The sequence below is a fragment of the Saccharothrix isguenensis genome (genome assembly GCF_052936305.1).
Window position 1 is genome coordinate 3601189 of the sequence record NZ_CP193626.1, and the last position, 57671, is coordinate 3658859.

The window sequence follows — 57671 nt, forward strand, 5'->3', positions numbered from 1 at the left end:
CGTGGAGATCCAGCCCCGGCAACGGGTTCCGCTCAGCAGCGTGCAGCGGGAGGCCGGCGGGCGGACGCTGTTCGACGTCTTCTTCAACTACACGCACTTCCACAACGAGTCGGCCATCCCGGCCGGGTTCGAGGTGCTCGGCGAGGACGGGTCGACGCCGACGAACTTCCTGCTGGGCGCGGAATTCCAGTCCGACGCCTCCTCCGGCGTGGTGAGCCTGACCCTGCGCTACGACGCCGCCCGCGTGCCGACCGCCGACGTGCGGCGGTTCCACGACTACTACCTGGCCGCCGCACGGGCGCTGCTGGCCGATCCGGACGCGCGGCACGCGGACGCCGACCTGTTGTCCGACGCCGAGAAGGTCGAGCTGGCGCGGTGGAACGACACCGCGCGCGAGTACCCGGGGCCGTTCGTGCTGCACCACCTGGTGGAGCAGCAGGTGCGCCGCACGCCGGACGCGCCGGCCGTCGTGGCGGAGGGCGTGGCCCTGACGTTCGTGGAGCTGGACGAGGCCGCGAACCACCTGGCGATCAAGCTCGCCTCTGCGGGCGCGCGGCCCGGCGACCGGGTGGCGGTGTGCCTGGAGCGGAGGGCCGGCCTCGTCGTGGCACTGCTGGCGGTGCTCAAGGCAGGCTGCGCGTACGTGCCGCTCGATCCGGAGGACCCGCCCGCGCGGCTCGCCGACCAGCTCGCGGACGTCGGGGCAGCGCTGGTGCTGGCCGACGTGGACCTGCCCGGCGGGACAGCGGTGCCGGCGGACGCGGAGATGGCCGCCCACCGCGCGGCGTCGGCGCCCGCCGTCGACGTCACGCCCGACGCCGCGGCGTACGTGATCTTCACGTCCGGGTCGACCGGCAGGCCCAAGGGCGTGGTGGTGGGGCACCGGGCGATCGTCAACCGGCTGCGCTGGACGCAGGACGAGTTCCGGCTGACCGCCGACGACCGGGTGCTCCAGAAGACGCCCGCGACTTTCGACGTGTCGGTCTGGGAGTTCTTCTGGCCCCTGATCACCGGCGCGCGGCTGGTCGTGGCCCGCCCCGGTGGGCACCGCGACCCGGACTACCTGGTCGACGTGATCGGCGCGGAGGCGGTCACCGTGCTGCACTTCGTGCCGTCGATGCTGCGGGCGTTCGTCGACGCGGACGGTCCGCGCCGCTGTCCGTCGCTGCGGCTGGTGATCAGCAGCGGCGAGGCGCTGCCCCGCGCGCTGCACCGGGACTTCGCGGCGGGGTCGGGCGCGGAGCTGGCCAACCTGTACGGGCCGACGGAAGCGGCGGTGGACGTCACCTGGTGGCGGTGCCGCGCCGACGAGGACGACGGCCGGGTGCCCATCGGCCACCCCATCGCGAACATGCGCGCGCACGTCCTGGACCGCCGGCGGCGTCGCGTCCCGGTCGGGGTGCCCGGCGAGCTGCACCTGGGTGGTGTGGGCCTGGCGCACGGCTACCACGCGCGGCCGGAGCTGACCGCCGAGCGGTTCCCCGTCCACACCTGGCCGGATGGCTCCGTCGAACGCCTCTACCGGACCGGTGACCTCGTGCGGCGACGCCCGGACGGCGCCCTGGTGTACCTGGGCCGCGAGGACGGTCAGGTCAAGGTCCGCGGTGTGCGGGTGGAGACCGGCGAGGTCGAGGCGGTCCTCGCCGGAGCCGTGGCATCGGGGTCCGTGGCCGTGGTGCACAGCGGCGACCGCCTCGTCGCCTACTGCGTGGCCCACGCCGACGAGGTGGCCGCGCTGCGCCGGCACGCCGCCGACCACCTGCCTCGGCACATGGTCCCCAGCACGTGGGTGACCGTGCCGGAGTTGCCCTCGACCCCTAGCGGCAAGCTCGACCGCCGCAGGCTGCCCGAGCCGGGCGCCGCCGTCCCGGCCCCCGCGAGCCCGCCGGAAACCCCCACCGAGCGCGCCGTCGCGGCGAGGTGGGCCGAGGTGCTCGACCTGCCGGAAGTCGGCGCGGACGTGCCGTTCACCGATGTGGGCGGGCACTCGCTGGCCGCGCTGCGGCTCGTCGCCGGCCTGCGCCACGACTTCGGCGCCGCGGTCACCGTCGCCGACCTGCTGGGCCACGACACCGTGCGCGCCCTCGCGGCCTTCCTGGACGCCGGGCGCGCAACCCGGGCGGACAGGGCGACCGTGGTCCGACTGCGCCGGACCGGTGACGAGCCGGGGGTGTGGCTGTTCCACCCGGTCGGCGGCAGCGTGTTCTGCTACCGCGAACTGGCCGGTCTGCTGCCGCAGGGGCGTCCGCTGCGCGCCATCGCGAGCGCGGGCCTGGAGACCGGTCACGTGCCGCACCCCACCGTCGCCGAGCAGGCCGCGCACTACCTGTCGTACCTGGACCCCGACGAGCCCGCCCACCTGTTCGGCTGGTCGTTCGGCGCGGTCCTCGCGCACGAGGTGGCGTGCCTGCTGCACGCGCGCGGCAAGCGGGACATCACGCTCACCATGCTGGACGCCGCGTTCCCGGACCAGGTGGGCCCGATCGAGCCGGACGGCGCGGTGGACCTGCTGGTCGGCGAGGTGCTGGGCATGTCCGGCGCGGGGGACGACGGGGGCGGCACGCCCGACGAACGCCTCACCCGGCTGGCCGCGCTGCCCGGCACCGGCCTCGACCTGGCGCAACTGCGCGCCCGCGTCCAGGTCCTGCGGGCCAACCTCGCCGCGCACCGCGGCCACCGGCCGAAGCGCTACCCCGGCGTCGCGCACTACCTGGAAGGCCGGGACGGGCGCGCGGTCGGCAGTGCGGAGGCGTGGCGCGGCGTCGTGGACGACCTGCGGGTGCACGACCTGGCGGGCGGTCACCACGAGGTGCTGACCGAGCCGGACGTGCACCGGGTCGCCGCCGTGCTCCAGGCTGTCGTCACCGGCGGAGCGGACGTGGTGGAGCCATGATCGCGCCGACCCGCGAGTCGACAGCGGGCCGCCGACGGTGGTCCGGCGTGGCGCGGGGCCTCGCAGCGCGGGGCGGAGTGGCGGACGCCTTCGCGGGCTTCGACCCACCCGGCCGCCGGTCCCGCTGCCGACCGGCCCCCACCAGGAGCGCCGTCCGAACGCCCGCACCGAGGGAGGCGCACCAGTGACCGACGCCCGCAAGTGGTTGTTCCGCGAGCCGGCCGACGACGCGCCCGCCCGCCTGTTCTGCTTCCCCTACTCCGGCACGGGCGCGTCGATGTACCGGGAGTGGCCGCGTCGCATCGGACCCGTGGAAGTCCTCCCCGTGCAGGTGCCCGGGAGGGAGAGCCGGCTGCGGGAGCCGCACCCCGGCACGTACGAGCGGATGGCGCGGGACGCGGCGGTCGGGTTGCTGCCGTACCTGGACCGGCCCGCCGGGTTCTTCGGGCACTGCGGCGGGGCGCTCTCGGCGTTCGCCACCGCGTTGGAGCTGGAACGCGTCCACGACCGGGCGATCACCGCCCTGTTCCTGTCCTCGCAGGTCGCGGCGCACGAGAAGCCGTTCGGCCGCTGGCTGTGGCTGCACCGCGAGGAGCTGGACGGCGAGCTGGACGGCCTCATCCGGCGGCTCGGCGGGCAGCTCAGCCCCGACTTCAAGGAGATGGCGCTCGACGTGCTGGAGGAGGACCTGGCCACGCAGCGCCGCTACCGGCTCGACGCGCCGGAGAAGCTGAGGTGCGCCGTGTACGGCATCGGGTGGGCCGGTGACGTCGAGATCCGACCCGACCGGATGGGCGGGTGGGACGTGTACACCGACGCGCACCACCCGGTGCTGCTCGACGGCGACCACTACACGTTCCTGGACGCGCCCGAGCCGCTGCGGGACGTCATCTCGACCGCGCTGGACCCGCACCCGGTCGTGCGCCGGGCCCGGCGGACGGGCTAGGACGTGCGGGCGGTGTTGACGAGGGCGGGCGCGTGCCGCGGCGGACCGGTGGCGGTCGGGCGCGCGTTCGGCACGTTCGGCGAGCTGTTGCAGGGAGCGCTGCCGGACGACGGGCCGGAGTTCCTGGTGACCTTCCCGATCGAGGCGTGGAGCACCGCCGTCGTGTGCCTGTGCGACGCCCACGACCGGCTGACCGTGTCGCCGCCGCACAAGACGAAGGCGCTGGCCGTGATGCGCCGAGTGATGGCCGCCGCCGGCCGCGCGGTCGGCGCGCACCTGGAACTGAGCAGCGACCTGCCGGAGGGCAAGGGCATGGCCAGCTCGTCCGCCGACCTCGTGGCGACCGCGCGGGCCGTGGCGGCGGGGCTGGAGCTGGTGCAGACACCGGCGCACATCGAGGCCGCGTTGCGCGGCGTGGAACCGTCCGACGGGGTCATGTACCCGGACGTCGTGGCGTTCTACCACCGCGAGGTCCGGCTCCGGCAACGTCTCGGCCCCCTGCCACCGGCGGTCGTCATCGCCCACGACCGGGGCGGCCAGGTGGACACGGTGTCGTTCAACAACCGCCCGCACGTCTTCCCGCCCGAGGACCGCATCGAGTACGCCCGGCTGCTGACCCGCCTGGTCGACGCCGTCCGCGCGGGCGACCTGCCGGAGGTGGGCCGCGTCGCGACCCGCAGCGCCGAACTCGCCCTGCGCGGCGATCCGACGTTGCGCCTGCGCACGCTCCGCGAGGCGTGCCGCCGCGTGGACGGCCTGGGTCTGGTGCTCGCGCACAGCGGCACGCTGCTCGGCGTCCTGCTCCCGGCGGACGAGGCGGAGCTGGAGGCCAAGACCGAAGCCGTGCGGGCCGTCGTCGGTGGTCTGGTGTCGATGCACCGGTCGTTGTCCGAGTCGTGGTCGGAGAGCGCGCCATGACGGTCGTCCGGTGCGAGTGCGGAGGTGGCGCGTGGTGAACCCGTGGGTGCTCGCGGCGGGGACGCGCGCGCGGCCGGCGCTGCGGCTGTTCTGCCTGCCGGCGGCGGGCAGCGGTGCGTCGATGTACCGGGAGTGGGGGCGTCGCCTGCCGTCCGACGTCGAGGTGCTGCCCGTGCAGCTGCCGGGCCGGGAGAGCAGGCTCTTCGAACCGCCCGCCGAGGACTACGCGGCGAGCGTGGCCGCGCTCGCGGACGGCCTCGCGCCGCTGCTGGACCTGCCTTACGTCCTCTTCGGACACAGCATGGGCGCGCTGCTCGCGTTCGGCCTCGCCGACCGGTGCCGCGAGCACGGCCTCCGCCTGCCCGAACGGCTCATCGTCAGCGGAATGCCCGCGCCGCACCGCTACGACCGCGTGCGGGAGCGGTTGTCCGCGGAGTCGGACGAGGACGGGCTCATCGCCTCGCTCGTCCAGCGCGGTGGCACGGCCGGGGCGGCGTTGGCCAACCGGGAGTTGTTGGAACTCGTGCTGCCCACCCTGCGCGCGGACTACCGGGTGTGCGCGAGCCTGCCCGAGTCGACCGGCGAGCCGTTCGACTTCCCGATCAGCGTGCTCTCCGGCGAGGAGGACGACATCACGGCCGACGCGCTGGACGAGTGGAAGTGCTGGAGCACCGGCGGGGTCTCGGTGCGGATGTTCCCCGGTGGCCACTTCTTCCTGACCGGCGAGTCCGAAGCCGCCGTGCTCGACGCGATCACCACCGACCTCGGAGACGTCCATGGCTGACCGCCTGGCCAGGGAGCTGCTCGACGACGTGTTCGTGCGCGCCGCGCGCAACGAGGTCGCGGACCGGGTGGGGGCCTACCCGCGCACGGGCCGGCTGCCCGCGTCGCACGCCCAACGGCGCCTGTGCTTCCTGGAAGCCCTCAACGGCCACAACGCGATCTACAACGTGCCGTTCTTCCTGCGCCTGGCCGGGCAGCTGGACGTCGAGGCGCTGTGGGGCGCGCTGGACGACCTGGTCGCCCGGCACGAGTCGCTGCGCACTACCTTGGCCGTGCACGAGGACGACGTGTCCCAGGTCGTGGGGCCCGCCGCGCCGCTCGGGCGTGACGAGCGCGACGTGGCGGGAGAGGACGCCGCGAGAGCCCTGCTGGCGCGGGCCGCGCGGGAGCCGTTCGACCTGCACCGCGGCGAGCCCCTGCTGCGGACGATGCTCGTGCGGGCGGCCGAGGACGTGCACCTGCTGCTGGTGAACCTGCACCACGCGGTCACCGACGGCTGGTCGGAGGGCCTGCTGTTCGCCGAACTCGGCGCCTGCTACACCGCACGCGTCACCGGCACGCCCGCAGACCTGCCGCCGCTGCCCGTGCAGTACCCGGACTACGCGGCGTGGGAGGCGGAACCGGAGACCTCCCGCCTGTACGCCCGGCAGCTGGCGCACTGGCGCGACCGACTCGCCCACCTGCCCGCGCGCACCGACATCCCGACCGACCACGTGCGGCCCGAACTGCTCAGCGGCACGGGCGGCAGCGTGCCGGTGACCGTGCCCCCCGGGTTGCGCGGGCGGGACGCGTCGCTGTTCGAACTCGCCACCACGGCGCTGGCCGCGCTCATCCACCGGCACAACGGCGAGGACCGGGTGGTCGTGGGCGCGCCCGTGGCGAACCGGCCGCGCCCGGAGTGGGAACCGGTCGTCGGGTACTTCGCGAACACCCTGTCGGTGTTGGTCGACGTGCGGGGCGGTCCGACGCTCGGTGAGCTGCTGGCGCGCGTGCGAGAGGCCACCGCGGACGCGTTGTCGCACCAGAACGTGCCGTTCGACCGCGTGGTGGACGCGCTCGGCGTGCCTCGCCACCCCGGGATGAACCCGGTGTTCCAGGTGATGTGCAGCGTGAACCGGGTGACCAGGGCGCCGCGGCTGCCGGGTCTCGACACCAGCCTGGTCGAGGCGAGCAACGACACGGCGAAGTTCGACCTCGAACTGGCCGTGGTCTACGACGGCGACGCCGTCGGCATGGCGTTCGACTACGCCGACGACCTGTTCGACCGCGCCACGATCGAGGGTTTCACCGCCGACTACCGCGCCCTGCTCGACGCCCTGCTCGACGCGCCGGACACCCCGGTCGCCGACGTGCCGCTGATCGCCCGGGTGCACACCGGGCGTGGTGGCGACGACCTGCCTTCGACGGTCGGCGACGAGGAGTCGGCCACCTGCCAAGGCGGTTCCGCCGGCGACGACCGGCCGTTGACGTTCACCGAGGAGAAGCTCGCCGCCGTCTGGGCCGAGGTGCTCGGGCGCACGGGTGTCGGGCGGGACTGGGACTTCTTCGCCGTGGGCGGTGACTCGCTGCTGGCGACCAAGGTCGTGGCCCGGGCGCGGCGGGCGTGGCCGGTGAAGCCGAGCGTGCGGCACATGCTCAAGCACCGCACGCTGGGCGAGCTGGCCGCGTTCATCGACGACGAGACCGCCCGAGCACCGCAGTCCGGGACCGCGGCGCAGGCGGAGCGCCCGCTGCCGCCGGAGCCGGCGGCGGACGCGTTGTCCCTGGCCCAGCGCGGGATGTGGATCGTCAACCAGCTCGACGGCCACGGCGGCTACTACCACATGCCGCTGGCGGTGCGGCTGCGCGGCGCGCTGGACGCGGGCGCCCTGCGCGCGGCCGTGTCGGACGTGGTGCGCCGCCACGAACCCCTGCGCACGCTGTTCCCCGACGACCGGGGCCGGCCACGCCAGGTGGTGCTGCCCGCGGACGGGGTGCACGTCGACCTGCCCGTCACCGACACGGCCGACATCACCTCGGCGCTGCTCGCCGAGACCGCTCGGCCGTTCGACCTGCGTGCCGCGATCCCGTTGCGCGCCAGGCTGTTCCAGGTCGCCGCCGAGGATCACGTGCTGCTGCTCGTGGTGCACCACATCGCGTGCGACGGCCTGTCGTGGGCGCCGCTGTGCCGGGACCTGGAGCACGCCTACGCGTCCCGCCTCGCCGGCCGCGTGCCGGACTGGCCACCGCTGCCCGCCCGGTTCGCCGACTTCACCCGGCGGCAGGCCGCGCTGCTCGACGCGCGGGACGACCCGACCAGCCCGGTGGGGCGCGGCCTCGCGTACTGGAAGGACCGGCTCGCCGGTCTGCCGGACCAGACACCGCTGCCGCGCGACCACACCCGCCCGGCCGTGTCCGCGCACCGCGCGTGGCGGACCCCGGTCGACCTGGGGCCACGGGCGGCCGAGCGGATCGCCGAACTGGCCGGGCACACCGGCACCAGCGCGTTCATGGTGGTGCAGGCGGCTCTGGCGGCGGTGCTGAGCCGGCTGGGGGCGGGGCGCGACGTGCCGCTGGGCACGGTGGCCGCCGGACGCGTCGACCCGGAGTTCGACGACCTGGTGGGCTGCTTCATCAACACGGTCGTGCTGCGCGTCGACGCGTCCGGCGACCCGTCGTTCCGGGAGCTGCTGCGCCGGGCGCGCGACACGACGTTGGACGCGCACCAGCACGGCGACCTGCCGTTCGACCTGCTCGTGCAGGAGCTGAACCCGCCGCGCGTGGCCGGGTGCAACCCGTTCTTCCAGGTCATGGTGACGCTGAACAGCGGCGTCGAGCCGTCGCCGGACCTGGCGGGGCTGGACTGCGCGTGGGTGGAGGTGCCCACGGCGTCGCTGCCGTTCGACCTCTCCCTGGACCTGACCGAGGAACACGACCGGGGCGTCGTGACGGGCCACCTCACGGCCGACGCGCAGTTGTTCGACCGCGCCACGGTCGCGTCGCTGGCCGACCGGTTCACCCGCTTGCTGGACGCCGTGCTGCACGACCCGGACGTGCGCTTGAGCCAGGTGGACGTGCTGACGCCCGCGGAACGCCTGCTAGTGCTGGACGAGTGGGCCCGCCGCCCGGACGCGACGCCGCCGGCGACGCTGGCGCAGCTGTTCGAGGCGGCCGTGCGGGAGGTGCCGGACGCCGTGGCCGTGGAGGTCGACGGGGCCGGGCTCACGTACGCCGAGCTGGACGCCCGCGCCTCCGCGCTGGCCGGCGTGCTGGCGGCCAGGGGCGTGCGCCGGGAGGACACCGTGGCGTTCGCCCTGCCGCGTGGGCTGGACCTGGTGATCGCGGTGCTGGCGATCGGCAAGGCGGGCGCGGTGTTCCTCCCGTTGGACCCGGCGCTGCCCGCCGAGCGCAGCGCGTTCCTCCTGGCCGATGCGGAGCCCGTCCTGCTGCTGTCCACGAAGGACCTGCCGTGGCCGGTCGACGTGCCGGTCCTTCCCGTGGACGAACCGCTCCCGTCCGCTACGGCGCCGTTGCCCGAACCGGAACCGACATCGGCGGCGTACGTCATCTACACCTCGGGCTCGACCGGCCGCCCCAAGGGCGTCGTCGTCACGCACACCGGCCTGGCCGCGCTCGCCGGACACCTGCGCGAGGTGCTCGACGCCGGTCCGGGGAGCCGGGTGTTGCAGTTCACGTCGACCACGTTCGACGTGTTCGTGGCCGAACTGCTGCTGTGGACGGCGTCGCGCGGCACGCTCGTCGTCGCCCCGCCGCACCACGTGGCGGGCGGCGAACTCGCGGCGCTGCTGGCCGAGGCGGCGGTGACGCACGCGATGCTCACGCCGACCGCGCTGTCCGCGCTGCCCGAACGCGACCTGCCCGACCTCGTGGGCCTCGTCGTGGCGGGGGAGGTGTTCCCGGTGGAGCTGGCCCGGCGGTGGGCGAAGGACCGGCGGGTCGTGAACGGCTACGGTCCGACCGAGGCGACGGTCCTCGCCACCACGGCGGTCGTCACGCCCGACGCGCCGCCCACGATCGGCCGGCCCGTGCCGGGCATGACGTGCCACGTCCTGGACGACGCGCTCACCCCCGTGCCGCCGGGCGTGCCGGGCGAGCTGTACCTGGCCGGCGGCGCGCTGGCCCGCAGTTACCTGGCCCGTGCCGCGCTGACCGCCGAGCGCTTCCTGCCCGGTCCCGGCGGCACCCTCAGGTACCGCACGGGCGACGTGGTCCGCTGGACGGCGGACGGCGAGCTGGACTACCTGGGCCGCGTGGACGACCAGGTCAAGATCCGCGGCGTCCGCATCGAGCCGGGCGAGGTCGAAGCCGTGCTGCGGACCCACCCGGCGGTGGCCGACGCCGTGGTCACCGTGGGCAGGCAGGGTCGCGCCGATGCGCACCTGATCGCCCACGTGCGTCCCGTCGACCGCGCAGACGCCACCGCGAGCGGCTCGGCGGGCGACGTGACCGCCCACGCCGCCCGCGTGCTGCCGCGCCACCTGGTGCCGACCGCCGTGGTGGTGCTGGCGGAGTTCCCGATCCTGCCGAGCGGCAAGGTCGACAAGGCCGCGCTGCCCGCACCACCGGACGCGACGGCGGAGCACGTGCCGCCGTCCACTCCCGTCGAGCACGTCGTCGCCGAGGTCTGGCGCTCGCTGTTCGACGGGCGGGACGTGGGGGTGCACGACAACTTCTTCGCGCTGGGCGGGCATTCGCTGGCCGCCGTGCAGGTGCTCGGCGCGATCCGGGAGGCGCTCGGCGTCTCGCTGCCGCTGTCGAAGTGCTTCGAGCACCCGACGATCGCCGAACTCGCCGCCCACATCGACGCCGACCCGATGGTCGCCGACCCTTCGCACGCCGAGCCGCCGGTGGTCCGGCGACGCACCCGATAGGAGTCCCGTGATGGACGAAGACCAGCGCCGGTACCACGTCGTGGTCAACGACGAGGAGCAGTACAGCATCTGGGACGCCGCCCGACCCCTGCCCTCGGGCTGGACCGCCGTCGGCGACCCCGCGCCCAAGGCGGAGTGCCTGGAGACGATCGAACGGCTCTGGACCGACCTGCGCCCGAAGTCCGTCCGCGAGGCGCAGGCCCGCCACGCCTCCGCCTGACAGCACCGAGTACGTGCTCGAACACACTGCGTAGCGCTTTGAGAGGATGTCGCGCATGACGCTCAACGGACTGTGGCGCAATGCCGACTTCCGCCGGCTGTGGGCCGGGCAGACGCTGTCGGACGTCGGCACGAACATGGTCGCGGTGGTGATCCCGCTGCTGGCCGCCGCGGACCTCGGGGCCAGCGCGTTCGAGATCGGCGTGATCTCCGCGGTGGAGTTCCTGCCGTACATCCTGATCAGCCTGTTCGTCGGCGCGTGGCTGGACCGGTCGGCCAAGCGCCCCATCATCGTGCTCGCCGACGTGGTCCGCGCGGGCGCCCTGCTGGCCATCCCGATCATGTGGTGGACGGACGCGCTCACGGTGCCGCTGCTGGTGGTCATCGTGTTCGTCGTCGGCATGTGCAGCGTGGTGTCCGACATCGGCGGCGCGGCGATCCTGCCCGGCCTGGTCAAGCGCGAGGAGCTGATCGAGGGCAACAGCAAGCTGGAGATCAGCGCCTCGGTGTCCAACATCGGCGGCATGACCGTCGGCGGCATCGTGATCCAGGTGCTGAGCGCCCCGGTCGTGGCGTTGGCCGGCGTGGTGACGTCGCTGCTGGCCGCGTTCTCCACGTTCCGCATCGCCAAGCGCGACGAGCCACCCGCTGTCGGGGAGCAGCCGATCCTCAAGGAGATGTCCGGAGGCCTGCGGTTCGTCTTCGGCAACGTCAGCGTCCGCACGCTCGCCGCCACCAGCTTCCTGATCAACTTCTTCGCGTTCGTCATCGAGCCGGTGTTCCTGCTGTTCATCACCCGCACGCTGGCCCTGCCCCCGGCCCTGATCGGCGTGATCATGGCGATGACCGGCGTCGGGTCGCTGGTCGGCGCGCTGGTGGCCGAGCGCGCGTCCCGGATGATGCCGCTGGGCCGGCTGCTCGTGGTCGTGTCCGCCGCGATCGGCCTCAACGCGCTGCTCGTGCCGCTGGCCGTGTTCACGTCCAAGCCGCTGGCCGTGGCGCTGATGCTGTTCACGCAGTTCACCTACGCCGTGCTGGTGATCGTCGCCAACGTCAACGTCCGCAGCTACCGCACCGCCGTCACGCCGGACGACCTCCAAGGCCGGATGAACGCGGCCGTGCGGATGCTCGTGATGTCCGGCGCGCCGATCGGCGCGGTCCTCGGCGGCACGCTCGGCTCGCTGTTCGGCACGGCGTGGGCGCTGACCGCGGGCGCCGCGGGTCTGCTGCTGGTCCCGCTGGTCATCGCGCTCTCGCCGGTGGCGCGGGTGCGCAGCGTCAGCGACGCGGAGGCCGCCGTGTAGCGCGGAGTGGGCGGGGGTGCGGCCACGCAGCCGCGAAGACCGGTTGTCACGCGACGGAGGGATGGCCTGGCCCATGACCGAGACACCGCAGCGCAAAGCCGCCGTCGACCGGGTCTTCGCCGCCGCGGCGGCGCCCGGGTCGACCCCGACCCACCACCGCAGCCACCGCGACGGCAGCCCGGTGCCGGCGTCGCAGGCACAGAAGCGCCTGTGGTTCCTGGAAGTCCTCAACGGCCCGAACGCCACGTACAACGTGCCGTTCCTGCTGCGCATCGACGGCCCGCTGGACGTGTCCGCGCTGTGGGCGGCGCTGGACGACCTCGTGACGCGGCACGAGAGCCTGCGCACCGCCCTCGTCGGCGACGACCACGACGACGTGCACCAGGTCGTCGCGTCGCCCGAGCCCTTGCCGCGGAACACGCTCGACCTGCGCCGCGTCGTCACGACGCGCGGTCTGCCGGAGGCCGTGGGCCTGCTCACGGCGGAAGCCGGGGAACCCGTGCGACTGGATCGCGACCGGCTGTTCCGCGCCACGCTCGCCCGCACCGGCGAGTCGCGGCACCACCTGTCCGTCGTGCTGCACCACGCGATCACCGACGGTTGGTCCGAGGGCTTGCTGTTCCGCGAGCTGGAGGTCTGCTACAACGCCCGCGTCCGGGGCGTCGAACCCGACCTGCCGCCGCTGCCCGTGCAGTACGCGGACTACTCGCTGTGGGAGTCCGGACCGGAGGCCACCGCCCTCTACGAGAGGCAGCTCGACCACTGGCGGGACCGGCTTGCGGGCGTGCCCGACGACCCCGGCCTGCCGACCGACCACCCGCGGCCGGTGCTGCTCAGCGGCGCGGGCGGCACCGTGCACGTGGACGTGCCGCCCGACCTGCGCGACCGCCTCGCCCGCCTGGGGGAGGGGCACGAGGTGTCGTTGTTCACGTGCGCGGTGACCGTGTTGGCCGCTCTGATGCACCGGCACGCGCGCACGGACGACGTGGTGATCGGTGTGCCCGTCGCCAACCGGCCGCTGCCCGAGTGGGAGGAGGTCGTCGGCTACTTCGCCAATTCGCTCGCGCTGCGCGTGGACGTGTCCGGCGACCCGACGTGGTCCGAGCTGCTGACCCGGGTTCGCGCGGCGTCCGTGGCAGCGCTGGGCAACCAGAACGTGCCGTTCGACCGGGTGGTGGACGCGCTCGGGGTGCCCCGCGACCCGAGTCGCAACCCGGTGTTCCAGGTGATGTGCAGCGTCAACGCCGTCACCGCCCCGCCCGCCTTCACGGGCTTGGACGTGCGATTGACCGAGACCCGCAACGAGACCGCGAAGTTCGACCTGGAGCTGGCCGTCGCGTTCGAACCCGACCGGGTGTCGATCGCCTTCGACTACGCCTCCGACCTGTTCGACGAGGTCACGATCACCGCGTTCGCCCGCGACTACCGGGCGCTGCTCGCCGCGTTGCTGGAACGCCCGCGCACCCCGGTGAGCGCGGTGACGATGACCGCGCGTGCGCACGCCGGGCACACCACCGGCCCCGACGCGCGAGCAGGGACCGCCACCGGGACCGGCCCCCACGAGCCGCCCCGCACGGCCACCGAGATCGCCTTGGCCGAGATCTGGTCCGACGTGCTCCACGGCGTGACCGTGGGCAGGGACACGCACTTCTTCCGGTCCAAGGGCGACTCGCTGCTCGCCACGAAGGTCATCGCGCGGGTCCGCCGCCGGTGGTCGGTGCGGCTGACCGTCCGGCACATGCTCCAGCACCCGCTGCTCTCGGAACTCGCCGCTGCCATCGACGCCGGGAAGGCCGAGCCCGGCGGTGCGCGCGCCGTGCCGGCCCTCCCTCCCGCGCGCCCCGAGCGGGTGCCGCTGACGCCGCAGCAGCGCGGCATGTGGCTCGCCAACCAGCTCACCGGCCTCAACCTGTACTTCCACATGCCATTGGCCGTGCGGGTCACCGGCCCGCTCGACCTGGACGCCCTCGCCGACGCCGTGGCCGACCTCGGGGCGCGCCACGAGGTCCTGCGCAGCGCGTTCCCCCTCGACGGCGGGCAACCGCACCAGGTCACGCCGCCAGGCCCGCCCGCGCGGCCCGACCCGCGCCCGGAGGACGTGACCGAGGACGCCCTGCCCGACGCGCTGTGGGACGCGTTCACCGAGCCGTTCGACCTGACCGCCGGGCCACCGCTGCGGGCCCGGTTCTTCCGCGTGGCGCCGGACACCCACGTGCTGATGGTCGTCGTGCACCACATCGCGTGCGACGGGCTGTCGTGGGAGCCGCTGTGCCGGGACCTCGAAACCGCCTACGCCGCACGTGCCGCCGGCCGCGCCCCGGAGTGGAAGCCCTCGGCGTGGCAGTTCGCCGACTACGCGCTCTGGCGGCAACGCACCCTCGGCGACCCGGATGACCCGTCCAGCGGTCTCGCCGAAGGGCTCGCCTACTGGCGTGCCGCGCTGGCCGGGCTGCCCGAGGAGATCGACCTGCCCTTCGACCGGTCACGACCCGCCGCGCCGACCGCCAGGGCCGTCACCGTGCCACTGGAGCTGGGCGCAGACCTGTACCAGGCGGTCGTGGACGTGGCCGTGACGCACCGGTCCAGCGTCTACATGGTGTTGCAGGCGGCCACCGCCGTGCTGCTCACCCGGATGGGCGCGGGCACCGACATCCCGGTCGGCAGCCCGGCGGCGGGCCGCGCCGATCCCGCGTTCGACGACCTGGTCGGCTGCTTCGTCGACATGGTGGTGCTGCGCACCGACACCTCGGGCGACCCGACGTTCACCGACCTGCTCGACCGGGTGCGGGAGTCCGACGTCGCGGCGTACGGGCACCAGCACATCCCGTTCGACCGGGTGGTGGACGCGGTGGGCGCGACCCGTCGCCCCGGCCGCAACCCGCTGTTCCAGGTGTTGGTGTCGCTGAACAACCGGCCCGACCCGTGGCCGCGCCTGGCCGGGACCGTGACCGAGTCGATCGACGTGGACGAGCCGGTGACGCCGTTCGACCTGGCCGCGGACTTCACCGAGGACCGAGACCGGGGCGTCCTGACCGGCACGCTGACCGCCGCCGCCGACCTCTTCGACGCGGCGACGGTCGTGTCGCTGGCCGACCGGCTGGTGCGCGTGCTGACCGCCGTGGTGACCCACCCCGACCGGCCGATCGGCGCCGTCGACGTGCTGACGGCCGACGAGCGGGCGCAGCTGCTGGGGCAGTGGGCCGGGCCGCCGTCCGCCGAACCGCGCGTGACGCTCGCGGGCATGGTGGCCAACGCCGCCGCCCGGACCCCCGACGCCGTCGCCCTCGCGGCGGGCGGGGAGAGCATGACCTACGCCGAGCTCGACGCCCGTGCCACCGCGTTGGCCGTGCGGCTGCGCGCCGAGGGCGTGGAGGTCGGCGGCACGGTCGCGTTCATGCTGCCCCGCGGGTTCGACCTCTACGTCACGGTCGTGGCCATCGCCAAGGCGGGCGCGGGGCTGCTGCCGCTGGACCCGAGGTTCCCGCCCGACCGGATCGCCTACGTCCTGGCGGACGCGTCGGCCGACCTGGTGCTCACCCGCTCCGACACCGACGCCACCGTGCCGACCGGTGGCCCGGCGCGGCTGGTGCTCGACCGGCTCGACCTGCCGCCCGCCGACGGCCGAGACCTGCCCGACGTGGACCCGGCGCTGCCCGCCTACATCCTCTACACGTCCGGGTCCACGGGCATGCCCAAGGGCGTCGTCGTGCCGCACACCGGGCTGTCGGCGCTCGGCGAGCACAACCGGCGGCTGTCGCGCATCCGCCCCGGCAGCCGCGTCCTCCAGCAGGCCACGCCCACGTTCGACCTGTTCGTGGAGGAGGTGGTCGACGCCTTCCACGCCGGCGCCACGCTCGTCATCGCGCCGCCGAAGGTGCTCGCCGGCCGTGAGCTGTTCGACGTGCTGGTGGAGGAGCGGATCAGCCACGTCACGCTCATCCCGACGGTCGCGGCCACCTTGCCGGCCGGTGAGCTGCCGGACCTCCGGGTGCTGATGTTCGGCGGCGAGGTGCTGCCCGGCCCGCTGGTGGACCGCTGGGCCGTGGACCGGGTCGTGACGAACTCCTACGGCCCCACCGAGGCCACGGTCACCGCCACCACGACCGACCCGCTCGCGCCCGGCACGACACCCACCATCGGCAAGGCCATCCTGGGCAGCCGCGTGTACGTCCTCGACGGCGACGGCGGCCTCGTGCCGCCAGGTGTGGCGGGGGAGGTGCACATCGCGGGTGTCGGCCTCGCCCACGGCTACCTCAACCGGCACGCCCTGACCGCCGAGGCGTTCGTGCCGTGCCCGTTCGGCGAGCCCGGCGAGCGCATGTACCGCACGGGCGACCTGGCGCGGTGGACCGCGGCGGGCGAGCTGGACTTCCTCGGCCGGGCCGACGACCAGGTCAAGATCCGCGGCATCCGGATGGAGCTGGGCGAGATCGAGTCCGTGCTCCGATCCCACCCGGACGTGGCGCTGGCCGTGGTGACCGCGCACCCCAACGGGCGGCTGATCGGCTACGTGCGGCCGGCCGGTCGCAGCCGGCCCGACCCGGTGGCGGTGCGCGAGCACGTGGCGTCGCGCGTGCCGCAGTACATGGTGCCGTCGGTGGTGGTCGTCGTGGACGAGTTCCCGATGCTCGCCTCCGGCAAGGTGGACCGGGCGGCGCTGCCGGTGCCCGCGGACCTCGGCACGGGCGACCACGTGCCACCGGAGACGCCCACCGAGCACGCGCTGGTCGGCATCTGGTCCGCGCTGTTCCCGTCGGCGCGCCTGGGTGTCGGCGACGACTTCTTCGCGCTGGGCGGACATTCGCTCACGGCGGTGCAGATGCTCGCGGAGATCCGCTCGGACCTCGGTGTCGCCGTGCCGCTGTCCCAGTGCTTCGCCAACCCCACGATCCGCGAGCTCGCGCTCGTCGTGGACTCCCGCCGTGCCGCCGCGGTCGAGGAGGAACCGCCGATCGTGCGTCGTCGACGTCCCTGAAGGCGCGAAGATCGTTGGGGGAAAAGGAGGAACGAGTGACATCCGAGCCGCTGCTCACTACTATCGGAATGGGGGCCGGCAGTCCTGTCCTCATAGGACAGTGAGCGTGACTGCCGCGAACTTCGTCATCGCCACACCACTTCCGTTGCGCCGGGCTGTCGATCCCGCCTCGGTGGGGCGGAGCTGTGCTCGATCCGGCCGATCACCGAGAAAGGCAGAGACGGCGACATGGGAATCCAGAACATCGACGGCACGCTGGCCGAACACTTCTCCGCCAACTTCGACGACCAGCTCGTCCAGGACATCGGGGACAAGTTCCACCTCAACGGCTTCCACAACTTCGGTCCGGCGACGCGCTTGTTCCCCGACGACGTCATCGATGCCGTGCGGGCGGAGGTCGACCGGCTGATCGCCGAGCACAAGGAGCGCCGGGACCTCACCCTGGCCACGACCGGTGGCACGCCGCGCAAGATGAGCGTGGTCAAGAGCGAGGAGATCGACCGCAGCGAGCTGATCGGCGCCATCGCCCGGTCGAGCGTGCTGCTGGAGTTCATCGGCAGGATCGCGCGCGAGGAGGTCTTCCCGGAGGTGTCGGAGGACGAGCGCTACCTGATCACGCACCAGGAGTTCAAGTCCGACACCCACGGCTGGCACTGGGGCGACTACAGCTACGCCCTCATCTGGGCGCTGCGCATGCCGCCGCTGTCGGCGGGCGGCATGCTCCAGGCCGTGCCGCACACCCACTGGGACAAGAAGAACCCCCGGATCAACGAGGTGCTGTGCGAGCGGAAGATCGACACGCACGGCCTGGTCTCCGGTGACGTCTACCTGCTGCGCACCGACACGACGCTGCACCGCACGGTGCCGTTGAGCGAGGACGGCGCGGTGCGCACCATCCTGAACATGACGTGGGCCGGCGCGCGGGACCTGAAGAAGGAGCTGGTCGGCGACGACCGCTGGTGGGAGAACCCGGAGGCGAAGGCGGCGCGGGCGGCGGAGAGCCCTTGACCGGTCGTTCACTGGTTCGGGTGACCTGATGCGCCCGAACCAGTGAACGAAGCGCCCTCGTCGTTCAGTCGAGCTTGACGCCGAGCTTCCGCACGAACGCCTCCACGTTGTGCATCATGCGGAACACCTGCTCGTCCAGCGTCATCGTCTCCTCCATCCGCGCGCCCAGAACGGGGGTCCGCTTGCCGCGGAGGTAGAGCGAGCACGCGAGGTCGGTGCAGATGTAGATGCCGGCCGACGTGCCCTGCCTGCCCTCGGGGCCGGCTTTGCGCGCGGTCATCAGCGCCACGCCCGATCCGCCGTGGTTGGTGTAGCACAACGAGCACATGCTGCGCCGCAGGAACGCCTGCCGCCTGCTGGTCCACCGCATGGTGAGCCCGACCAGCCGGTCGGACAGCGGCACCACCAGGTAGCTCCGGTCGACGGCGCCGGGGTCGCGCCAGCCCAGGAAGTCCAGTAGGGGCCAGGGTTGCGCCTCGAGGTCGCGGGGGACGTTGACCCTCTTGGCCTCGCCCTGGCTGCAGTTGACGAATGACGCGCGGATCTCGGACTCGGTGATCGCCTCCATGATGACCGAATAGTACGGGTCGGCGCGTTCCACGCACGCGATCGCCGCGGTGGTTCGCATTGCGCCGCAAGGAAGAGCACGTGCCCGCCGCACCTGATCCGATTGGACCAACGGCACATGGCCAGCGCGCAACTCGTTCAGCTCCTCGTCGGCATCGCCGTGATCGTCTCCCTCGGCCAGGTCCTCGGCTCGGTCGCCCGGCGCGTCGGCCAGCCGCCGGTGATGGCCGAGATCGTGGTCGGCCTGCTGCTCGGGCCGACCGTGCTGAACGGAGCGCTCGCCGGCGCGCTGTTCCCGATGACCGTGCGGCCGATGCTGGACGCGTTGGCGAACGTGGGCCTCGCCTTGTTCATCTTCGGCATGGGCGCGGAGTTCGCCGGAGAGGGGCTGCGGGGGCGGGGGCGTGCGGTGGGGGTGACGTCGGCGGCGTCGATGCTGGTCCCGTTCGTGCTCGGGGCCGGGCTCGCGGTGCTGGTGATGCCGCTGCACCCCGAGGTCGCGGGCATCGGGTTCGTGCTGTTCCTCGGCACCGCGATGTCGGCGACCGCCTTCCCGGTGCTGGCGCGCATCCTGCGCGACACCGGCCGTGACGGGACGCCCGTCGCGCGGTTGGCGCTGGCCGCGGCGGGTCTGGGTGACGCGGTGACCTGGGTGGTGCTGGCGGTCCTGGCCGTCCTGTTCGGCGGCGGGGGACCGGCGCCGTGGCGGCTGGCCGTGGTGGTGCCGTTCGTGCTGGTGCTGTTCCTGGTGGTGCGGCCGGTGCTGCGCAAGGTCCTCGGCGTCGACGCGCACCCGAGGCTGCGGGCGGCGGTGGTGTTCAGCGGGCTGTTCGCGTCGGCCGCGCTCACCGAGTGGGCGGGCCTGCACATGATCTTCGGCGCGTTCCTGTTCGGCATGGTCATGCCCGGCGGGGCCGCGGGGTCCGGCCGGGACCTCACGGCGGGTGTGAACCAGGTGGGCACGGCGCTGCTGCTGCCGATCTACTTCGTGCTGGCCGGCACGCGGGTCGACCTGTCCGCCGTGGACGTCGTGGGCTTCGGCGAGCTGATGGCGGTGCTCGCCGTCGCCGTGGTCGGCAAGACGGGTGCGGTGTTCGCGGCCGGTCGGGTGACCGGGTTGAGCCGCCACGACGCGGCGGGTCTGGCGGTGCTGATGAACACCAGGGGGCTCACCGAGATCGTCATCCTCACCACGGGTCTGCAACTCGGGCTGATCGACCAGCGCCTCTACTCGCTGATGGTCGTGATGGCGATCCTGACCACGTTGATGACCGCGCCGTTGTTGACGCTGCTGGACCGCAGGCGCGCGGCCGTCGTGCCGCACGCGTTCGACGCCGACTGACGCGTCCGGCTACGGGGTTCCGCAGCCCGCCGTCCCGCCGGAAGTGCTACGTCTGTCCACAAAGGATGGTGCGAAGTGCTTGTGGGACGGGCTGTTGACGGCTCCTGGGCGGTGGGTTAGCGTGTTTTGGAGCAGGTGTCCGGTGATGAGCCGAGTTCTGGGGGCCGGCCCGGTTCGCGAAGTGGTGCGCTGTGCCGCGAACCTGGTCCGGGGAGGACGGGGATGGGCACTTCGGGGGGAGCGCCGGCGTCAGCGGCGCAGCGGCGGCTGTGGTTCCTCGACCAGTTGCACGGGCCGGGATCGGCCTACAACGTCGCGTTCGCGGTGCGCCTGGTCGGCGACCTGCGGGTGGAGGTGCTGCGGGCGGCGCTCCGGGACGTCGTGGACCGTCATCCCGCCCTGCGCACCGAACTCGTGGTCGACGACGACGGCGAGTTGCGGCAGCACGTCCGCGCGGACTTCGTCCTCGACGTGCCCGTGCACGACGTCGCGCCGACCCGCGAGGCGTTGGGGCGGGACGCGGCCCGGCCGTTCACGATGGTCGGCGCGCCCCTGGTGCGCGCAGCGATCCACCGCGCCGCGCCGACCGAGCACGTGCTGGCGCTGACGCTGCACCACGCCGTCACCGACGGCTGGTCCGAGGCGATGCTGTTCACCGAGTTGGCCGAGTGCTACCGGGCCCGCCTCGACTACGAGCCCCCGAACCTGCCCGCCGGCGGCCACTACGGGGACTACGCCCGCCTCGAAGCCCACCGCGCGGCGAACGGCGGCTTCGCCCCGGGGCTCGCCCACTGGGCCCGACTGCTCGCCGACCCACCCGCGCCGCCGAGGTGGCCGGGCGCCCCCGGTGGCGAGCCGTCCGACGCGGGCGCGGTGGTGGCGTTCGACGTGCCCGACCACCTCGCCGCGCGGTTGCGCGAGTTCGCGCTGGACTCGGGCACGTCCCTGTTCATGGCCGGGCTGTGCGCTTTCGCGGTCCTGGTGCACCGCTGCACCGGGGTGACGGACCTGGTGGTGGGCGTGCCGGTGGCGAACCGGGACGACCCGGACCGGGCGCGCACCTACGGGCTGTTCGTCAACACGGCGGCGGTTCGCGTGTCGCTGGCCGACGCGCCATCGCTGCGGACCGTGCTGCGGCGGGTCCGGACGGCCGTGCTGGGCGCGTTGTCCTTCACGGACGTGCCGTTCGACCAGGTGATCGCGGAGGTCGCGCCGGGACGAGACCCGGTGCGCGTGATGTGCGTGATGGCCGACCAGGTCTCGCTCGCGCTGCCCGGCGTGACGGCCGAGTTCCTGGACCTGCCGGTCGAGTCCGTCGCGTTCGACCTGCTGCTGTCGCTGCTCGACCGGGACGGCCGCCTGAGCGCGCGCCTGGAGCACCGCACGGACCTGGTGGACGCCGACCTCGCCGAGCGGATGGCCGGGTCGTTCCTCGCGCTGCTCGGCGCATTGGTGACCGACCCGGACCGGCCGGTGGCCTCCGTGGACGTGCTCGACGCCCCCGGCCGCGAACGGTGGGCGCAGCTCAACGACACCGCCGTGCGCCACCCCGTCGAACCCGTGCACCGCACCGTGGAACGGCAGGCCGACCGCACTCCCGACGCCGTGGCCGTGATCCGCGGTCCGGAGCGCCGCACGTACCGGGAACTCGACGACACCGCCGACCGCTACGCCGCGATGCTGCGCGGCAGCGGTGTCCGGCCGGAGGACGTCGTCGGCGTCACGGCGATCCACGACGTGGAGCTGCCCGCCCGCCTGCTGGGCGTGCTCAAGTGCGGCGCGGCGTTCCTGCTGCTCGACCCGGCGCTGCCCGCCTCGCGCCTCGCGGCCGTGGTGGCGCAGGCGCGGTGCGTGCTCGTGCTGGCCGACCAGGAGCCGGCGGCGTCCGCGAGCCGCCCCGACGTGGCCGTGCGGCCCGACAACGCCGCCTACGTCACGTTCACCTCCGGCTCCACCGGCACCCCGAAAGGCGTGCTGATCACCCACGCGGCGATCGGCAACACCCTGGCGTGGTTCCAGCGGGCGTACCGGCTGACCCCCGACGACCGGGTGCTGCAGAGCACCGCCGTGAGCTTCGACCCGTCGGTGTGGCAGCTGCTGTGGCCGCTGGTCGCCGGCGCGTGCGCGGTGCTGCCGGACGCGCCGGATCGGCACCAGGACCCGGCGGAACTGGTCGCGCTGGTGCGCGCGCACGGCGTGACGGCGTTCGACGTGGTGCCCGGCATGCTGGACCTGCTGCTGGGGCAACCCGACTGGTCGAGGTGCACGAGCCTGCGCCTGCTGGTCTCCGGCGGAGAGGCGCTGCCCGTCCGCACGGCCGCCCGCTTCGCGGCACTCGGCGACGCGGTGCTGGTCAACCACTACGGCCCGGCCGAAGCCGCGATCGAAGCCGTCACCACGCGCTACGACCCCCGGCGCCATGACGGTGTCACCGTGCCCATCGGCCGCCCGTTGGACAACATGCGCGCGCACGTCCTGGACGCGGAGCTGATGCCAGTGCCGCCCGGCGTGGTCGGCGAGCTGTACCTGGGGGGACCGGGCCTGGCCCGCGGCTACGTCGGCCGCCCCGACCTGACGGCCGAGCGGTTCGTGCCCGACCCCTCCGGGCGTGAAGCCGGAGCCCGCCTCTACCGCACGGGTGACAGGGTGCGGTTGCGGGCGGGCGAGTTGGAGTACGTGGGCCGGGTGGACCGGCAGCTCAAGCTGCGCGGTCAGCGGGTCGAGCCGGGCGAGGTGGAAGCCGTGCTGGCGAACCACCCGGACGTGCGGGCGGCGGCCGTGCGCCCCCACGTGGACGCGGCCGGTCACACCGCCCTCGTCGCCTACTGCGTCTTGTCCGAGCCCGTCCCGGACCGCGACCTGCACGCCTGGTGCGCACGTTCCCTGCCGCCGGTGATGTGCCCGACGACCGTGGTGCGGCTGCCCGCGCTGCCCGTCGGCCCCAACGGCAAGGTGGACCACGCCGCCCTGCCCGCCCCGCCGGAAGCCGCCCCGCCGGCAGCCGTCGACCTGCCGCGCACGGCCACCGAGCGGCTGCTCGTCGACCACTGGGCACGCGTCCTCGGTGACCGGCACGTCGACCGCACGACGGACTTCTTCGCCGCCGGCGGTCATTCCCTGTCGGCCGCGGCCCTCGTCACGGGGCTGCGCCGGGAGCTGGGTGGGGACGTGCCGCTGCGCCTCGTCTTCGACCACCCGGTGCTCGCCGACCTGGCCGCCGCGGTGGACCGCGCGCCGCTCACCCCGCTCACCCCGATCACCCTGGCCACGCCGGATCAGCACGCCCCGCTGTCCCCGGCGCAGGAGCAGATGTGGTTCCTCGACCAGCTCGACCCCGGCCACCACGGGTACAACGCCGGGTTCGCCGTCGAGCTGAGCGGGCCGGTGGACGTCGACGCCCTGAGGGCCGCGTTCGCCGACGTGGTGGCGCGGCACGAGGGCCTGCGCACGTCGTTCCCGCAGCGTGGCGGGCGGCCCGTCCAGCACGTGTCACCCGACGCGCCCGCCTTGGCGGTGCGGGACGTGGTCGACGCCGCCGAAGCGGTCCGCGAGCACCAGACCCAGCCCTTCGACCTGGCCGCCGGGCCGGTGGCCAGGGTCTGCCTGTTCCGGGCCGGGGGCACGGCCGTGCTCGCGGTGTCCGTGCACCACATCGTGTTCGACGAGTGGTCGCGCGCGGTGCTGTGGCGCGACCTGGACGCCTGCTACCGGGCGCGATCACGAGGTGGGGCCCCGGACCTCGCCCCGCCGCCGGTGCGGCTCGCCGAGGTGGCCGCGTGGCAGCGGGTGCGGGCCGAGGACGGGCTGGCGCACTGGCTGGACCGGCTGCGTGACGCGCCCGCCGTGCTGGACCTGCCCACCGACCACCCGCGACCGGCCGTGCGGCGCGGGGTCGGGGCCGTGGTGGACGACGTGCTGCCGCCGACGACCAGAGCGGCGTTGCGGGACCTGGGCGCGTCGGAGGGCGCGACCCCGTTCATGGTGCTGCTGGCCGCGTGGGCGGTGGTGCTCGCCCGGCACGCGGCCGGCGAGGACCTGCTGATCGGCACCGTGCTCGGCGGTCGGGACCGGCCCGAGCTGGAGCCGCTGGTCGGGTTCCTCTCCGACACGGTCGTGATCCGGGCGGACCTGGCCGGCGCGCCGGGCTTCCGCGCCCTGCTGCGGCAGGTCCGGGGAACGGTCCTGGACGCCGTCGCGCACCGGGGCGTGCCGTTCGCGACCCTCGTGGAACGCCTGCGACCGCACCGGTCCCTGAGCCACCCGCCGTTGGTCCAGGTGATGTTCGAACTGCGCACCGACGAGCCGGCGGACCTGGCGGGGATGCCCGTGCGTGACGTGCGGTGGGACACGGGCACCGCCAAGTTCGACCTCGGGCTGTCGGCCGTGGACACCGGGCACGAGGTGCGGCTGGAGCTGGAGCACGACCGGGACCTGTTCACCGCCGACACCGCACGCCGCTTCCTGGGGCACCTGCGGACCGTGCTGGACGCGGCCGTGACCGCGCCCGACACACCCGTGGACCGGCTTCCGCTGCTCACCGCCGAAGAGCGCCGAACGCTCGCACTAGCCCAGGTGGGCGCCGAACGCCCGGATCCGGACGTCACCGGCGTGCACGAGCTGTTCGAACGCCAAGCCGGCCGCACACCCGACGCCATCGCCCTCGTCCACGGCCGCGACGCGCTCACCTACCGCGAACTGGCGAGCCGCGCCAACCGCCTCGCGCACCACCTGCGGGCCCGTGGCGTCGGCCGCGACACCCTGGTCGGGCTGTGCTGCGAGCGGGGCGTCCCCACCTACGTGGCGCTGCTCGCCGTGCTCAAGGCGGGCGGCGCGTACGTGCCGCTGGACCCGGGCCACCCGACGACCCGACTGGCCGACGCGGTGGCCGACGCCCGACCCGTGCTCGTCCTCGCGCACGGCGCGCCCGCCGACGTCGTCGCGGAGCTGTCGCGGCGGCACCCGGTGCACGAGGTGACCGAACTCCTCGCCGAACCGGGCCCGGAGCACGACCCGGAGCCCGTGGCGCGCGCCGACGACCTGGCGTACGTGCTGTACACGTCCGGGTCCACCGGCCGGCCCAAGGGCGTCGCGATGAGCCACCGCGCGCTGGCGAGCCTCATGGCGTGGGACGCCGACGTCAACCCGGTGCGGCCGGGCGGCGCGGTGCTCCAGTACAGCTCCCTGGGCTGGGACATGTCGTTCGTCGAGCTGTTCGCCGCGTGGCAGTGCGGAGGACGGGTCGTCGCGCTCGGCGCGGACCGGGACCGGCGGGACGCCGAAGCCGTCGTGGACCTGCTGGAACGACACCGCGTGGAGCGCTGGGAGATCTCGCCGACCGGCCTGCTCAACGTCGTGGACTGGCTGGGCCGCACCGGGCGTCGGCCGGAGCTGCGACTGCGGACGCTGGTCGTGGGTGGTGAACAGATCCAGCTGACGACAGAGCTGCGGGGGTGGCTCGCGACCTTGCCCGCGGACTGCCGGGTGCTCAACCACTACGGGCCGAGCGAGGTCAGCCGCGCCACCGAGTACCGGTTGACCGGCGACCTGGCGCTGGAGCCCGCGTTGCCGCCCATCGGCTACCCCATCCACCGCACGCGGGTGCACGTCCTCGACCGCCACGGCACGCCCGTGCCGGTCGGCGTGGCCGGTGAGCTGCACATCGGCGGCGCCACGCTCGCCCGCGGCTACCTGCACCGGCCCGACCTCACCGCGGAGCGGTTCGTGCCGGACCCGTTCCGCCCCGGCGCCCGGCTCTACCGGACCGGCGACATCGCCCGACGCCGCGCCGACGGGGCGATCGAGTTCCTGCGCCGCGCCGACACCCAGGTCAAGCTGCGCGGCTACCGGATCGAGCTGGGCGAGGTGGAGACGGCGCTGCTGGGCCACCCGGACGTGCGGGAGGCCGTGGTCGTCGTGCTGGGTGACGGCCCGCGCGACGCCCGCCTGGTCGCCTACGTGCGCCCGGAACACGGGCTGCTGTCCACCCAACGGCTGCGCGACCACCTCGCAGCCCGGCTGCCCGACCACATGGTGCCCGTCGACTACGTGTCCGTGGCCGCCTTGCCGTTGCTGTCCAACGGAAAGGTGGACCGGCGGTCACTGCCCGATGCGCCCGCCCCGCACCCCGACCGCGACTCCGCGCCACCGCGCACGCCCACGGAGCAGGCCCTGGCCGACATCTGGGCACGCGCCCTGCGCGTGCCGCGCGTCGGCGTGCACGACGACTTCTTCGCCCTCGGCGGGCACTCGCTGCTGGCGACGTTGATCGTGGCCGACGTGCGCGCGGCCCTGGCCACGGCGCTGTCCGTGCGCGACCTCTTCACCCACCGCACCGTGGCCGCCCTGGCCGCCGCCGTGGACGGGGGCGTGGTCGGCGGTGACGTGCCGGACGAGCCGGTCGTCCGCCGCCGCTCCGGAGCGCGCACGTGACCGGGCTGTTCGTCGAGCGGTTCGAGGCGCGGGCCGCCGCGACACCGGACGCCGTGGCCGTCGTGGACGCGCTCGGCGAATGCCGCTACGGCGAGCTGAACGCGCGGGCCAACCGGCTCGCGCACGCGCTCGTCGCCGCCGGGATCGGGCCGGAGGACCTGGTCGCGCTCGTGCTGCCGCGCACGGTCGACGTGGTCGTGGCGCTGCTGGGCGTGCTGAAAGCCGGTGCGGCCTACCTGCCGGTCGACGACGGCCACCCGCCCGCTCGGGTCGAGTCGCTGCTCGCCGCCGCGGCTCCGCGCCTCGTGATCACGAGCGTCGACCAGTCGGACGGACCGGACGCGAACCCGGTCGGCCGCGTCACGCACCCCGAGCAGGCGGCGTACGTGATCACGACGTCGGGGTCCACCGGTGAGCCGAAGGGCATCGTCGTGCCGCACCGGGCGCTGGCAGCCTTCCTCGCCCGGTTCGCCGAGGTCGTGCCGGTCACCGCCGACGACCGGGTGCTGGCCGCCACGTCCGTCGCGTTCGACGCCTCCGTCGTGGAGATCCACCTGTCCCTGGTCTCCGGGGCGACGATCGTGCTCGCCCCGAACGGCGCGGCGCGCGACCCGGGGGCGCTGGCCGACCTGGTGGCGCGCACGGGCGTCACGGTCGCCCAGGCCACGCCCTCGGTGTGGCGGCTGCTGCTCGACTGCGCGCCCGGCGCGTTCGCCCCGCCGCGCCTCCTGGTCGGCGCAGAACCGCTGCCGCCCGCGCTGGCCGCCGAACTGCGCGGAGCCGTGAACCTGTACGGCCCGACCGAGACGACGGTGTGGGCGACGGCGGCCGAACCCGGCTCCACGACGATCGGCCGGCCGCTGCCCGGCATGGCGCTGCACCTGCTGGACGAGCGGCTGGACCCGGTAGCGGACGGGGCGGTCGGCGAGGTGCACCTGGGCGGCGCGCAGGTGACTCGCGGCTACCTGGGGCGGCCCGGAGCGACCGCCGAGCGGTTCGTGGCGGACCCGTTCGGCCCGCCCGGAACCCGCATGTACCGCACGGGTGACCTGGCTCGCCGCACGCCGACCGGCGAACTGGAGTTCCTGGGCCGGTCCGACGACCAGGTGAAGATCCGCGGCAACCGGGTCGAGCCGGCCGAGGTGGTGGCGGCGCTGAGCGCGTGCCCCGGGGTGTCGGCGGCGGCCGTGGTCGTGGTGCCCGACGGCGACGGCAAGCGGCTCGTCGGCTTCGTGACCGGGGTCGACGGGGAGCGGGTGCGGCGGCACCTGGTCGAACGCCTGCCCGAGTACCTCGTGCCGTCCCGGGTGATCCGGCTCGACCGCCTGCCGGTCACCGTCAACGGCAAGGTCGACCGCGCCGGGCTGACCGCAGCCGCCACCACCGCCCCGGCCCCCGCCGAGACCACCGACACCGTTGCGGGCACGTCCGACCGCACGGTCCGCCGCCTGTTCGCCGACGCCCTCGGTCTGCCGGACGTGGGGGAGGACGACGACTTCGTCCACCTCGGCGGCCACTCGCTGTCCGCCGTGCGGCTGGCGATGGCGCTGAGCGCGGAGTACGGCGTGAACGTGAGCGTGGGCGCGGTCTTCCGCCACCGCACGCCCGCCGCGCTCGCCGGTCACGTGGCCGGAGCCCGTCCAGCGCGGTCCACGGGGCCCGAGCCGACGTTCACGCCCGGCCAGCACCGCCTGTGGCTGGCCAACCGCAGGTCCGCCACCGACCTCCCGTACCACGAGGTGCACGCCTGGCGGCTGACCGGACCGCTCGACGTGCCCGCCCTGCGTGCCGCGCTCGTCGACGTGTCGGCCCGCCAGCCCGCGCTGCGCACCGCGTTCCCCGCCGTCGGCGGCCTCCCCGTGCCCCGCCTGCTCGACCCGGACGTGCCGTTGGAGGACGCCGACGACCTGGCCGCCTTCGCCTCGACGCCGTTCGACCTGACCACCGACCGGCCCCTGCGCGCCGCGCTGCTCCGCGACGGGACCGAGCACGTGCTGGCGCTGCTGATCCACCACATCGCCACGGACGGCCCGTCCACCGCACCCCTGGTGCGGGACCTGTCCACCGCCTACGCCGCCCGCATCGCGGGCCAGGCTCCGAAGTGGACCGGCCTGCCGCCGGTCCACCACCGGGAACCGCCGCCGGACACGGACTTCTGGCGGGCCGCGCTCGCGGACCTGCCCGACGAACTGCCGCTGCCCACCGACCGGCCACGCCCCGCCGTGCCCACCCATCGCGGCGGTGCGGTCGGCTTCACGGTGGACGCCGAGACGCACCACGCCCTGACCGAGTCGGCGGCCCGTCGCGGCGCGACGTTGTTCATGGTCCTGCACGCCGCCGTCGCGGCACTGTTCACCCGTCTCGGCGCAGGCACCGACATCCCGCTCGGCACACCCGTCGCCGGCCGCACCGACCCCGCGCAGGACGACGTCGTCGGGTTCTTCGCCAACACGCTCGTGCTGCGCGCCGACACGTCCGGCGACCCGACGTTCGCCGCGCTGCTGGACCGGGTCCGAGTGGCGGACATCGCCGCCTACGAGCACAGCCACACGTCGTTCGAACGGCTCGTCGAAGCCCTCGCCCCGGTGCGGCACGCCGCCCGCAACCCGTTGTTCCAGACGATGCTCGTGCTGGAACACGGCCCCGACCCGGTGCCCGAGCTGCCCGGCCTTCGCGTGACGCGGGTGCCGTGGCGGCCGGAGGCGGCGATGTTCGACCTGACGTTCCACTTCGTCGCGGACGACGGCGTCGACGGCCGGGTCGAGTACGCCGCCGACCTGTTCGACCGGGAGACCGCCGAAGCCCTCGGCGCGCGCCTGGTGCGGTTGCTGCGCGCGGTCGCCTCCGATCCCGACGTCTCCATCGGGGCGGTGGACCTGCTGTCCGCGGCCGAGCGCCGCGACCTGGCGCGGTGGAGCGGGGCGCGACGGTGAGCGTGGACCCGTACCCGAACCTGGCGTGGCTGCGCGAGCACCTGCCGGTGAGCCCGCTGGCCCGGGGCACCTGGCTCGTCGCCACCTACGCCGACGCCCGCACGCACCTCGCCGACCCGCGCCTGAGCCACGACGATCGGCACTCCGCGCACCTCGCCGAGCACGAGCGGCACGCGTCCCGCGACCTGCTCGACCTCGACGCACCCGATCACACCCGGTTGCGCCGCGTGCTCGCACCCGCCTTCGCGGGCGTCGCCGTCGACCGGCTCGCACCCGCGATCACCAGGGCCTGCCACACCGCGCTCGACCGGATCGCCCACGACGGCCACGCCGATCTGGTGCGCGACTACGCCGTGCCGGTGCCGATCGCCGTCGTGCACGAACTGCTCGGCGCGGGCGACCTGGACTTCGGTGACCCGGTGGCGTTGTCCGACGTGATGGTGCGCGGAAGTCTCACCGAACCGCGCGAACCCGACGCCGTGGCCGCGGCGCTCGACCACGTGGGGCGGATCGTGGCGCACGCCGACGGCGGGCTCACGGGTGAGCTGCGGCGGGCGTTGGCGGACGGTGGGCTGCGCGACGAGCAGGAACTGCTGAGCATGGTGTTCACGGTGCTCGTCGCGGGCACCGTGACCACGAGCCGGCTCTTCGGCTGCGCCCTGGCCGAATTGTTCGGCGACACCGGCCGGGCCGACCGCCCGCGCGCGGCGTGGCCGGCGTTCCTGGACGAGGTGCTGCGCTACCACTCGCCCGTGCAGTCGTCGGTGCTCCGGCACGCCCGTGAGGACGTGCGGATCGGCGACACCACCGTGCCCGCCGGCGCGTCGGTGGTGGTGTCGCTCGCGTCGGCGAACCGCGACCCCGCTGCGTTCGACCGGCCCGACACGTTCGACCCGGATCGCGGTTCGCGCGGCGGGCTGGCGTTCGGTCACGGCCCGCACCGCTGCCTCGGTGACCGGCTCACCCGGGTGGAAGCGGGGATCGCGTTGGACGTGTTGTTCGAGCGGCTGGGGCCGTTGCGGCTGGAGCGGCCGGTGCGATGGGCGCGCGGGCAGATGCTCCGCGGACCGGCCGAGCTGCCGGTGGCGTTCCGGGCGACCGACGAGGGGGAGCGGCGTGGGAACCGGTGAGTCCGTTGTGGACGGTGTTGTGGCGTGGGCGCGGCGAATCCCGGACGAGCAGGCGCTGGTCGCCGACGGGCGGGCGCTGACCTACCGGGAACTGGAACGCGGAACGGGCATCGTGGCGCGTGCCCTCGCCGAGCGGGGCCTCGGCCCCGAAGCGGTGGTCGGGATCTGCCTGCGGCGAGGTGCGGACCTGGCCGTGGCGGCGCTCGGCGTGCTGCGCGCCGGGGCCGCGTGCCTGCCCGTCGACCCGGACGACCCACCCGAGCGGACCGCGGCCATGCTGTCCGACGCCGGCACGGCGCTGCTGATCACCGACCAGGAGCGGGACTGGCCCGTGCCCGTGCTGGACTCGACGCCGGGCGAACCGCTCACCACGCCGGTGGTGACGCACCGGGACACGCTGCTGTACGTCATGCACACCTCCGGCTCCACCGGACGGCCCAAGGCGATCGCCATGCACCACGGGCCGCAACTGGACCTGCTGGCGTGGTGCGCGGACCGGTACGCCGAGCGGGCGCGTGCGCTGCAGTACTACCCGCTGACCACGGACGTGGCGATGCTGGAACTGCTCCTCACGTGGTCCTCCGGCGGGTGCGTGGTGGTGGCGACCGAGAGCGAACGCGTCGACGTGGACGCCCTGGCCAGGCTCATCGCCGCCGAACGGGTGTCGCGCGTGCTGCTGCCCGTGCTGACGCTGCACGAACTCGCCCGCCACGCCCTCGCCCACCCCGAGCGCGTGGCGACGTTGCGGGAGATCATCACCACGGGCGACAAGCTCACCATCACCGAGCCGGTGCGGCGCATGTGCGACGCCCTGCCCGACGTGGTGCTCGACGACCACTACGGCGCGACCGAGGTCAACGTCGTCACCGCGCCCCGGCTGAGGCCGCCCGCGTCCGAGTGGCCCGACCGGCCCCACCTCGGCGGGCCGGTGTCGCGGGCATCGGTCTACGTGGTGGACGGCGCGCTCAACCCGGTGCCGGTGAACGTGGTCGGCGAGATCCACATCGGTGGCACGGCGCCCGCCCGCGGCTACCTGGGCCGTCCCGACCTCACCGCGGCGGCGTTCGTGCCGGACCCGTTCGACGACCGGCCCGGCGCGCGCATGTACCGGACGGGCGACCTGGCGCGGTGGCGTCCGGGGGGAGTGCTGGAACTGCTGGGGCGCGCGGACTTCCAGATCAACCTGCGTGGCCACCGGATCGAGCCGGGCGAGGTGGAAGCCGCGTTGCGCGGGTGCCCGGACGTGGGCGGCGCGGTCGTCGTGCGGCGGGGTGAAGGCGCGGAGGCCGTGATCGCCGCCTACGTCGTGCCCGCCGGGGCGGGTGATCCGGACCCGGCGGCGTTGCGGGCGCGCCTCGCGGCCGTCCTGCCCGCGCACCTCGTGCCCCCGGTGATCACCGTGCTGCCCGACTTCCCGACCACGTCCACCGGCAAGGTCGACCGGGCCCGCCTACCCGAACCCGACGTCCCCGTCGAAGGCCACGAGCCGCCCGCCGACGACGTGGAGCGGCTGGTCGCGGGGATCTGGCGCGACGTGCTGGAAGCGCCCGAGATCGGCGCGCACGACAACTTCTTCCGGCTCGGCGGCCACTCGCTGCTGGTCACCCAGGTGGCGTTCCGGGTCGGGGCGGCGTTGGGGGTGAGCGTGCCGCCGGACTGGCTGTTCGACCTGCCCACGGTGCGGCTGTTCGCCGAACGGGTTCGTGCCGCGCAACGAGTCTGAGGGAGGATGACCTTGTTCGAAGCCGATGATCCGCGTCCTTACCAGGTCGTGGTGAACGACGAGGAGCAGTACTCGATCTGGCCCGAAGGCCGGGACGTGCCGCTCGGCTGGACGGCGACGGGCTTCAGCGGCCCGCGTGACGCGTGCCTGGAGCACATCGCGTCGGTCTGGACCGACATGCGTCCGGCGAGCCTGCGCCGCGCCATGAGCTGACCGTCAGGTGGCCGGCACCTGCTCGGGGATGCCGGCCACCCGCCGCACCGGGGAGAACGCCAGCAGCAGCGTCGCCAGGACCAGCCCTGCCGTGCCGGCGAGCAGCGCCCCGAGCGTGCCGAGCCACATGCCCAGCGCGCCGCCGAACACCGCACCGAACGGCGACCCGGCCATCACGAGCATCCGCGCCGATGCGTTCATCCGGCCCTGGAGGTGGTCCGGCGTCACCGCGGAGCGGAAGCTGCGCACGCTGACACTGGCCACGATGACCGTGACCGCGTGCGTCATCTGCGCGAGCACGAGCAGCGCCACGGCCGCGGGCTTGGGCACCAGGGTGGCCAAGGGTGTGATGCCGGCGGCCAGTGCGATCCCCGCCGACGACACCACGACGAGCCACCCGAACGGCAGCAGCCGGCTCACCCGGTCCGCGACCAACGCCCCCAGCAGCGCGCCGACACCGGACGCCGACAGGATCACGCCGATCAGGGCGGGCTGGAGGTCGAGCTCGCGCGTGACGAAGATCAGGAACACCGGGTCGACGGCGAGCGCGAAGAAGTTCACCAGGAACGTCCAGACGACCAGCACGCGGATCGTGGCGTTGCCGAAGATGAACCGCAACCCGATCCCGATGCTGCGCCACACCGACTCGTCCGGGTCGACGGCCTCGGGCACGTCCTCGCGCTTGCGGATCATCGCGGTGGCCACCGCCGCCCACAGGTACGTGACCACGGTGAGCAGCACGGTGATCGGCGCGGTGATGAACTGCACGAGGAACCCGCCCGCCGTCCGTCCCCCGATGTTGGACATCGAGGCGCTGACCTCCAGCTTCGCGTTCCCCTCCACCAGGCGGGCGCGGGCTACCAGCCCCGGCAGGATCGCGGCGCACCCGATGTCCGCGACGACACCGCACATCCCGACGACGAAGACCAGGCCCACCAACAACGGCACCGACATGGTGCCCATCCACCACGACACCGGTATCACCAGCAGCGCCGCGGCCCGGATCACGTCGGCGAGCACGATCAGCGGTTTCTTGGGCCGCCGATCCAGCCACACGCCGACGAACAGGCTGACCAACAGGTACGGCGCGAACTCCGCCGCGGTGATCAGCCCCATCTCGAAGACCGACGCCCCGAGCGAGACCGCGGCCATCAACGGCACCGCGACGGCGACCGCGTGCGTGCCGAACATGGACAAGGTCTGCCCTAACCAGAGCCGCCGGAAATCGGCGACCCGCCACAACCCCGTGAGCACGGAATCCCCCCATCGCGCCAAGGCGTCCTCCCACCATAGGACCTCGCCCCGCGCCGATACATCCACTGCGAGCGTGGGACCACGACGAGCGGTTCTGCCGCTGCCCGTGGTGCGCCCCGATCTCGACACCCTTTCGTGCCAACGAGTTCCCGGCGGACCACCGCCGCGCCTTCCAGAGCCGGACGGACACCCACCCACGACAGTGCCCGCGTCCATCCGAAGACGGACCCGGCGCGGCCGTGACCGCACCGGAACTCCTCGTCAGGCCGGTGCCTTCCGCCCTGTCCGACCGCGGCGGACTTCATCTCCGAGCGGTGGGCTGAGTCGGCGTTCTGGCATGTCGTAGACGGTGACAGGGACGTCGTGGCCGACGAGTTCGCCGGTGATGAGTGGTTCGACGCGGTCCCACCGACCGCCGGCCAAGCCGCAGCCGATGCGGGCATGTGGGTGCTCGCCCGGAGTGCGCGGGCGTGCCTGGCGAGGTGGTGGAGGGAGAGTCGGACGGCGTCGTAGCGGATGGGCGGGCCGGTGCTGCGGCTGGTGCCGATGCCCTGTTGGCTGCTCAAGGTGGCGACCCGGAGGTCGGGAGCGACCTGGACGAGTCGTGTCGCGCCGAGCTCGAAGTCGTTGCCGCCGTGGTCGCGGTACCAGCGGCGGTAGTCGGCCTCGGGCTCTGGCCAGCGGCTGGAGATGGCCGGGAAGACTCGGTCGTCAGTCCGTCAGGAGTCGCGTGACAGACCGTCGTCCACGTTGGTGTTGTGCAGTGCGCTGATCCACCAGGAGCCTTCACGCCGCACCGCGAACACCGTCCCGTGGTTGGCGAAGTCGCCACCCGGCGTGGTGGTCTCCTGCCGGAAGTGCACCAGGGCCGTGCCCGGGCCGGGTGACGAGGCGCTCAGCATCACCACGCGCGTCGTCCACGCCGCGACGGCGTTGGCGAGCCGGGCCGTGTGGTAGGCGAACAGGTCGTCCCAGCCGCGGATCACGGAGCCGTCGGGGACCACGACGACGGCATCCGCGGTGAACGGCCGGTCGAGGACGGCCGCGGCCTTCTGGTTGAAGCCGTTCTCCAGGTCGGCGAGGAGCCCCGCCAGAGCGGCGACGTCCTCGTCACCGAGCGGTGTGGTGAACGCGGCAGGCCTGCGTGTCATGTCGATTCCTCTGGTGCGTCCGGCTTCGGAGGCCTCAAGGTAGGTCGACGTGAACGACACCGGCATCCGTCGGATGACCGGGTCCGCTGTGCCAGGTGCCGGTCAGGCGGGGCGCCTGCCCTGGACGGTGTAGAAGACGCACGACGTGGCGCGGAACGCGGGGTGCGTCATCGCGGCGCGAGCCGTCTCCAGGCCGGTGTCGGTCAAGCCCGCGGCGAGCAGCTTGTCGCGCAGGTGGTGGGTGTGGTGGACCAGCAGGCGCAGACCGGGGGAGTCCGCGTTCCACTGCCGCACCACGGGCACCGGGTCCACGTCCACCAGGCCGGCGGCGGCCATCGACGCGGCGACGCGGCGGCCCCAGCGGCGGTCCGCGCCGGCCGCGTCGAACATGCGCTCCTTGGCGGCCAGGAACCTCTCGTAGGCCGTGGCGTGTTCGGGCTGGGCGGCCAGGAGCACCGGTCCGTAGTCGAGGTCGAACTCGTCCAGTTGCAGCACGCCCCCGGGCTTGAGGGAGCGGACGAGCTTGCGCAGCACGTCCTCGCGCTCGGGCAGGTGCAGCAGCACGAGCCGGGCGTGCACGAGGTCGAACTCGGCTTCGGGCAGCGGGTCGTGGACGACGTCGTGCCGCAGCACGGTCATGCCGGCGGCGGGTGGGACGTGCTCGGGCTTGACGTCGGTGGCCAGGACCGACGCGCCGCGGTCGGCGAGCCAGTGCGCGACGCTGCCGCCGCCGGCGCCGACCTCCAGGCATCGCCATCCCGGTCCGACGCCGGTGCGCTCCAGGTGGGCGAGCGTGGTCGGGTCGTAGGCGTCGGCCAGGCACCGGTGCTGCTCGGTGGCGTGCAGGCTGTGGTTGTCGAAGACGTAGCCCTCGTCGATCGCGGTCATGTCCACCGTTCGGTCCTGGGAGTGATCATCCGCGAAATTAACAGCCACTCCGAGACCCGCCCTGCGTCTGGCCGGAATGTCACTCGTGCAGGTGGAATCGACCACGGCAGGAACCCCCGCTCCTTCCTCGAACGCGACGACGCGCCCTGACCCCGGTCGATGCGGGCTCCGGTCCGTCGACGTGGACAGGCGCTCGTGGTGGCGTTACATTGCTATAAGAACTAATAGCAATCGACCCGGTGACATGCTTGGGTGGACCGGAGGACGGGAGCGTGACGCTCATGGACGGCCCCGAGTTCGTCTGCACGATCCGCATCGAGGCCACGCCGGAGGAGGTCTGGCGGGGGCTGACCGAGCCGGAGTCGACCCGCCTCTACTGGTTCGGCATGGCCCTCGCATCGGACTGGCGCGTGGGCTCGCCGGTGCTGTGGCAGTACGACCCGGGCAGCGCGCCCGAGGACATCGGCCAGGTGGTGCTGGAGTCCGAGCCCCACCGCAGGCTCGCCTACACCTGGCACCGCTTCCAGCGGTCGCACGCCTCGCTCTTCGGCTGGTCCGACCAGGAGCTGGCCCGGCGCGCGCGGGAGCGGCCGTCCAAGGTCGCCTTCGACATCGTGCCGGAGGACGACGGGCGGGCGGTCCGGCTCACCATCACCCATGACGACTTCGAGCCGGGCAGCCTGATGTACCAGGCCATCAGCGGGCAGCTCGACGGCAGCGGGGGGTGGCCCGGCCTGATGGCCGGCATGAAGTCCCTGCTGGAAACCGGCCGGGTCACCCCCGCCGCCCCCTGACGCCCCGGCGCTACCGCGAGGGCGCCGCTCCCGCCCGCCTGGCCTCGACGGCGCGGCGGGTGTCCTCGGCGAGCAGGTCGTCGATGATCGCCACGGCGGCCTGGGCGCCCGCCGCCGCCGCGCCGAGGAGCAGCGCGGCCGGGTTGGTGAGGTTGCCGGCGACCCACACGTTCGGGACCGCGGTGCGCCCGTCGGCCTCCGCGGCGATGTAGTCGCCGACGTCCCCCGGCCACGGGGTGGGCACCAGCCCGAGGGTGCGCAGCACGTCCGCCCGCGCGGCGAACCGGGGGCCGGCCACGACTGCCTGCACGGCGATGGTCTCCCCGGAGCGGAGGCGGACGCCGGTGAGCCGGTCGTCGGCGACCTCCAGGCGCTCCACCTCGCCCGGTGTGATCTCGACGCCGCGCGCGGCCAGCTCCTCGGCCTCGGTCCCGGTGGGCTCGGGACCGGTGTGCAGCAGCAACCGCAGGTCCGAGGTCCACTGGCTGAACAACATCGCCTGGTGCACCGCGAAGGGGCCGGTGGACAGCACCGCGATCCGCTGGTCGCGGACCTCCCAGCCGTGGCAGTAGGGGCAGTGCAGCACGTCCTTGCCCCAGCGCTCGGCGAGGCCGGGCAGCTCGGGCAGCTCGTCGTGCAGCCCCGTGGCCGCCAACAACCTGCGCCCGCGCACCGCGCGTCCGCCGTCGAGCTCGACCAGGACGCCGTCGTCGGTCGCCGTGGCCGACCGGGCCACCGCGTCGACCATCTTCACGCCGTACCCGCGCAACTCCTCGCGGCCCGCCTCGACGAACTCCGCCGGCGACGCGCCGTCGCGGGTGGGGAAGCCGTGCATGTGGGCGGCCGGCGCGTTGCGCGGCTGCCCGCTGTCCACCAGCAGGACCGAGTGCCGTGCGCGCGCCAGCATGAGCGCGCCGCCGAGCCCCGCGGCGCCACCGCCGATGACCACGACGTCGTAATCGGTCTTCTGTTCTTGAGGGGTCACTTGGTCTTCCGATCGGCTTCGTGAGCTGACATGCGGACCGTCTCCAACAGCGGGACCCGCTCGGCGGACACTTCACTCCTGCTCTGCCGCCGGCGGGAAACCATATCTTACCGTAGTCAACCGTCTGATGGGCTGGAGCGGCGCACGGGGCGTGCCGATGAGCGTGCGGAACCGGCTTCTCACCTGCTCGATCAGGGTGAACCGGATCGCGGCGATGGTTCGCCGGTGTTCGCGTGCGCTAGCCTCTCCGTGCGAATCGCGGACGACGCCAGAGGAGAAGCCAGTGGGCAGTTCCCGTCTCGACAATCCCCCGGTCGTCACCACGGCGATGCTGATCCGCAAACCGGTCGCCGAGGTGTTCCGCGCTTTCACCGATCCGGCCGTCACGACGAGGTTCTGGTTCACCGAGAGCACCGGCCCGGTGGCCCCCGGCGCGGAGCTGCGGTGGACGTGGGGGATGTACGGGGTCTCCGCCGAGGTCCGGGTGAAGGAGTTCGAGCAGGACAGCCGGTTCGTCGCCGAGTGGCAGAACGGCCCGGCCCCCACCACGTTCGAGATGCGGTTCACGGCCAGGTCGGCGGACACGACGCTGGTCGAACTGGTGGAGACCGGTTTCCGCGGGGACGACGCCGACGAGGTCGTGGCCTGGGCGCTCGGCTCGATGGGCGGGTTCACCGAGGCCATCGCCGCCGCCAAGGCGCTGCTGGAGCACGGTGTCGTGCTGACCCTCGTCGCGGACCGGCACCCCGACGGCGTTCCGGGAGCGGAGTGAACGGGAATCCCGGCGGGACCGCGCCTTTCCATAGTGACGCCGGTCAGCGCCGGTAGCGGGAGTGCGACTCCGTGACCAGCTCATTCCGCGGAATTCGGTCTCCGCGAGGTGGTCGGACACGATTGCGGGAAATGGGACGTCGAAATCGGCAGCGGCTGTCGGACCGCAGAAATCGGGTAGTCGATGCGCACGGTGATCGGATGCGTGCTCCCGCTGCCTCTCCGTTCCGCCGAACGGTTGATTTCTCCATAGCGGAACGCGGGGGCGAGCGGCTGCGGGCACCCGGTTCACACCTCGCCCGCGATCGAGTTCCCGGGCTCCGCGGGGTCGTCGCTGAGGTAGAAGGCCCTGGCCGCCCGGACGTACTCGTCCGTGGTCACGTAGCCGTCGTGATCGGTGTCGAGCAGGGTGAACGCCTGCCTGGCCTCCTCCTCGGACATGCCGCCCCGCATCTGCGCGGCCATCATCTCCGGCGCGGTGATGCGGCCGTCGCGGTCCTTGTCCGCCGCGGTGAAGACCGCGATGCTGAACGGGATCGCGGACGCCTCGACGAAGTCGGCGAAACCGGGGTCGTCCCCCCACGTCACCCAGTCCTCGACGGCGACCTGCTCCACCCCTTCGGCGTTCGGCCGGCTGGGCATCGCCCGGAACATCCTGTGCGCGTGGAGGTGCACGCTGCGCCAGTGCTCCGAGTACGGCGGCAGGTCGTAGGTCTCGCACCAGACCTGGGCCAGCGCGGTGATGTCGAGTTCGTCGATCACGCCGTCGCGGTCCGCGTCGAAGGAGCCGAACACCTTCTCCAGCTTCCGCCGCCTCAGCTCGTCGACCATCGGATCGCCTCCAGAGTGCTTGTCCGAAGTGGACAGACGCGTCCTGCTCCGGCGCGGGGTGGTCAGCTGTCGCACGAAGTCACTTCACCAAGTTATAGCAGAAGTTCGGCTCCGGTAGGCACCACGGGCAGCACCGCCCCGTGCTCCACGTCCATCTACTGTGGACGCCGTGACGAGCATCCAGGAACGCCTCTACCCCGACCTGCCGTGCTTCGGCTGCGGACACGGCAACCCCAAGGGCCTGCGACTGCGCAGCTACCCCGGCGACGACGGCGCGGTCACCGCCGAGTTCACCCCGTGGCCCGAGCACGACAACGGCCTGGGCTTCCTCAACGGCGGGATCATCTGCACCGTCCTGGACTGCCACAGCGCGGCGGCCGTGGTCCTGGAGACGGAGAAGCGCGACTGGCCACCCCTCCCCGGCGCCGCGCTGCCCTACGTGACGGCCGGGCTGGACGTGCGCTACCTGCGGCCCTCGCCGCTGACCGAACCGGTCGAGCTGCGGGCGGTGGTGCGCGAAGCCTCGGAAGCGCAGATGACCGTGGACGTCTCCCTGGTCTGGGACGGCAAGCCCCGTGCTGAGGCGACGGCCCTGTGGAAGCGCTGGCGCCCCCGGCCCGCAGCAGCGGGCTGACGCGGCACGTCCGACGCCGACTCGGGCATCGACGGGGGTCCCTCCTCGGCACGGGTGTCCCCGGCCGCCTCAGCGCGTAGTGGGAATGGCATCCAGCGACGGAGCGTGGTCGCTATATTACCGTCGTGACTCAGGGATATTGCCGTCGTGACTGAGGGCGAGGGGAGACTGGTCGCTGAGCGTTACCGCCTGCGCCGGTCGCTCGGTCGTGGCGGAATGGGCATCGTCTGGTGCGCGTACGACGAGTACCTCGACCGAGAGGTGGCCATCAAGGAGATCATGCCGCCGAGGGGGCGGGTGATCCGTGACGACGACCCGGAGGTGCGGCGCGCGCTGCGGGAGGCGAGGGCCGCCGCGAAGTTGAGCAAGCACCCCAGGGTCATCACCGTCTACGACGTGGTGATCGACGGGGGTGGCCTGCCGTTGATCGTGATGGAGCTGCTGCACGGGCGCTCGCTCAGCGACGCCTTGGAGGCCGACGGTCCGATGCCCGTGGACAGGGCCGCGCGGATCGGGGCCCAGATCCTGGAAGCCCTCGACTACGCCCACAGCAACGGCGTGCTGCACCGGGACGTCAAACCGGGCAACGTCATGCTCGTCGACGACCAGGTCGTGCTCACCGACTTCGGGATCGCGCTGATCGACGGCGACTCGGTGCTCACCGCGACCGGCCAGCTCCCGGGGGTGCCGGAGTACATATCGCCCGAGCGGATCAGGGGAGAGGAAGCGCTGCCGGCGGCCGACCTGTGGTCGGTCGGCATCATGCTCTACGGCATGGTCGTCGGCCGGACGCCGTTCTCCCGCGGGGACGTGCAGGCCACGCTGGGGGCGGTGCTGTCCTGGGAGCCGGCCCCTGATCCGAAGGTCGGCCGGTTGGCGCCGGTGATCGACGGGCTGCTCCGCAAGAAGCCCGCCGAGCGCATGACGGCCAGGACCGCGATCGACAAGCTGACCGGGATCGCCGCCCTGCCGGCCTCGGCGCCACCGGGAACCAGGGTGCGGCTGGAGTACCCGACCAGGGTGGTCAACCCGGCCGGTGAACTGACGATCGCCCACGGGACCGTGCCCAACACCCGCACCGGGGTGCCGCCCTTCCTGCCGGGGCCCGCACCGGGACGGGTCTCGCCGGACGCACCCACGCTCCCGCCGACCCGGCCCGCCAAGCCGCGGTCGAAGCGCGTGCCGCTGATCGCGATGGGAGTCGTGGCGGCGGCTGTCGTGGTGGCGGTGGTCGTGGCGAAGCTGCCACCGGGTGGTCAGGGCGCCGCGTCGCCGACGACCAGCCTGTCCGGGGCGAGCAGGACCGGCACGCCGGACATCCCGCTGAAGCCCTACCAGGAACGGCTGGGCTTCGAGATCGCCATCCCGCCCGACTGGCAGCGCGCTTCGTCGATCGACGGCACGCTCAGCTCCGTGACCTGGGCGGGCGCGCGGACCGACCCGAAGGTCGGCACCCTGAAGGTGGAGGTGCAGCGGAGCACCGGCAAGGCCGGCGCGTCGGCGTACGAAGCGCTGGCGGCCGAGCACGAGGCCCTGAGCACGAGACGGCAGATCTCGGACTACCAGAAGATCGGGTTGTCCGGCGACGACTCGTCGGCGGAGTTCGAGTGCGCCTACCGCGCCGACGCCGTCCACTACCGCACGCGGATGAGGGCCGAGACGTCCGCGACGGCGGTCTACAAGCTGACGTTCTCCCTGTACGCCAACGACCAGGGAACGCTGGCGGAGCAGTGGGCGGCGGCAGAACCGCTGATCGCCGGCATCCGCGACAGCTTCCGCCTGGTCTAGATCGTGAAACGGCAGGTGGTGGAGGTGGGGACCGGTCCCCGGGCACCGTCGCTAGCATCCCGCCCCGTGACCAGCAAACGCGCGGCGGCCCGCGCGAGCCAGCCGTTCGTCCTGCTCGCCGTGGTGTGCGTGGCGGCTCTGGGCGCGGTCGTGGCCGGAGCGACCCCACCGCTGTCGGCCGCGAGGTTCGCGAACACCGGCCACTGGATGTACAACTCGGTCCTGGGGATGGTGTTCCACGTCGACGGCGCGACGGCCAACCTCGACGCCGAGTTCCCGATCGACGCCGAAGTGGGCAGCCAGGTCCTGCAGGGCGAGACCAGCGGCTGGGTGGTCGGGCCGAGCCGGATCACCGAGTTCGACAAGGAATCGCTGTCGGCGCAGAAATCGGACAAACCACCCTCGGACGAGATTCCCCTGGGCATCGAGGTCGTCGGTGGACCGTACGCGGTCTACCCCAACACCGGCCGGATCATCAGGCTCGGCGACCCGGCAGCGTCGATCCCGACCGATGGCGCGATCGGCAGCCCGGTGGTCACCGAGGACGGCACCATGTGGTTCCACCGCACCGGGAAGGGCGAGATCTGCACGCTGGCCAAGGACGCGGTCGAGGTCTCGGGCTGCCCGGTGTCCGCGCCGCCGGACCACGCCGGCGCGCTGACCGTCGTGGCCGGACGGCCCGCGTTCCTCGACCTGTTCACGAGCAGGCTGCACACCCTTGACGGCGACTCGTTCGGCGAGGGCGTCGACCTCGGCGTCCTGCTGTCGCCCAACGCCCGACCCGCCGCGCAGGACGCGAACGGCCGGCTGGCCATCCTCGACCCGAGCGCTGCGCAGAGCAGCCTGGTCCTGGTGGACACGAGGACCACACCGGTCGAGTCGGTGACGGTGGCGCTCGGCACCGGCGACTACGACGGCCCGGTGTCGACCGGGGAGGTCATCGCGCTGGTGGACCGGCAGAACGGCACCGTGGTGACATACGGCCAGGACGGCAAGCGGAAGGACGAGAAGCCGCTCACGGACAGGACGGGCGAGCCGCGGCTGTCCGTGGGCGAGGACAAGCGAATCTACGTCGAAGACCGCAACGGCACGCAGGTGCTGGTGGCCGCCGAGGACGGCAGCGTGACGAACGTCGACGTGACCCGGAAGGTCGCCACGTCGACCGGGACCACCACCACCAAGACGTCCGAGCAGCCGGAACGGTCGACCGAGATCCCCACACCCCCGGCCCGGACGCCGCCGCCCCCGCCGCCCCCGCCGCCCCCGCCGCCCCCGGTGCCGCCGAGCCGTCCGGGCGCCCCGGTCGGGGTCGCCGCGCAGCCCGGCAACGGTTCGGCCACCGTCACCTGGGGCGCCGCGCCGGACAACCGCGCGCCGATCACCTCGTACGTGGTGTCCTGGCAGGGGAGCAACGGCCGGTCCGGGTCCGTCCCGGTCGGCGGCGGAGCGGGCGCGTACCAGGTCAACGGCCTGACCAACGGCGTGAGCTACACCTTCGCGGTGGCCGCGACGAACCAGATGGGCACCGGTCCCGGCGCGTCGACCCGCCCCGTCACGCCGATCGCGCCGGTCTCACCGGCCGGGCCGCCGGTCAACCTGCAGCCGAGCTACAACGCGAACGCCCGGCCGGCCCGGGACGTCACGCTGACCTGGGCGCAGCCCGCGCTCAACGGCGGCACGCTGGCGCACTACGAGGTCACCGCCACCGGCCTCGGCACGCAGCAGGTGACCGGAACCCAGGTCGTGTACCAGCAGGTGCGGGCATCCCAGGCCGTCACCTTCACGGTGTACGCCGTGACCAGGACCCCGGACGGGCAGCTCCTCACCGGCGCACCCGCCTCGGCCACACACCAAGCCGTGCCCCCGCTGCAGGTCAGTCTGAGCAAGGGTGCGCGCACCGACGAGCACTGCGGTGGGAAATCGGACTGCGCGTGGATGCGCGTCGTGCTGACCGGGGCCGACCCCAACACCCGCTACACCATCATGCCGCACAGCACCGATGCCCAGTACACCAATCCCGGGCACACAACGACAACCGACGGCAACGGAAACGCCACGCTCGAAGAGTTCGCCTACGCCGGCTCGGGGGAAACGGTGTGGGTCGAGGTGATCCACCGGGACGGCGTCCCGATCACTCCGATCCGGTCGAACTCCCTGCCCTGGTGAGATCTCAGTGAAGGAAGGGAACATCGTGACCCAGACTCCCGGTCAGGTGTACGAGCTGATCGCGGCGAACGTCCAGAACGTCGTCCGGGGCAAGCCGCAGGTCGTCCGGCTGGCCGTGGCCGCGCTGTTCAGCGAGGGGCACCTCCTCATCGAGGACGTGCCGGGGCTCGGCAAGACCACACTCGCCCGGTGCCTGGCGCGCAGCATCGGCGGCAGCTGGAACCGGATCCAGTTCACGCCCGACCTGCTGCCCGGCGACATCACCGGGGTGCAGGTCTACCACCAGAGGGAGGAGAAGTTCACGTTCCACCCTGGCAGCGTGTTCGCGAACGTGGTGCTGGCCGACGAGATCAACCGCGGCACCCCGAAGACGCAGTCGGCGTTGCTGGAAGTGATGTCGGAGCAGCGGGTCACGGTCGACGCGGTGTGCCACGACGTGCCGAGGCCGTTCCTGGTGATCGCCACGCAGAACCCGATCGAGATGGCGGGCACCTACCGGCTGCCGGAGGCGCAGCTGGACCGGTTCCTGATGCGGCTGCGGATGGGCTACCCGGACCGGGCGTCCGAGGTGCTGGTGGTCATGAGCGACCGCGCCGGGGTCAACCCGGACGAGCTGAAGGCCGTGGTGGACATCCCGACGCTGCGGAGCGCCATCGCGCAGGTGCGTGCCGTCCGGATCGAGCACGCGGTGATCGACTACGCGACGAGCATCACCTCCGCGACCCGGCAGCACTCGGAAGTCAGGTACGGCGCGAGCCCGCGCGGCACCATCGCGCTCGTCCGTGCGGCACAGGCGCTCGCGGCGACGTACGGGCGCACCTTCGTGACGGTCGACGACATCAAGGAGGTCGCGCACCCGGTGCTCGACCACCGGCTGATCCTCAAGTCGGAGGCGGAGCTGCGGCAGCGGAAGGCCGAGGGCGTCGTGACCGACCTGCTGGCCGAGGTCCCGGTCCCGGTAGCGGTCACCAGCGTGGTCACGAGCGTGGCGGGAGCCTGACCATGCGGTTGACCCCACGCGGCGTGTGCACCCTCGTGGTCGCGGTCGTGCTCGTCGTGCTCGGCCTGGTCGCGGGCTACCCGCTGCTGGTCGCGTTGGGCGCGATCGCGGTGGGCGCGGTGGCCGCCGCGATCGGCGTCGCCGGGCGGAAGCCCCGGGTGGACGTCATCCGCGAGCTGTTCCCCGACCGGGTCGAGCGCAACGGCCGAGCCGTGATCACGCTGCGCGTCCACAACCCCGGCACGCGGCGGCAGGGCGGCTTCACCGCGGTCGACCGGGTCGGCGAGGACCGGGTGACCGTCGCGGTCCGCCCGCTCGCGGCCGGTGCGGAACAGCCCTACCTGAACGAGCTGCCGACCGGGCGGCGGGGCAGGCGCGAGGTCGGCCCGCTGACCCTGTTCCGCGCCGATGCGCTCGGGCTCGGCCGGTCCGAGCTCTCCCTCGGCGGGACGGCGACGCTGTGGGTGTACCCGCGGACGCACCCGGTCGGCGCCGTCACCGGTGGGCTCCCGCTGCACCACCACGACGGGGAGGCCACGGAGACCTCGCCGCGGGGGTCGCTCGACATCCGCGAGGTGCGCCCGTACGTCCCGGGGGACGAGGTGCGCCACCTGCACTGGAAAGCGACGGCACGGACCGGGCAGCTGATGATCCGCGACTACGCGGACCCGCACCAGCCCCAGTTCACCGTGCTGCTGGACGACCGGCGCGAGATGACGGCGCCGGAGTTCGAGGAGGCGGTCGAGCTGGCGGCGTCCCTGGTCGTCGCCGCCGCCGACGCCGACCACCGGTGTCGGCTGGTGACGCCGGGCGGCGTCGACGTCGCGACGTCCTCCGGGTGGGACGCGGTCCAGCGGTACCTGGAGGAACTGTGCGTCGTGGTGCGCACCGAGGAGGCGGGCCTCCCGCTCGTGCCCGGCGCGCTGGCGCGGGCAGGCGGCGGCACGTTCGTCGTGATCTCCTCCGCGGTGACCCTCTCGCCGGACGACCGTGCGGCGCTCGTCGGCCTGCGGCCGAGGTACGGGGACATGATCCTGGTGGTCGGGGCGCACGGCGCCGCGCCAGGGGTCCCGGGCGTGCGGGTGCTGCGTGCGGCGAACGCCGTGGACGCGATCGGCCAGTGGCAGGCGGTGATCGCGTGACGAGGGTGCACGCGGTCTGGTTGCTGCTCGCCACCGCGGTGCCGGGCCTGCTGTTCGCCCCGGTGTTCGGGCTGTGGGCGCTGGTGCCACCGATCGCCGTCGTGGTCGTGGCCTGCTACGCGGTTGTCGAGGTGTGCCTCCGGGTTCCCGCGCTGCGGCCGTGGCGGCCCCTGCTCGCGCTGGTCGTGGGCGCGCTCGCGCTGGTCGAACTGGCCCTGTTCGACACCACCCGGAGCGGCCTGCCGACCTCGGACAGCCTGACGCGGCTGCTCGCCGGCGTGACCGACTCCTGGCAGCTCACCCTGCAATCGACCTGGCCGGTGCGGCCGGAGGCGGACCTGCTGCTGTTCGTGCCGCTGCTCGTGCTCTTCACGGCCTTGGTCGGGATCGAGCTGCTGCGCTGGCCCGCCGCGGCCGTGGTGCCGAGCCTGGTGCTGCTCGTGCTGAGCCAGGCCTTCATCGCCGTGTCCGGCACGGTGGCGGTGCTGGTGGCGCTCGCCTACGGGGTCACCGTCGCGGGGTTGTTCCTCCTCCCGGCCCGGTCCGCGGTCGCGCTGACGGTCGCGCTGGGCGTCGTGGCCGGGGTCGCCACCCTGGCGGTGCCGACGGGTCCCGCGCACTCGGTGCGGCAGAACCAGTTCGCCCAGGTCCCGCTGCCGAGGGAGGTGAGCCCGCTCACCGAGGTCGCGGCGCGGTTGGCCGATCCGGACACGGTGGTGTTCAGGTACAACAGCGACGCCCCGGTGGACCGCTGGCGACTCGTGGTGCTGGACGGCTTCAACGGCGTCACGTGGACGTCGAACGACCGGTACCGCAGGCTGGGCGCGGAGATCGGGCCGCAGGCCGGGGTGCCGACGGAGCAGCGCTCCGCGCGCATCAGGGTTCCGGGCGGACAGCGGTGGCTGCCGAGCCAGGCCATGCCCACCTCGGTGGGCGGCGCGGTGCGGCCGTTCGTCGACCAGGACGCCGGCACCCTGCTGCTGCCGGAACGGGGTGGCCCGCTGGAGTACGACCTGCGCTGGCACGAGCCGGTCGGTGACCTCTCCGGCCTCGCCGACGCCGCGGTGTCGTCCGACGTCCGGCCCGGCGACGTCGGCACCGTGCGGGACGAGATCGCCGCCCTGGCCAAGGCGGCCACCAGGGACGCGCGGCCGACGTTCCGGACGGCGCTCGTGCTGGAGCAGCACCTCAGTGAGAACTACAAGGTCGCGACCGGCTCGGAGCTGCCGACCGGGAGCGGCTGGCCGCAGCTGCGCGAATTCCTCCTGGACACCAAGCGGGGGACGAGCGAGCAGTTCGCCGCGTCGTACGTGCTCCTCGCCAGGATCGTCGGCATCCCGGCCCGGTTGGCCGTCGGGTACCGCGCGCCCCAGGGGGCCGGGGGCGGCGAGGCGGTGGTGCGCAACAAGGACGTGCTCGCGTGGCCCGAGGTCGCGGTGGAGGGTGTCGGCTGGGTGCCGCTCGACCCGGCCGGCGCGGCGAGCGGCGCGGGTCCGGCGCCGACCAAGCTGGCCGAGGTCATGGCGAAGGCGCGGGCCGACCTGCCGTCGTCGGACGAGCAGCTGCCCGACCCGCCCGTGCAGGCGCCCGCAGCGGTGGACGAGGGGAGTTCGTGGGCCGGGGTCTGGAAGCCGGTGCTGTGGGGCCTGGCGGGTCTGCTCGCGCTGGTCTTGGCGGTGCTGCTCGCCGTTCCGGTCGCGAAGCTCGTCCGGACCGCGCGCCGGAAGCGCTTCACCGGCGTCCGCGGCGTGGTCGGCGCCTGGTGGGAGGCCCGTGACCTGCTGCGTGCGCACGGCGCCCGGATCACCCCCGGCATGACCGCCCGCGACCTCGCCGCCGTCTCCGCGGGATCCGTCGTGGACAGCCTGCACCGCCTGGCGGTCCACCTCGACACGGCGTTGTGGTCGGGCGCCGGGGCGGACGAGGGCACGGTGAAGGCCGCGTGGAAGGCTGTCGCGGAGATCCGCGGCACGCTTGCCCGGCGTTCGCTCGGCGCGCGGATCAGGGCGGTGTTCGTGATCCGATGAGCCGACTGCTGGGCAGCGGCCCGGTCGCCGAGGTGTACGCCGTCGACGGCGGAACCGCCTTGAAGGTGTTCCCCGGCAGGTTCGACCGGCGCGCGCTCGCCACGATCGAGCGGGAACGGGCCAAGCTCGCCGACCTGTCCGCACCCGTGCTGCCGCTGGACGGCGTCGAGCTGGTCGACGGCAGCAAGCACGCCTTCCGGATGGAGCTGTGCGCCGACTCGTTGGCGAACCGCGTGCGACGGGAAGGGCCGCTGTCGTCGGAGGAGGTGTCCGACCTGTGCGGATCCCTGTCGCGAGCGCTGGCCGCCGCGCACGCGCTCGGCGTGCTGCACGGCGGGATCACCCCGGCCAACGTGCTGTTCCGCGCGAACGGCGAGGCCGTGCTGGCGGACTTCGGCGTGGCGCAGCGGCAGGAGTTCCGGCGCGATCCGCTGGCCGGCATCGAGTGGGTGTCACCGGAGACGCTGCGCACCGGCGTGGTCGAGGCGGCGACCGACGTGTACGGCCTCGGCGCGGTGCTGCACTTCGCGCTGACCGGGAGGTCGCCGCACCCGAGTCGGATCGGGGAGCTGACCGGCGAGCGGATCCTGCGCGTGCTCGGCGATCCGGTGCCCGCGGTCAGCCGGCCGGACGTCCCCGTCGCGCTGTCCACCGCCATCGGCCGGATGCTGGCCCCCGATCCGGCGCGGCGGTCGGCGCCGGTGACGGCCACCGCGCCCGAGGCTCCCTCTGCGAAGCCGGCGCGGCGGCGTCGGTACGCGGCTCTGGCGGCGGTGGCGGTGCCGGCCGCCGTGCTGGCGGTCGTCCTGTGGCCGCGCGCCACGTCGGAGCCGCCGCCGGCGACGACGACCTCGCCGCCGCCGGCGGCGGACCCGGGGCAGCCGATCGTGGAGCTGGACGAGCCGACCGACCTGGGCGACAAGGTCACGCTCAACTGGACGTCGACGGACGACCAGTTGTACTTCGCCGTCCACTACTGGGCCGAAGGCGGGCCGAACCGGACGGAACTCGTGAAGTTCAGCCACACGGCGACGGTGGACGTCGATCCCGACCCGGACCGCGGGTACTGCTTCCTGGTGCGGGGCACCAAGGGCGGGGACCAGATCTTCGAAAGTCAGACCGAGAGCCTGCGTGGGGCGGTCTGCCACAGGTGAGGAGGTCGGCGCGTGGAGCCGAAACTGGAGCACTCGGGTGGACTCCTGCTGCCCAGGGGGCACAACAGCCTGACTCACGGCGTCGCGCGCGCCGTGCCGGGGTCCGTGCACGCGCTCGCCCTCGGCGGCGGGTACGCGGTCGGCCCCCGCGACGGTCGGACCGTCTACTTCGGACGGAACCGGCCGCTGGTGCACGTCTGCGTCGGTGAGGACGACGAGCAGGTCAGCCGCAGGCACGGCGAACTGACCCACCACCAGGGCCGGTGGTGGCTGCGCAACACGGGACGCAGGCCGATCCGCCTGCCCCGCTCGCAGTGGCTCTTCGCCGACGACAGCGCGATCCCGCTGGCCGCGGGGTACACGCCGTTGCACGTGCCCGGCTCACGGGACCGGGAACACCTGCTGGAGATCTACGTCACGGGTAGCGACGGCGACCCGCCCCGTTCCCGCCACAACGCCGACACCGACCCGCCCCGACCGTACGCGCTCACCCCGGACGAGAAGTTGATGCTCGTCGCCCTGGGCCGGAACTACCTGCTGCGCGAGCCCAACCCCAAACCGCTGACGTGGAAGGAAGCCGCCCTCCGGCTCGCCGAGCTCCAGCCCGACGCGGGGTGGACCGCGAAGAAGCTCGAGCGCCGGGTCAGCGTGGTGCGCGACCGCCTGTCCCGCCGAGGGGTGCACGGCCTGACCCGCGAAGAGGTCGGCGAACCAGTCGGCAACGCCCTGAACGACAACCTCCTCCGCGAACTCGTGCGGTCGACCGCGCTCGCGCCGAAGGACCTGGAGCTCCTGGACTGGGGGTCGTGAAAGGCCCGGGTCGATCGCGCGGTCCCGGCCGCACGCCTTCGCGGAGTGGTCCGACGCCTGGTTCTGTGCACCACACTGGTCGGTCAGCCCGTCGTCTTGAGGAGGAGCTGTGGCACCGTCCGCAGCCGTGTCGCGGCGCAGCCTGATCCTGGGGTCGGCCGCGATCCTGACCACCACCGCCGGCACCGCGTCCGCCCGTGACGCCCCGGTTCGCGAGGAGCACCACCGGGCGGTGGTGGTGGGCAGCGGGTTCGGCGGATCGGTCGCGGCGCTGCGCCTGGGACGGGCCGGTGTGCGGGCCCTGGTGCTGGAGCGGGGCAAGTGGTGGCCCAGCGGGCCGGGCGTGGACACGTTCCCCCCGGTTCTCCTCCCCGGACCACCGGGCGAGCCGGCTGGGCACCATGGCCCGTGCTGCCGTTCTCGCCCCCGGCGCTGTACAAGCCCTACACCGGGCTGGTCGAGCGGATCAGCACGATCGGGATGAACGTCCACTGCGCCGCGCCGGGGCCGGCGGGGATCGCTGGTGTACCGGGGGATCTCGATCGAACCCGGTGCGCAGCTGTTCAGCCGGGTGATGCCCCCGGGCATCGACCACGAGGAGATGGAGCGGGTCTTCTACCCCCGGGTGGCCGCGATGCTGCGCTTCTCCCCGATCCCCGACGACGTCCTGCGCCACGTCCGCTACACCTCCAGCCGCGACCTGCACGGCGACGCCGCCCGCGCCGGGATGACACCGGTCCGGCTGCCGCAGCCGCCCGGATCGCCACCGACGCCTCCGCCGCACCACTCGTCGGACGGGCGGGTGGTGTGGTCCTGCCCTCCCACGCCCTCGTCCCCTTCACCGCGCACCCGCTCGGCCGCGCGGTCTTCGACGCCGTGTGCGACCTGCACGGCCGCGTCCACGACCACCCCGGCCTCTACGTCACCGACTCCGCCCTCATCCCCGGCTCGACCAGCACGGCCAACCTGTCCTGGACCGTCGCCGCACTCGCCGAACGCTGCCTCCAGCACATCGTCACCCACGACGTCGACAGCCTGTTCTGACGTTCCGTCGCCCTGGCGAGCAGGCGTGTCAGGGCAACGGCCTGAACACCGCCGAAGGCCCCGGCTCCGGGCGGTGGACGCCACGAGGTCGGTACTCCAGCCGATCCGCCAAGCCGACCACGTCGGCCAGCAGCCAGATGATCGCCAGCCACATCTCGGTGCCCTGCAGCCCGGGTTCCCGGCCAGGACCTCCGCCGCCCTCGCCCGCCGGGCCGAAGCCGAAACCGGCGCCGTCCTGCCAGCGGGCCAAGGCACGGGTCAGCTGTTCCTCCGCCCAGGCCCGCGATTGCGCGGCGCGGTGGTCGGTCTGCCGTCCCGCGAGCCACAACGGGTGGGCCACGTCGAGGACGTTGCACGCGTTCTCCCGACCGGCGGTGAACCAGCGCGGGTCACGACCGTGGGCCAGCACGGTGTCCACCACCTCGTCGGGGTGGGGCAGCGGCAGCCCGTACTGGGCGAACGAGCCGCGAGTGAGCCGGTAGCCGCCGTTGACCAGTTGCAGCAAGCCGCTTCCTGGGGTCCTGGCCCCGCCCCACAGGCCCGTCGTCGGATCCGCCCGGCCGACGAGCCAGCCGTACAACGCCTCCAAAGCACCCGGGCCCGCGGGTTCGACGCCCAACTCCGCGTTCCGGTACGCGGCTGTCGCCCAGCAGTCCACCCAGGCGCCGGCTGACCACGCGCGCGTCCGCCACGGGAGGGCTTCCAGCCGCGCGACGAGCTGCTCGGCCGTCATGCCGGCGACGACGTGGACGGGGTGGCCGAAGCGCGAGCCCAGGAGGTCCAGCGCGTAGCCCACCGCCAGCACGTGGTACTCGGCGTCGGCGTCGTCGACCCACCCGTCGGACGCCGGGGCGGGCAGCGTGCCGGGACGTCCGTCGGGCCCGTACTCGGGCACCAGCCCGGTCTCGGAGTCCTGGAGGACGCGCAGCCGCTCGGCGTGCTCGGCGCCGGACAGCTGCGGCGGGGGCGTGCCCAGCAGCACATCGGCGATCTCGACGGCGTCGCAGTGGGCGCGGACGGTCGCCGGCACGCCCGGCCGGTCGGTGTACCGGCCCGCGTCCGGGTCCCAGCACCGGGCGATGATCGAGTCGGCCTGCTCCCGCGCCCGCTCGGCGAAGCGGGACAGGGCGTCCGCCACACCGGAACCGGCCACCCGGATCCGCGGTCCCCCTCCGGCGCGGCGATCACGCAGGGGGCGGGCCGGGTTGCCCGCGGCGATCGTCCAGGGCGGCAGGTCCTTGGTGACGACGGCTCCGGCGCCGATGACGCAGTGGTCGCCGATCGTCACCCCGTCGAGGACGACGACGTTCGAACCGATCCACACGTCGTCGCCGACCGTGATGCCCCTGCTGGTCAGGGGCTGGCGGTGCACGGGCTGGTCCGGCGCGAAGCCGTGGTTGAACCCGAGCAGGGAGCTGTGGGCCCCGATGCGCACGCCGTTGCCGAGAGCCACCCGGCCTCGAACCGTGGCGTAGGGATTCACGGTGCAGTCCGACCCCGCCGTCACTTCGCCCGTCACGTAGGCGTGCCCGGCGATGTACGAGTCCGCGCCGATGCGCAGGACGTCGGTGAACACGCCCGCCGCCGCGGAGAGGTAGCACCGAGGGCCGATGCTCGCGCCCCGGTCGGCCAAGCCCTGCCGGCGTGCCGCCTGCGCGGCGCGCTGCCGCTCGGAGGCCAGGCGCTCGAAGTCCCACGGGCAGTAGTCGAAGTAGGAGTCTTCGAGCGCGTCTGTCGGGTCCATGCGCCGAGTGTAGGAAAGCGCTTACCGGCTTGGCATCCCCTGCGGGCACTCTCTCCGGGCGCGAGTGGGCGGAGTGCCTTGCACCTGGCCCGTGCTCGCACCCGGCGAAGTTCCGAACGCCCTGTGCGATCATCTTCGGGACCTGGGCACCGGTATTCCGGGCATCATGGGGTGGAACTCGAATTCGACACGGCCTACTGCCCGGACGGTGACGTCGCGTCGGGTGGGACGGCGACCCGGCATACGGCCCACCAGGGGCAACGTCCTGCCGAGGTACGGTGAACGAGCGTTGCCCGCTCGGACCCGCTAACCCGCCTACGGCTGAGCCTGAGCGTTGTTCCTGGCCTGCTCAGCGGCCACCAGCGTCGCCCCGATCTCGGCATGGCGGAGGAGGAACCCGCCCTCGTCGAGCCTCTTGCGCCGGAGCCACGCGGTCACTTCGGTGTTGCACTTGCTGGCGTTGCAGGAACGGCACGCGGGGACCACGTTGTCGACCGTGTAGCGGCCTCCGCGAGAGATCGCGAGCACGCAGTCGCGTTGCAACGGCCCGTCGTTCGCCCCGCAGTAGGCGCAACCGCCCCACGCCGCTTGAAGTGCCTTCCACTGCACGTCATCGAGATCGTGCTCCACCCGATCCATCCGCCGCTTCCGGCGGCGCGCGGCGCGAATCCGGCGGCCGGCGTTCACCATCGCGCCACTATACGGTCCGCGCCTCCGCGATCCGCGACCCGGATCAGCGGATCGAGGTGCAGGAAGCCTGGCTGGCCAGGATCGTCACGAACCTGTGCCTCGACCGATGTAGGTGCGGCTCTACCCGCTGCCGGTGATCGTGCGCGTGGGTGCCGGCGCGACTGGGATGCCACCGTTGGAGGAGGCGTTCGGCCGTTCCCCTCGTGCGACGGTCACAAGTCCTTGGTGGCCACGACCCCCAAGGCGTCTTGGCGGCCGGACCGGACGGGAGCGGGAGGCCCGGTGGCGGCCGGGCACTCCCGCGTCGGATCAGCCGACCCGGCAGGAGATGCTGGGCCAGTTCCAGTTGCCGCCGTGCTGGACGGTGAAGCCGAACGTGTTGCCGTTGCCGTTCGGTCGGGCGGTCATCACGTTGGCCGACGGCCACGTCGCGGCGGTGTTCCAGGTGGCGATGATCCGCTGGGGCGAGCTGACGGTCACCGTGACGACCCAGTTGCTCGTGCCCGAGACGGTGACCTGGCCGTTGAAGCGGTCGTTCCACTTCTGGCCTTCGGAGTACGTCGCGGTGCAGCCGCCGGGGTTCGGCGTGGTGGTGGTCGGACCGGTCGGCGTGGTCGGGGTCGTCGGGGTGGTCGGGCTCGTGGGGTCGGCGGCGTTGAGCGCGTTGAGGACCGACGTGTAGGCGGCCTTCTTGTTGCCCGAGCCGTCGAACAGCAGCGGCGTGCCCGAGGCGCGCCACGAGTCGCTGTCGCGGATGCCCCACACCGTGATGCCGGTGCAGCGGGTCACCGCGAGGCATGCCTGGACGACGCCCTGGTACTGCTGCGCCTGCGAGGAGCCGGAGCCCTCGATGTCCAGCTCGGTGATCTGCACGTCCACACCGAGCGCCGCGAAGTTCTGGAGCGTGGTGTGGTAGTTGGACGGCACCGGGTTGCCGCTGTTGAAGTGGGCCTGGAAGCCGACGCAGTCGATCGGCACGCCGCGCGCCTTGAAGTCCTGCACCATCCGGTACACGCCCTGGGTCTTGGCGTGCGACCAGTTGTCGGTGTTGTAGTCGTTGTAGCAGAGCTTGGCGTTCGGGTCCGCCGCGCGGGCCGCGCGGAACGCCGCCTCGATCCAGTCGTTGCCGGTGCGCTGGAGGTTGGAGTCACGCCGTCCGCCGCTGCTGCCGTCGGCGAAGGCCTCGTTGACGACGTCCCAGGAGTGGATCTTGCCACGGTAGTGGGTGGCGACCTGGGTCACGTGGTTGAGCATCGCGTTGCGCAGCGCGGTGCCGGACATGTTCTGCATCCAGCCCGGCTGCTGCGAGTGCCACGCCAGGGCGTGCCCGCGGACCTTCTTGCCCTGGTTGAGGGCGTGGTTGACGATCCGGTCCGCGCTGCCGTAGCTGAACTGTCCCTGGGACGGCTCGGTCGCGTCCATCTTCATCTCGTTCTCGGCCGTGACCATGTCGAACTCGCGGTTGAGGATCCCGACGTAGGTCGAGTCACCCAGCTTGTTCGCGGCCACCGCGGTGCCGAAGTAGCGGCCACTCTGCTGGGCCGCCGCGGCGAGCGTGGAGGCGGCACCACTGGCGGGTGACGCCACGAGGACCGCGGCGCCCGTGGCGGCGGCGACCAGGGTCGACACGAGCGCGACTCGTGCGACTGACTTCGCTGTCAGCGTCATGTTCGGCGCTTTCTGAGGAGCACCCGCAGGAGCACGGGTGGGGATCGGTTGGGGCGGAGCGGTCGAGTGGCCGCTCGAAACGTTAAGTAGTATTAACCGAAACAGTTCGGCCGATCAAGGCTCGCCGCCGTCCGCTTCAGCGCCGGGATTCGCGCGCACGCACCGAAGCGAACCGGTTAAGTATGATCTTGGCCGTCCGCTGAAAGCCCACGTGGATGGGTCATTTCATGGGGCGGGATGCGCTGCGACCCCGAGGTGTCGAAGAGGGGTGTGGCGCGGCTTTATTCCGCAAAGATTCGAAACTAATTTCGCAAATTTCGGCGCTTCAAGGCCGAAGCGGTAGCCCATGAAGAACTGGCAGGCGTTGGTGCGGGTGAACGTCGGCCCGAGTGCGGAGAAGTTCACGCCGTCGGTGCTGTGGGAGAAGCGGGGCTACACGGTTGGCGCCGGGTCGGATGTCGGCGTTGACCCGTAGCCGGACCCGCCCGCCGCTGATGGCGGGGCTCGCGGCTTCGGCGCCAGTCGACAACGACATCCTCACCCCGCGCAACGTCAGCCCTTCATGAGTAGGGAGGTTCGGCGGCGGTGGGTGTCCGCGACGACCTCCTTGGTCATTCGGCTACGCATGTGGTTACGGTTCGAGTCGGCCGTAGGTCGGGTGGGCGGCTGTCTTCACCTGCGGTTGGGTTCCGTTGAGCGTGGTGCTGGAGCCCGTGGAGGCACCGTTCGCGGCGCGTGCGCGATCCCGGCAGGAGAGAGCGGAGCGCTGCACGCGGTCGGTGGAGGCCGCGAAGCGTGCGGTTGCGTCTGGCGAGCGGTGGGTTGCGATGGGCTCCGAGGGAGCCCCCAGGTCAGTTCAGTCCCACCACTGCACGATGGCCAGTTGACGACGTGCGGCTTCGGTGTAGAACTCGCGCAGGGCGGTGTGCTGGTGGGCTAGTTGCTCAGCCAGATCCCCCTTCAGGTCTCGCGAGAGCTTGCCCAATTTGCCTCGATGCGGTCCGGGCTCGATGGCACGACCGCGCGGACCGCCTCGGGCGTCACGGCACACAGCGCTTCGACGACCACTCCGACCTGCGGTGGCTCCAGCGCGGTCACCGGACTGGCGTTCCGACCGGGAAACCCGGCCGGATCGGCACAGTCGCCGACAGGGCCGTCGGCGACTGTGCCGATCTCGCGCAGCGCGATGAACGTGATCCGTTCAGGGCGTTGCGTGGTCGATCAGCGTGCTGGCGTCCTACCGGAGAATCTCGGCCAGGTACTCCAGAAGACGGGCTTACCAGGTGGTTCGGCCTGCGCCGAACGGGTAGAGCGGGGTGCCGTAGGTGCTGGGGACGGGGTGGCCCGCGTCGATCCGGGCGCGGATGTCGGCACGTTCGGCGGCGGTCGCGCCGAGGTCGTAGGGGAGGTCCCACTGCTCGACGGCATCGGCCGGTGTGTCGATGCCGCCGGGACGCAGCACGTCGGACAGGGCGCGGGGCAGTTGCCAGGGCAGCTTGCCGCTCGGGGTGTAGTCGCCGAACAGCAACGATGCCAGAGCGGGCCCCATCTCCTCGCCGCCGCGGTAGGTCACGACGATCGCGCTCGCCAGGTCGTGCCACTCGGTGATGACGTACGGGCGCGGGAGGACCAGGGCGACCACGACCGGGATGCCCTGCCGGTGGAAGTCCTGGATCAGGGCGAGTTGGTCCGGCGGCAGGTAGGGCCGTTCGTTCGGCCAACTCGTCGCGTGGGTGTAGGACGGCTCACCCACGGCGACGATCGCCAGCTTCGGTGACGGCCCGGTGTCCTTGTGGACGTTCACCCCGGCCCGCGCGGCACGGGTGCGGATCGCTTCGAGCATGGTCTGCGAGCCGTACTCCTGGTGGAAGTAGCTGGTCCAGATGCAGCACGCCGCCGTGTCGTCGGCACGCGGACCGGCCACCACGATGTTGTCGCCCCGGTTGAGCCGCACCGGCAGCACGCCGTTGGTGTTCTTCAACAACGTCATCGCCTCACGCGACGCCTGGTTGGCCAACGCCGCGTACTCGGGCTTGTGGAACCGGTACGGCCCGTTGACCGGGTCGCCGTACGGGTTCTCGAAGATCCCGAGCTTGAACTTCAGCCGCAGCACGCGGCGCACCGCGTCGTCGATCCGCGCCGCCGGCACCGCCGAGGTGAACCCCCCGATGGTGAACCCGGGTGCACCGGGGTCCGCGCCGCCCATCACGTCGGAACCGGCGTTCGCCGCGCCGACCCACGAGCCGGACGGCAGCCAGTCGGTCGTGATCAGGCCGGTGTACCCGAGGTTCTGCCGCAGGTACGCGAGGATCTTCGCGCTGTCCCCGGCGCCCGGACCGCCGGGGTCGAGCAGGGAGCTGCCCGCGTAGCCCGGCATGATGTTGACCGCACCGGCTTCCATCGCGGCCCTGAACGGGGCAGTGTGGTACTTGATCGTCACCGCGTCGTACACGATCAACGCCTCACCGCCCGCGCCCTCGCCCGGCCAGTGCTTCACGGTCGCCAGCACGGACGCCGGGTTCAGCTCCGGCCCGCCCTGCAAGCCGGCCACCAACGCCCGCACCTGTGCCGACGCGACCTCCGAGCTCTCGCCGTTGCCCTCCTGGATGCGCGGGTACAGCACCTTCGTGCCGACCTCGGCCAACGGCCCCAGCACCCCGCGCGCGCCGACCTCCAACTGCTCGCGCCGCTGCATGTCGCCGAGCTTGTAGTCCAACGGGTAGTTCTTCGCCGCCGCCAACGCGCTCTGCAACGGATACGTGGTCTTGTACCCGGCGATGGTGTCGCCCGCCGTCACGAACGGGATGCCGAGCCGCGTCCCGGTCGACCCGAGCAGCGCGTCGTGCAGGTCCTGCGCTTCCGCCGGCCCGAAGTGC

39 protein-coding genes (2 of these 39 only partly in view) are annotated in these 57671 nt (G+C 73.1%); 28 read left to right on the plus strand and 11 right to left on the minus strand.

All coding sequences use genetic code 11. The annotated features are described in order from the left end of the window. From ACRAKI_RS16630 to ACRAKI_RS16670, 9 genes are all read left to right on the plus strand, one after another. Positions 1–2893, plus strand: the 3' portion of a protein-coding gene (locus tag ACRAKI_RS16630) for an amino acid adenylation domain-containing protein (protein WP_447007999.1). 2609 nt of this gene lie to the left of the window's left edge; 2893 of the gene's 5502 nt are visible here — the last part of the coding sequence; the start codon falls outside the window, past its left edge; it ends in the stop codon at positions 2891–2893. 184 nt (positions 2894–3077) lie between these two features. After that, positions 3078–3839 carry a thioesterase II family protein gene (locus ACRAKI_RS16635; RefSeq protein WP_447008000.1) on the plus strand — a complete coding sequence of 254 codons (762 nt, stop codon included), beginning with the start codon at positions 3078–3080 and terminating at the stop codon, positions 3837–3839. 12 nt (positions 3840–3851) lie between these two features. Next, positions 3852–4757, plus strand: a complete 906-nt coding sequence (locus ACRAKI_RS16640; protein ID WP_447008001.1) for a GHMP family kinase ATP-binding protein — start codon at positions 3852–3854, stop codon at positions 4755–4757. A 31-nt stretch (positions 4758–4788) separates the two neighbouring features. Further along, positions 4789–5541 carry a thioesterase II family protein gene (locus tag ACRAKI_RS16645; protein ID WP_447008002.1) on the plus strand — a complete coding sequence of 251 codons (753 nt, stop codon included), beginning with the start codon at positions 4789–4791 and terminating at the stop codon, positions 5539–5541. Further along, positions 5534–10411: an amino acid adenylation domain-containing protein gene (locus tag ACRAKI_RS16650; RefSeq protein WP_447008003.1), complete on the plus strand. Its 4878-nt coding sequence runs from the start codon at positions 5534–5536 to the stop codon at positions 10409–10411. The genes ACRAKI_RS16645 and ACRAKI_RS16650 overlap by 8 nt, the downstream gene beginning before the upstream one ends. Positions 10412–10421: 10 nt before the next feature. After that, entirely contained in the window at positions 10422–10631 is a 210-nt protein-coding gene (locus tag ACRAKI_RS16655; RefSeq protein ID WP_447008004.1) for an MbtH family protein, read from the plus strand. 55 nt (positions 10632–10686) lie between these two features. Further along, complete coding sequence (locus ACRAKI_RS16660; RefSeq protein ID WP_447008005.1) at positions 10687–11934, plus strand: MFS transporter; 1248 nt, start codon at positions 10687–10689, stop codon at positions 11932–11934. Positions 11935–12007: 73 nt separating this feature from the next. After that, a complete protein-coding gene (locus ACRAKI_RS16665) occupies positions 12008–16909 on the plus strand; it encodes an amino acid adenylation domain-containing protein (RefSeq protein WP_447008006.1) in 4902 nt (1633 codons plus the stop codon). 228 nt (positions 16910–17137) lie between these two features. Then, on the plus strand, positions 17138–17917 hold the full coding sequence (locus tag ACRAKI_RS16670) for a HalD/BesD family halogenase (protein WP_447008007.1): 780 nt from the start codon (positions 17138–17140) through the stop codon (positions 17915–17917). A 64-nt stretch (positions 17918–17981) separates the two neighbouring features. Here ACRAKI_RS16670 and ACRAKI_RS16675 read toward each other — a convergent pair whose 3' ends face one another. Continuing rightward, positions 17982–18545: an FBP domain-containing protein gene (locus ACRAKI_RS16675; RefSeq protein ID WP_447008008.1), complete on the minus strand. Its 564-nt coding sequence runs from the start codon at positions 18543–18545 to the stop codon at positions 17982–17984. A 57-nt stretch (positions 18546–18602) separates the two neighbouring features. Between ACRAKI_RS16675 and ACRAKI_RS16680 the strand changes: the two genes are divergently transcribed. From ACRAKI_RS16680 to ACRAKI_RS16705, 6 genes are all read left to right on the plus strand, one after another. Next, on the plus strand, positions 18603–19826 hold the full coding sequence (locus tag ACRAKI_RS16680; protein ID WP_447008009.1) for a cation:proton antiporter: 1224 nt from the start codon (positions 18603–18605) through the stop codon (positions 19824–19826). A gap of 222 nt (positions 19827–20048) precedes the next feature. After that, positions 20049–26255, plus strand: a complete 6207-nt coding sequence (locus ACRAKI_RS16685) for an amino acid adenylation domain-containing protein (protein ID WP_447008010.1) — start codon at positions 20049–20051, stop codon at positions 26253–26255. After that, entirely contained in the window at positions 26252–29188 is a 2937-nt protein-coding gene (locus ACRAKI_RS16690) for an amino acid adenylation domain-containing protein (protein WP_447008011.1), read from the plus strand. Before ACRAKI_RS16685 ends, ACRAKI_RS16690 begins: the two co-directional genes overlap by 4 nt. Then, positions 29185–30318 (plus strand): cytochrome P450, encoded by a 1134-nt coding sequence (locus tag ACRAKI_RS16695; protein ID WP_447008012.1) that lies wholly within the window; start codon positions 29185–29187, stop codon positions 30316–30318. The genes ACRAKI_RS16690 and ACRAKI_RS16695 overlap by 4 nt, the downstream gene beginning before the upstream one ends. Positions 30319–30325: 7 nt before the next feature. Further along, positions 30326–32041 (plus strand): non-ribosomal peptide synthetase, encoded by a 1716-nt coding sequence (locus ACRAKI_RS16700; protein WP_447008013.1) that lies wholly within the window; start codon positions 30326–30328, stop codon positions 32039–32041. A 6-nt stretch (positions 32042–32047) separates the two neighbouring features. Then, entirely contained in the window at positions 32048–32254 is a 207-nt protein-coding gene (locus tag ACRAKI_RS16705) for an MbtH family protein (protein WP_447008014.1), read from the plus strand. A 3-nt stretch (positions 32255–32257) separates the two neighbouring features. Here the strand turns inward: ACRAKI_RS16705 and ACRAKI_RS16710 are convergent, their stop codons facing one another. From ACRAKI_RS16710 to ACRAKI_RS16720, 3 genes are all read right to left on the minus strand, one after another. Then, the gene (locus ACRAKI_RS16710; RefSeq protein ID WP_447008015.1) at positions 32258–33508 is read right to left on the minus strand and encodes an MFS transporter; all 1251 of its coding nucleotides are present in this window, start codon (positions 33506–33508) and stop codon (positions 32258–32260) included. A gap of 719 nt (positions 33509–34227) precedes the next feature. Next, on the minus strand, positions 34228–34659 hold the full coding sequence (locus ACRAKI_RS16715; RefSeq protein ID WP_447008016.1) for an SgcJ/EcaC family oxidoreductase: 432 nt from the start codon (positions 34657–34659) through the stop codon (positions 34228–34230). 102 nt (positions 34660–34761) lie between these two features. Continuing rightward, positions 34762–35547 (minus strand): methyltransferase domain-containing protein, encoded by a 786-nt coding sequence (locus ACRAKI_RS16720; protein ID WP_447008435.1) that lies wholly within the window; start codon positions 35545–35547, stop codon positions 34762–34764. 281 nt (positions 35548–35828) lie between these two features. Between ACRAKI_RS16720 and ACRAKI_RS16725 the strand changes: the two genes are divergently transcribed. Then, positions 35829–36341: an SRPBCC family protein gene (locus ACRAKI_RS16725; RefSeq protein WP_447008436.1), complete on the plus strand. Its 513-nt coding sequence runs from the start codon at positions 35829–35831 to the stop codon at positions 36339–36341. Positions 36342–36351: 10 nt separating this feature from the next. Here ACRAKI_RS16725 and ACRAKI_RS16730 read toward each other — a convergent pair whose 3' ends face one another. Next, positions 36352–37326: an NAD(P)/FAD-dependent oxidoreductase gene (locus tag ACRAKI_RS16730; RefSeq protein WP_447008017.1), complete on the minus strand. Its 975-nt coding sequence runs from the start codon at positions 37324–37326 to the stop codon at positions 36352–36354. A gap of 283 nt (positions 37327–37609) precedes the next feature. Here ACRAKI_RS16730 and ACRAKI_RS16735 point away from each other — a divergent pair, with 283 nt between their 5' ends. Continuing rightward, positions 37610–38098: an SRPBCC family protein gene (locus ACRAKI_RS16735; RefSeq protein WP_447008018.1), complete on the plus strand. Its 489-nt coding sequence runs from the start codon at positions 37610–37612 to the stop codon at positions 38096–38098. Positions 38099–38385: 287 nt separating this feature from the next. On the opposite strand, the gene ACRAKI_RS16740 is transcribed toward ACRAKI_RS16735, so the two are convergent. After that, the gene (locus ACRAKI_RS16740; protein ID WP_447008019.1) at positions 38386–38928 is read right to left on the minus strand and encodes an EF-hand domain-containing protein; all 543 of its coding nucleotides are present in this window, start codon (positions 38926–38928) and stop codon (positions 38386–38388) included. A 169-nt stretch (positions 38929–39097) separates the two neighbouring features. Between ACRAKI_RS16740 and ACRAKI_RS16745 the strand changes: the two genes are divergently transcribed. The 10 genes from ACRAKI_RS16745 to ACRAKI_RS16790 all read left to right on the plus strand — a co-directional run bounded on the left by ACRAKI_RS16745 (position 39098) and on the right by ACRAKI_RS16790 (position 50693). After that, positions 39098–39562 carry a PaaI family thioesterase gene (locus ACRAKI_RS16745; protein ID WP_447008020.1) on the plus strand — a complete coding sequence of 155 codons (465 nt, stop codon included), beginning with the start codon at positions 39098–39100 and terminating at the stop codon, positions 39560–39562. 147 nt (positions 39563–39709) lie between these two features. Further along, a complete protein-coding gene (locus ACRAKI_RS16750) occupies positions 39710–41350 on the plus strand; it encodes a protein kinase domain-containing protein (RefSeq protein WP_447008021.1) in 1641 nt (546 codons plus the stop codon). A gap of 66 nt (positions 41351–41416) precedes the next feature. After that, on the plus strand, positions 41417–43516 hold the full coding sequence (locus ACRAKI_RS16755) for a fibronectin type III domain-containing protein (protein ID WP_447008022.1): 2100 nt from the start codon (positions 41417–41419) through the stop codon (positions 43514–43516). Between the two features lie 25 nt (positions 43517–43541). Beyond that, a complete protein-coding gene (locus ACRAKI_RS16760) occupies positions 43542–44516 on the plus strand; it encodes an AAA family ATPase (RefSeq protein WP_447008023.1) in 975 nt (324 codons plus the stop codon). Positions 44517–44518: 2 nt separating this feature from the next. Then, positions 44519–45658, plus strand: coding sequence for a DUF58 domain-containing protein (locus ACRAKI_RS16765; RefSeq protein ID WP_447008024.1), 1140 nt, complete (start codon positions 44519–44521; stop codon positions 45656–45658). After that, positions 45655–47685, plus strand: a complete 2031-nt coding sequence (locus ACRAKI_RS16770; RefSeq protein WP_447008025.1) for a transglutaminase family protein — start codon at positions 45655–45657, stop codon at positions 47683–47685. The genes ACRAKI_RS16765 and ACRAKI_RS16770 overlap by 4 nt, the downstream gene beginning before the upstream one ends. Next, positions 47682–48839, plus strand: a complete 1158-nt coding sequence (locus ACRAKI_RS16775) for a serine/threonine-protein kinase (protein WP_447008026.1) — start codon at positions 47682–47684, stop codon at positions 48837–48839. Before ACRAKI_RS16770 ends, ACRAKI_RS16775 begins: the two co-directional genes overlap by 4 nt. A 12-nt stretch (positions 48840–48851) precedes the next feature. Then, positions 48852–49649 (plus strand): FHA domain-containing protein, encoded by a 798-nt coding sequence (locus tag ACRAKI_RS16780; RefSeq protein WP_447008027.1) that lies wholly within the window; start codon positions 48852–48854, stop codon positions 49647–49649. A 238-nt stretch (positions 49650–49887) separates the two neighbouring features. Continuing rightward, positions 49888–50133 carry a hypothetical protein gene (locus ACRAKI_RS16785; RefSeq protein WP_447008437.1) on the plus strand — a complete coding sequence of 82 codons (246 nt, stop codon included), beginning with the start codon at positions 49888–49890 and terminating at the stop codon, positions 50131–50133. Between the two features lie 323 nt (positions 50134–50456). Then, positions 50457–50693: a GMC oxidoreductase gene (locus ACRAKI_RS16790; RefSeq protein WP_447008028.1), complete on the plus strand. Its 237-nt coding sequence runs from the start codon at positions 50457–50459 to the stop codon at positions 50691–50693. A 28-nt stretch (positions 50694–50721) separates the two neighbouring features. On the opposite strand, the gene ACRAKI_RS16795 is transcribed toward ACRAKI_RS16790, so the two are convergent. The 3 genes from ACRAKI_RS16795 to ACRAKI_RS16805 all read right to left on the minus strand — a co-directional run bounded on the left by ACRAKI_RS16795 (position 50722) and on the right by ACRAKI_RS16805 (position 54795). Next, on the minus strand, positions 50722–52437 hold the full coding sequence (locus tag ACRAKI_RS16795) for an acyltransferase (RefSeq protein WP_447008029.1): 1716 nt from the start codon (positions 52435–52437) through the stop codon (positions 50722–50724). Positions 52438–52752: 315 nt separating this feature from the next. Next, entirely contained in the window at positions 52753–53127 is a 375-nt protein-coding gene (locus ACRAKI_RS16800; RefSeq protein ID WP_447008030.1) for an HNH endonuclease, read from the minus strand. A gap of 309 nt (positions 53128–53436) precedes the next feature. Continuing rightward, positions 53437–54795, minus strand: coding sequence for an endo-1,4-beta-xylanase (locus ACRAKI_RS16805; protein WP_447008031.1), 1359 nt, complete (start codon positions 54793–54795; stop codon positions 53437–53439). A 346-nt stretch (positions 54796–55141) separates the two neighbouring features. Here ACRAKI_RS16805 and ACRAKI_RS16810 point away from each other — a divergent pair, with 346 nt between their 5' ends. Further along, positions 55142–55270, plus strand: a complete 129-nt coding sequence (locus ACRAKI_RS16810; RefSeq protein WP_447008032.1) for a hypothetical protein — start codon at positions 55142–55144, stop codon at positions 55268–55270. Positions 55271–55651: 381 nt separating this feature from the next. On the opposite strand, the gene ACRAKI_RS16815 is transcribed toward ACRAKI_RS16810, so the two are convergent. Both ACRAKI_RS16815 and ACRAKI_RS16820 read right to left on the minus strand, forming a co-directional pair. Beyond that, positions 55652–55780, minus strand: coding sequence for a hypothetical protein (locus ACRAKI_RS16815; RefSeq protein WP_447008033.1), 129 nt, complete (start codon positions 55778–55780; stop codon positions 55652–55654). A 291-nt stretch (positions 55781–56071) separates the two neighbouring features. Then, positions 56072–57671: the 3' portion of a discoidin domain-containing protein gene (locus ACRAKI_RS16820; RefSeq protein ID WP_447008034.1), read on the minus strand. The gene runs 1466 nt beyond the window's last position; 1600 of the gene's 3066 nt are visible here — the last part of the coding sequence; its start codon lies off the right edge, out of view; it ends in the stop codon at positions 56072–56074.

Bases quoted from the DNA above. Each gene is read 5' to 3' on its own strand.
- ACRAKI_RS16650 (WP_447008003.1), top strand. From the start codon at position 5,534: ATGGCTGACCGCCTGGCCAGGGAGCTGCTCGACGACGTGTTCGTGCGC.
- ACRAKI_RS16655 (WP_447008004.1), top strand. From the start codon at position 10,422: ATGGACGAAGACCAGCGCCGGTACCACGTCGTGGTCAACGACGAGGAG.
- ACRAKI_RS16660 (WP_447008005.1), top strand. From the start codon at position 10,687: ATGACGCTCAACGGACTGTGGCGCAATGCCGACTTCCGCCGGCTGTGG.
- ACRAKI_RS16665 (WP_447008006.1), top strand. From the start codon at position 12,008: ATGACCGAGACACCGCAGCGCAAAGCCGCCGTCGACCGGGTCTTCGCC.
- ACRAKI_RS16670 (WP_447008007.1), top strand. From the start codon at position 17,138: ATGGGAATCCAGAACATCGACGGCACGCTGGCCGAACACTTCTCCGCC.
- ACRAKI_RS16675 (WP_447008008.1), bottom strand. From the start codon at position 18,545: ATGCGAACCACCGCGGCGATCGCGTGCGTGGAACGCGCCGACCCGTAC.
- ACRAKI_RS16680 (WP_447008009.1), top strand. From the start codon at position 18,603: ATGGCCAGCGCGCAACTCGTTCAGCTCCTCGTCGGCATCGCCGTGATC.
- ACRAKI_RS16685 (WP_447008010.1), top strand. From the start codon at position 20,049: ATGGGCACTTCGGGGGGAGCGCCGGCGTCAGCGGCGCAGCGGCGGCTG.
- ACRAKI_RS16705 (WP_447008014.1), top strand. From the start codon at position 32,048: ATGACCTTGTTCGAAGCCGATGATCCGCGTCCTTACCAGGTCGTGGTG.
- ACRAKI_RS16715 (WP_447008016.1), bottom strand. From the start codon at position 34,659: ATGACACGCAGGCCTGCCGCGTTCACCACACCGCTCGGTGACGAGGAC.
- ACRAKI_RS16720 (WP_447008435.1), bottom strand. From the start codon at position 35,547: ATGACCGCGATCGACGAGGGCTACGTCTTCGACAACCACAGCCTGCAC.
- ACRAKI_RS16725 (WP_447008436.1), top strand. From the start codon at position 35,829: ATGGACGGCCCCGAGTTCGTCTGCACGATCCGCATCGAGGCCACGCCG.
- ACRAKI_RS16740 (WP_447008019.1), bottom strand. From the start codon at position 38,928: ATGGTCGACGAGCTGAGGCGGCGGAAGCTGGAGAAGGTGTTCGGCTCC.
- ACRAKI_RS16765 (WP_447008024.1), top strand. From the start codon at position 44,519: ATGCGGTTGACCCCACGCGGCGTGTGCACCCTCGTGGTCGCGGTCGTG.
- ACRAKI_RS16775 (WP_447008026.1), top strand. From the start codon at position 47,682: ATGAGCCGACTGCTGGGCAGCGGCCCGGTCGCCGAGGTGTACGCCGTC.
- ACRAKI_RS16795 (WP_447008029.1), bottom strand. From the start codon at position 52,437: ATGGACCCGACAGACGCGCTCGAAGACTCCTACTTCGACTACTGCCCG.
- ACRAKI_RS16800 (WP_447008030.1), bottom strand. From the start codon at position 53,127: ATGGTGAACGCCGGCCGCCGGATTCGCGCCGCGCGCCGCCGGAAGCGG.
- ACRAKI_RS16805 (WP_447008031.1), bottom strand. From the start codon at position 54,795: ATGACGCTGACAGCGAAGTCAGTCGCACGAGTCGCGCTCGTGTCGACC.
- ACRAKI_RS16810 (WP_447008032.1), top strand. From the start codon at position 55,142: ATGAAGAACTGGCAGGCGTTGGTGCGGGTGAACGTCGGCCCGAGTGCG.